Origin of the sequence: Exiguobacterium sp. s56 (assembly GCF_018618255.1) — a bacterium.
GTDB classification, from domain to species: domain Bacteria; phylum Bacillota; class Bacilli; order Exiguobacteriales; family Exiguobacteriaceae; genus Exiguobacterium; species Exiguobacterium chiriqhucha.
The window spans coordinates 56,109-103,771 of the sequence record NZ_JACSLR010000013.1 but is presented as its reverse complement, the minus strand read 5'-3'; the positions used below and the strand labels follow the sequence as shown (position 1 = coordinate 103,771).

Sequence of the window (47,663 nt, the reverse complement as noted above, 5' to 3'; positions counted from 1 at the left end):
CGGTCGAGGCTTTGATCTAGTCTAATGGTTTGTGTGAATTGATGAGTCTTCAGTTTTGAGAGAACGATCTCTCTATGTCTGGTGGCGATGGCGAAGTGGTCACACCCGTTCCCATGCCGAACACGGAAGTTAAGCGCTTCAGCGCCGAAAGTAGTTGGGGGTCTCCCCCTGTGAGGATAGGACGTCGCCAGGCAAACGGTGGTTCTGGAGCATTCGCTCAAGGGCCGCCGCTTTTTTTATTTATATCGTGATTCAAATGAAAGAGAGGAAGAACAGATGGCCAAAAAAATCAAAGTATACGTCGAGCCAAACGAGACAATCGATGACTGTTTAAATCGAATTGCTCAAATGGGGTATCGCCCGGTACGTAGGATTGAAAAGCCTGTCTTTGAACAAACGGGAACCAAAGACGAACCTGTACATTCCCATCAATCGATTTTGTTTGAGTGCGTTGCTCTCGAATCATAATGCCAAACCGTCACGAATGCGTGGCGGTTTTTTTGTATTTTAACACCACTAAAGACGAACGATAAATATTCAGACAATTAAATTGTTCGCAGTTTGTTGACATGTTTTGAAAGAACAAGGTACGATAGGCGTGTGAGTTAATAACAAATTAAATAGTGCTCCATATAATCGCGAGGAAATGGCTCGCAAGTTTCTACCTGATCGCCGATTCTGATCAGACTATGGGGTATAGTCGACATTTTTTTGTCGTGGCCTATACCCTAAACTGGTTATTCGGTTTAGGGATTTCTTTATTTAAGGGGGACATTTGAATGAAGGCAACAGTAGGTGTGATCATGGGTAGCTCGTCTGATTGGGAAACGATGCGCCATGCTTGTGACATCCTAGAAGAATTGAGTATTCCATATGAAAAACAAGTTGTCTCGGCACATCGGACGCCGGACTTAATGTTTGAATATGCTGAAGAGGCCCGTGCGAGAGGCATACAAGTCATCATTGCAGGCGCAGGAGGAGCAGCCCATTTACCGGGAATGGTCGCAGCGAAAACAACGCTTCCTGTCATCGGAGTGCCTGTTCAATCTAAAGCGTTAAATGGACTTGATTCCTTGCTCTCGATTGTTCAAATGCCTGCAGGAGTACCAGTGGCAACGGTCGCTATCGGACGTGCCGGGGCGACGAACGCGGCCCTACTCGCCGTTCAAATCCTCAGCCTGCAATTCCCCGCACTGGTTGAACGCCTAGATACATATCGCCAAGCGAAGCGCGATATGGCACTTCAAGCGACGGAGGAACTAATCTAATGAGAATCGGCATTTTAGGTGGAGGTCAGTTAGGTCGCATGATGTCTCTCAGTGCGAGTGCTATGGGGTACGAAACGCTAAGCCTCGATCCAAACGCAAACGCGCCCGCCGCTCAGGTTGCACCAAGCATCGTCGCCGCATTTGACGACGTAACGGCAGCACGTGAACTTGCACATCGTTCAGACGTCATCACCTATGAATTTGAGAACATTGATACAGCGATGATTGAGGCCATTGCTGACAAATGTCCTCAAGGGATGGATGTCTTGAAGGCGACACAGCATCGAATCTTTGAAAAACAAATGATTGAAGGGGCAGGTCTTCAAGTCGCACCGTACGTTCCAGTCCGTTCCGTCCGTGATGTCATTCGAGCAAGAGACGTGTTAGGTTTTCCGTTTGTGATTAAGACGTGCCGTTTTGGTTATGACGGTAAAGGTCAAACGGTAATACGTTCAGAACAAGACGTAAGCTCGTTCACAGATCAGTTCGAAGAGACGGAATATGTGGCCGAAGCTTGGCTTCCTTTTAAAAAAGAAATCTCTGTTATCGTGACGAGAGGGACGCACGAGACGACGACGTTCCCCATCAGCGAGAACATTCATCGAAACAATATTTTATATCTTTCGATTGTACCGGCACGAGTGGAGCCTGATATTTTAGAGGAGGCGCGTCATTTGGCCCTCCAACTCGCTGACCACATCGGACTGATTGGTACGCTTGCGGTTGAGTTGTTCATTATGGAAGACGGTTCATTGTACGTGAATGAACTTGCGCCACGCCCTCACAACTCAGGGCATTACACGATTGATGCCTGTGAGACATCACAGTTCGAGCAACACATTCGGGCAATCACCGGGATGAAGCTTGGGCGAACGACGCTTTACACACCAATCGTCATGGTCAACCTGTTAGGCGAACATATGGACGAGCTGAACCCGCAAACGTTACCGTCGAATGTTAAACTACATTTGTATGGGAAAGAAGAAGCGAAGCAGGGGCGGAAAATGGGACATTTGAACGTGATTGCTGCTTCCGTCAAAGAAGCGCTTCAGACCATCGAACAATTGGCAATTTGGAAGGAGACCGTTTTATGATTTCACGTTATACCCGTCCTGAGATGGCGGCGATTTGGACAGACCAGAATAAATTTGAGGCATGGCTCCAAGTAGAGCTGTACGCCTGCGAGGCGTGGAGCGAACTTGGTATCATCCCGAAGGAAGATGTCGCCGTCTTATGGGACAAGGCATCGTTTGATGTCGAACGCATCCTTGAAATCGAGCAAGAGACACGTCATGACGTCATCGCATTCACCCGTGCCGTCTCAGAGACACTCGGTGAAGAGAAGAAGTGGGTGCATTACGGACTGACTTCGACAGACGTCGTCGATACGGCCTTATCGTACTTGATTAAGCAAGCGAACGATATTTTAGAAGCTGACATCGACCGTTTCATCGACATCCTCGCTGAAAAAGCTAGAGCACATAAGTATGACATCATGATGGGCCGTACACACGGTGTCCACGCAGAACCGACGACGTTCGGATTGAAGCTCGCCCTTTGGTACGAAGAGATGAAGCGCAACAAGAAACGGTTCATGGCAGCCCGCGAGACGATTGAATTCGGTAAGATGAGTGGTGCGGTCGGTACGTTCGCAAACATTGATCCATTCATCGAATCGTATGTGTGTGACAAATTAGGGATTCAAGCAGCACCGATTTCGACGCAGACGTTACAACGTGACCGTCACGCCGAATACATGTCCACGCTCGCGTTAATCGCCACATCGATTGAGAAGATGGCGACAGAGATTCGCGGCCTCCAAAAGACAGAGACACGTGAGGTCGAAGAATTCTTCGCCAAAGGACAAAAAGGATCGTCAGCAATGCCGCATAAACGTAACCCGATCGGTTCAGAGAACATGACCGGCCTGGCCCGTGTCATTCGCGGTCATATGGTGACGGCGTATGAGAACGTCCCACTCTGGCATGAACGTGACATCTCACACTCCTCAGCAGAACGGATCATTCTTCCGGATGCGACGAGTCTCCTCAACTACATGTTGAACCGCTTTGGCAATATCGTGAAGAACTTGACGGTCTTCCCGGATAATATGCGCCGGAACATGGACCGGACGTTTGGCATTATCTTCTCCCAACGCATCTTGCTCGCGTTGATTGAAAAAGGATGGTCGCGCGAAGCCGCTTATGATGCCGTTCAACCGAAGGCGATGCAAGCGTGGGAAGAAGAGACGATGTTCCGCACCTTGATTGAACAAGACGCCGAGATGGGCGCACTCTTCACGAGTGACGAGCTCGACGACCTATTCGACCCGAGCCATCACGTGCGCCGTGTCGATGTTATTTTTGAACGCTGTGGTTTGTGATCGTTGAGGGGCTTCATGCCCCTCTCACTTTTAAGGGGGACGATACAGATGGAAGCAATTTACGAAGGTAAAGCGAAAGCGTTATTTGAGACTGAAGAACAGGGTGTGCTCCGCGTTTATTATAAAGACGACGCGACAGCATTTAACGGGGAGAAGAAAGAATCAATCGCCGGCAAAGGCGTGTTGAACAATGCCATCACGACGCGCTTGTTCGAACTCATGCACGATAACAAGATTCCGACGCATTTCATTAAGCGACTATCGGATCGCGAGCAGCTCGTGCGCCGTGTCGATATCATTCCGCTCGAGGTCGTCGTTCGCAACGTCGCCGCCGGAAGCCTTGCCAAACGACTCGGTTGGGAAGAAGGGACACCGCTCCTGTCACCGATTGTCGAGTTTTACTATAAAGATGACGCACTCGGAGATCCACTCTTAACGGAGGATCATATCCGTTTACTGCAAGTTGCCACACACAAAGAAGTCGAAACATTGCGACAACTTGGTCTGTGGGTCAACGATGTGTTGCTCGATTTCTTCAATGAACATGGCATCGATTTAATCGATTTCAAACTTGAGTTCGGTAAAGTCGATGGCACGATCATCCTTGCCGATGAAATCTCACCAGACACGTGCCGGCTTTGGGACAAAGAGACGAAACAAAAGCTCGATAAAGACGTTTTCCGCAGAGACCTTGGATCTCTGACAGACACATACAGCCAACTGTTAACACGCATAGGGGGAATGGACCGATGAAAAAAGTAAACGTGTACGTGACATTACGTGAAAGTGTACTGGATCCACAAGGCGTCGCCGTAAAAGGTGGGCTCGAACATCTCGGTTTTACAGGGGTAGAGTCGGTACGCATCGGGAAAGTCATCGAGCTTCAAGTGGCAGATGAGACGACCGAAGCGATGGTGCGTGACATGTGTGAGAAGTTGCTCGTCAACACGGTTATCGAGAACTATCGAATCGAGATGGGGGTACTCGCATGAAATTCGCTGTCATCGTCTTCCCCGGATCGAACTGTGACCTCGACATGTATCATGCCGTAAAAGATGTCCTCGGCGAAGAAGCGGACTATGTGTTCCATACGGAAACGTCGCTTGATGGGTACGATGGTGTGCTCCTACCAGGCGGTTTCTCATACGGGGACTACTTGCGCTGTGGTGCCATCGCCCAGTTCTCACCGATTATGAACGAAGTGAAACGATTCGCCGAAGAAGGGCGTCCAGTGCTCGGCGTCTGTAACGGATTCCAAGTGCTCGTCGAAGCGGGACTCCTACCGGGCGTATTGATGCGCAACCGTGATTTGAAGTTCATGTGCAAGACAGTCGAATTGAAAGTCGAAACGAACGAGACGATGTTCACGAACGATTATGAGCTCGGGGAGACGATTCAAGTCCCAATCGCGCACGGGGAAGGCAACTACTACTGTGACGAGGCGACACTCGAGACGCTCCGTGCGAACGGGCAAATCGCCTTCACGTATACCGACAATCCGAATGGATCGGTCGCGAATATCGCAGGAATCACGAACGTACAAGGTAACGTACTCGGAATGATGCCACACCCGGAACGAGCGGTCGAAGCACTCTTAGGCGGGGAAGATGGCAAACGATTATTCACTTCGATGGTGAAATGGGGGACTCGACATGCTACTTACAACTGAACCGACAGCAACACACATCCGTGAAGAGCGACTTTACGCCACGATGGGCTTGACCGATGAGGAATACGCGCTCGTCGTCTCACTGCTCGGTCGTGAGCCGAATTACACAGAGATCGGGTTATTCTCGGTCATGTGGTCTGAACACTGTTCGTACAAAAACTCGAAGCCTGTCCTCCGGAAATTCCCGACTACTGGGAAACACGTCCTTCAAGGACCTGGGGAAGGTGCCGGCATCGTCGACATTGGCGATGGCCAGGCCGTCGCATTCAAAATCGAGAGCCATAACCATCCATCGGCGATTGAGCCGTACCAAGGTGCGGCGACAGGTGTCGGCGGGATTATCCGCGACATCTTCTCGATGGGCGCGCGACCGGTCGCACTCCTCAACTCGCTCCGCTTCGGAGATTTGAACGAATCACGTGTGAAACATCTTTTCGGCCACGTCGTCTCCGGCATCGCCGGTTACGGCAACTGTGTCGGCATCCCGACGGTCGGTGGGGAAGTCGCGTTCGACCCGGCCTATGCCGGCAACCCGCTCGTCAACGCGATGTGCGTCGGACTCATTCGCCATGAAGACATTCAAAAAGGGATTGCCGAAGGTGTCGGCAACTCGGTCATGTACGTCGGCGCAACGACAGGACGCGACGGCATTCACGGGGCGACGTTCGCCTCGGAAGAACTCGGTGAGGATGCGGACGAGAAACGCCCGGCCGTCCAAGTCGGGGACCCATTCATGGAGAAACTGTTGATTGAGGCGTGTTTGGAAGTCATTAAGCACCCAGCCCTCGTCGGGATCCAAGACATGGGAGCGGCTGGTCTCACGTCGTCTTCGGCCGAGATGGCATCGAAGGCAGGCATGGGCATCGAGATGAACCTCGACCTCGTCCCACAACGCGAGGCTGACATGACGCCTTACGAGATGATGTTGTCCGAGTCACAAGAGCGGATGCTTCTCGTCGTCAAGGCAGGGCATGAAGATGAAATCGAAGCAATCGTCACGAAGTGGGGACTTCATGCGATCAAAGTCGGTGTCGTCATCGAAGAAAAAGTGCTCCGTCTTCTCCATCAAGGGGAAGTCGCAGCCGAAGTACCGGTCGACGCGCTCGCAGAAGACGCACCGGTCTACCATAAGCCGTCGAAAGTACCGGCATATTATGAGACGTTCCAAGCGATGGCACCGGTCCAACCGGTCGTCACGGACGTACTCACGACATGGAAAGACGTGCTTGCCATGCCGACGATTGCCTCGAAACGTTGGGTGTATGAGCAATACGACCATATGGTCCAAACATCAACCGTCGTTGCACCAGGAAGTGATGCGGCCGTTATCCGGATTCGCGACACAGACAAAGCGCTCGCGATGACGACGGACTGCAACGCCAAATACGTGTACCTCGACCCGCGTGTCGGTGGTGCCATCGCGGTCGCAGAGGCAGCGCGCAACATCGTCGCCAGCGGCGCCACACCGCTCGCCCTCACGGACTGCTTGAACTTCGGTAGCCCGGACAAGCCAGAAGGGTTCTGGCAGCTCGATCAAGCTGTCGAAGGGATGGCCGAAGCGTGCCGTGCCCTCGACACACCGGTCATCGGCGGGAACGTTTCGCTTTACAATGAGTCGAACGGGACGGCGATTTATCCGACGCCGGTCGTCGGCATGGTCGGCTTGATCGACAAGCCAGAACATATCACGACGTCGTTCGCGAAAGAATCAGGCGACATCATCTTCCTGCTCGGAGAGACGAAACCTGAGTTCGGCGGTAGTGCGCTCCAAATGCTTAAAGACGGTCAAGTGAGCGGACAGGCGCCGACGCTTGACCTGGAGACGGAGAGCCGTCAGCAACAAGCGCTCCTCGCAGCAATCCGGGAAGCACTTGTCACGGCGGCCCACGACGTATCGGAAGGTGGACTCGCCGCAGCACTCCCTGAACTCGTGTTCGGCACGGGCTTCGGCGCAGACGTCACAGTCGACACAGATCTCGTGACGACACTTTTCAGCGAATCACAGTCACGGTTCCTCGTCACAGTCGCGCCACATCAAGCCGATGCGTTCGCGAAGTTGACGAAGGCGACACGCATCGGACAGGTGACAGACACGCCACAATTGACGGTGCGTGCGAGCGACCGCCTAATCGAAATGGACGTCACGGAACTTGAACGGGTATGGGAAGGAGCTATTCCATGTTATATGACATCCGAGGCATGAACGAGGAGTGCGGGGTATTCGGGGTATTTAATCACCACGAAGCGTCACACCTCGCCTACTACGGCCTCCACAGCCTGCAACACCGGGGACAAGAAGGGACAGGCATCGTCACGGCTGACGGGGAGCGCTTGCACGCCAAACGCGGGCTCGGACTCGTCGCTGAAGTGTTCGACGAACCGTCGCTCGATGCATTGACCGGGCACCACGCCATCGGTCATGTCCGTTATTCGACGGCAGGCGGCAACACGCTCGAGAACGTCCAACCGCTCCACTTCAAGTCGCTCACGGGCGATTTGGCGATGGCGCACAACGGGAATCTCGTCAACGCCAACGAGTTGAAACATATGCTCGAAGCGGAAGGTGCGATTTTTCAGACGACATCGGACACGGAAGTCGTCGCCCACTTGATTAAGCGGAGCCGAGGCAACTCGATGAAAGAACGAATCGCGGATAGCTTGGCTCGTCTCGTCGGAGCGTTCGCCTTCCTCTTCTTGACGGAAGACGCGCTCTACGTCGGCGTCGATGTTCACGGATTACGTCCGCTCTCGCTCGGCCAGACCGAGGACGGAGCCTACGTATTCGCCTCAGAGACATGTGCGTTCGACGTCGTGGGGGCGACGTACGTACGTGATGTCGAGCCAGGGGAACTCCTTATGATCACGCAAGACGGGATTGTATCGGAGCGGTACAGCGAGGCCTCGGTCCGCGCGATGTGTTCAATGGAATACATCTACTTCTCGCGGCCGGACTCGATCATCGATGGCGTCAACGTGCACACGGCCCGTAAGGCGATGGGGAAAAAGATGTTCGACGAGGCACCGGTCGAAGCGGACGTCGTCACCGGCGTCCCTGATTCGAGTATTTCAGCAGCCATCGGCTACGCCGAGGCGAGCGGGATTCCGTACGAGATGGGACTCATCAAAAACCGATACGTCGGCCGGACGTTCATTCAACCGTCGCAAGAGTTACGGGAGCGCGGCGTCAAGATGAAACTGTCGGCGTTGCGAGGTGTCGTGAGCGGTAAGCGGGTCATCATGGTCGACGACTCAATCGTTCGCGGGACGACGAGCCGACGCATCGTCAAACTGCTCCGTGAAGCCGGGGCGACCGAAGTGCATGTGCGCATCACGTCACCACCGATCAAGCATCCGTGCTATTACGGCATCGATACATCATCAAAGGAAGAGTTGATTGCGGCCACCAAATCCATCGAAGAGATTAAAGAAGAGATTGGGGCCGATTCACTGGCGTTCCTCACATTGGATGGGACGGTCGAAGCAATCGACCGGCCGTTCGAAGGGAACTTGCGCGGGCAGTGCGCCGCTTGCTTCACCGGACTTTATCCAACTGAACTGGCGGAACTTGTAACAGAGACAAAAGCTTGAGGGGGACTGACGATGAGTTTAAGATATGAACAAGCGGGTGTGAATTTAGAGGCAGGTTATGAGGCAGTATCACGCATGAAGCGTCACGTTGCACGGACGATGCGTCCAGAAGTGATGACCGGGCTCGGTAGTTTTGGTGCGATGATTGACCTTGGCTCGATGCAGTTGAAACATCCGATTCTCGTCAGCGGAACGGATGGGGTCGGCACGAAACTCAAACTCGCGTTCGCGCTCGACCAACATGATACGATTGGAATTGACTGTGTGGCGATGTGTGTCAATGACTGTCTCGTCCACGGGGCCGAACCGCTTTATTTCTTAGACTATATCGCGACTGGAAAAGCGGAACCGGCCAAACTTGAGCGCATCGTCGCAGGAGTCGCCGAAGGCTGTGTCCAAGCGGGCTGTGCCCTCGTTGGAGGCGAGACGGCCGAGATGCCGGGGATGTATCCGGACGGCGAATATGACATCGCCGGATTCGCCGTCGGTGTCGTCGAGAAGGAAGCACTGATCGATGGACGGACGATTGAAGCGGGGGACATCGTCCTCGGACTCGCATCATCGGGTGTCCATTCAAACGGATTCTCGCTCGTCCGCCATATCGTCGAATCTCAAGGGCTCGCCTACACTGATGAGATCGCCATGCTCGACACGACGCTCGGGAACGCCCTTTTGTTGCCGACGCGCATCTATTCCGAGGCGGCGAAAGCGGCCATCGCGACGGGGCGTGTCCAAGGCATGGCCCATATCACGGGCGGCGGTTTTTACGAGAACGTGCCACGCATGCTGCCGGAAGGCCTCGGTGTCACATTCGACGCATCGAATTGGCCGAGCCTGCCCGTGTTCGACTGGCTCGAACAAGTCGGGCACGTCTCGAAACAAGAGATGTTCAACGTGTTCAATATGGGTATCGGCTTCATGATCGCAGTCCGTCCTGAAGATGTCGAAGCTGTCGAAGCTGCGCTCGAGCGCGCCGGAGAGACGTCGCATCGCATCGGGAAAGTCGATGCCAAACCGGGTGTCCGCATCATGGGGGTCGACCAGTGAAAAAGTTTGCCATCTTCGCCTCCGGGTCCGGTAGCAACGCCGAAGCGATTTGGCAAGCCATTGACCGAGGCGACTTGTCAGGGGAATGCGTCCTGCTCGTCACGGACAAACCAGAAGCGAAAGTACTCGAGCGGGCCGATCGGTTCAACATCCCGACCTTCTCGTTCGAACCGAAGACGTACGCCTCAAAAGCGGAATTCGAACAAGAAATACTCGTCCTACTACAGGCACTCGGCGCCGACTATATTGTCTTGGCCGGGTATATGCGGTTGATTGGGGACGTGCTGCTTACCGCGTATCCAAAGCAAATCATCAACATCCATCCGTCGCTCTTACCGGCGTTCCCTGGAAAAGACGCCATCGGTCAGGCGCTCGCGGCGAATGTGCCGACGAGCGGGGTCACGGTTCATTACGTAGATGCCGGGATGGACACGGGACCAATCATCGCCCAACAAGACGTCGCTATCGCAGGCTGTGATGCGGCCGAAGCGGCAAGACGCATCCAAGCGGTCGAGCATCAGCTCTATCCGCGCGTACTACAACAAGTGTTTATCCAACAGGAGGTTTTCAAGTGAGAGCATTACTGAGTGTGTCAGATAAAACAGGAATCGTCGAGCTCGCGCAGGCGTTGCATGAAGCGGGCATCGAACTCATTTCGACAGGCGGGACGGAAGCAGCGCTCATCGCGGCCGGCCTTCCGGTAAAAAACATCTCAGCAGTGACGTCGTTCCCAGAGATGCTCGACGGACGCGTGAAGACGCTCCATCCGCTCGTTCACGGTGGCCTGCTCGGACGCCGCGATTTGGACTCGCACGTCGAACAGATGAGAGACCATGACATCGAGCCAATCGACTATGTCGTCGTCAACTTATACCCGTTCAAACAGACGATTGCGAAAGAGAATGCGACGTATGAAGAAGCGATTGAAAATATCGATATCGGTGGACCGAGCATGCTCCGTTCAGCCGCGAAAAACCATGCCAGCGTGACGGTCGTCGTTGATCCGGCCGACTACGGTCATGTGGCCGAAGCGGTTCGTGCCGGCGGGACGACGTTCGAAACACGTCAACGTCTTGCGACAAAAGCGTTCCGTCACACGGCGGCGTATGACGCCTTGATTGCCGACTATTTAGGGCAGCAGATCGGCGAGACGTTCCCGGAACAGCTCACGGTCACGTATGAGAAAGTACAAGACCTCCGTTACGGGGAAAACCCGCACCAGCAGGCAGCGTTTTACAAGACGCCGCTCTATCACGGGATGACGCTCGCGAACGCGAAGCAACTGCACGGCAAAGAACTCTCATATAACAATATCCAAGATACGAATGCGGCGCTCGAGGCGCTCAGCGAATTGACGGAGCCGGCAGCGATCGTCGTCAAACATATGAACCCGTGCGGTGTCGCTGTCGGACAGACAATCAGCCAGGCGTTCTCAAGAGCCCATGCGGCCGATCCGGTCTCGATTTTTGGAGGCATCGTCGCCTTGAACCGTGAAGTCGATGTGGAAACGGCAGAGGCGCTCCGCAACATCTTCCTAGAAATCATCATCGCGCCATCCTTTAGTGAGGCAGCACTTGACCGATTGAAAGAGAAAAAGAATCTTCGGTTATTGACGCTCGACATGGGCCAGATGACAGGGATGCGCTTGACAGCCGTCGCGGGCGGTCTCCTCGTACAAGATGGGGACGACGTCACACTCGATGATGCGTCATGCCAAATCGTGACGGATCGTCGTCCGACGGCGTCTGAATGGGAAGATTTGAAACTTGCGTGGCGTGTCGTGAAACACGTGAAATCCAACGCCATCGTCGTCGCCAAAGACGAGACGACAATCGGCATCGGTGCGGGACAGATGAACCGCGTCGGCGCGGCGAAAATCGCTTTCGAACAAGCAGGGGAACGTGCTCAAGGGGCCGCTCTCGGTAGCGATGCGTTCTTCCCGATGGGCGATACGGTCGAGGCTGCGGCTGCGGCCGGGATCACGGCCATCATTCAACCGGGCGGATCGATTCGTGACGAAGAGTCGATCGAAGCGGCGAACCGTCACGGCATCACGATGGTGTTCACGTCAGTTCGACACTTCAAACATTGAGAGGAGCGATAAGATGAACGTACTCGTCATTGGACGTGGCGGCCGTGAACACGCGCTCGCCTGGAAACTGGGACAAGACGGACATGAGGTGTTCGTCGCCCCGGGCAATCTCAATATGGATGGTGTGACCTGCGTGCCGATTGAAGAGACGGATGTTTCGTCCCTTGTTGGGTTTGCGAAGCGCGAAGAAATCGATTGGACGATTGTCGGCCCCGAATCGGCCCTGATGGCCGGAGTCGTCGATACGTTCCAAGCAGAAGGTCAACACATCTTCGGACCGACGAAAGCGGCAGCGCTCCTCGAGGGTAGTAAAGCCTTCGCCAAAGAAGTGATGCGCGAAGCAAATATTCCGACAGCGGGATATGATACGTTTACCGACGCAGCGTCGGCGCTACGTCATATCGATCAGTCGGAAGCCCCGCTCGTCGTCAAAGCGGACGGACTCGCTGCCGGGAAAGGCGTGACCGTCGCGTTCACACTCGATGAGGCGCGGGCGGCGATTCACGACATCTTCGGCACCGATAAGTTCGGGGATCAGTCCCGTGTCGTCATCGAAGAGTTTTTAGACGGGGAAGAGTTCTCGCTCATGGCGTTCGTCTCAGGCGAGCACGTCATCCCGATGATCACGTCACAAGATCACAAACGTGCGTTTGACGGCGACAAAGGGCCGAATACGGGTGGCATGGGCGCTTATAGCCCGATGCCTCATCTCGACGATGCCGTGTACACGGAAGCGGTCGAGCGCGTGCTCTTCCCGCTCGCGCGGACGATGGTCGAACGAGGCACTCCGTTCGAAGGGTTCTTGTATGCAGGTCTTATCTTGACGGCGGATGGCCCGAAAGTGATCGAGTTCAACGCTCGGTTCGGCGATCCCGAGACCGAGGTCATTCTCCCGAACTTGGCATCTCCTCTCCTCGACGTCATCGAGGCGGTCGTGGACCAAAAAACGTATCCGATTGAATGGGTGGAAGGCTATACGATTGGAGTCGTCGTCGCGGCAGAAGGCTATCCTGATCGAGCGACGACCGGACAGGTACTATCAGGCTTCGGTGACTTACGAGACGATGTGCTCGTGTTCCATGCGGGCACGACCCGTGACGGGGCGGACATCGTCGGCAACGGGGGACGCTTGTTCGTGCTCACGTCGACAAAACCGACCTTGCTCGAAGCGAAACATGCCGTCTATACGGCACTCGAACAACTTGATTTGCCACAGACGTTCTACCGTCGAGACATCGGGGGACGGGCGTTGGCACGTTTTTTTTAAAGGATGGGTCAACCCGTCCTTTTTTTCATGCGAAAAGAAGGGAATTCACGCTTCCTGCTCTACAATAATGGAGTAGATTGAAGGAAGAAGGTGGTCGACGTGCGCATTCGGACGAAGCTCATGATTGCGGTGGCCGTGAATATAGTCGTGTTTGTCGGAGTCATCTTTTTTGGGGTCCGCCCTTATTTTATCGAGAGGAGCATGGAGCAAGATCGGCAGACGGTCGAGAGTCAAGTCGCGAGCGTGTCAGAGACGCTCGCCAATCGGAAGCATACGCTCGAGCGCACACTCGTCGATTGGGCCGTCTGGAATGACACGTACACGTTCGTTCAACGACGGAACGCCTCCTATGTCCAAAGTAACATTAGCGAGGAATCGCTTGAAAACTTGAGCGTCAACGCCATCGTCTATTTGGACCGGGACGGAGAAGCGTTCTACTCGTCGTTCCGTTCAGCGAGCACGACGTTGTCAAAAACCGATCAACAAACGCTCATCAAGGCGGTCACTTCTCGATTAAGCGATCAGGAAGGTACGCAAAACGGCATCTATGCGAGTGATTTCGGTCCGACGCTGTACGTCAGTCACCCGATTTTACGAAGTGATAGTAGTGGTCCAAGTCAAGGTACGCTCGTCATGCTCGAGTTCGTCGACCCGGCATTTCTGGCGGACATGAGCACCCAGACGAAAATTCCATTGACGATTCAACCCGCGCGTCAAAATCAGACGGTCATCACGGATGGCGATGCGGGGACCGACGTCGTGATTCCGCTTGGCACCGTGTTTCAACAGTCCGATTTCGAAGTCAAATTCACCGTCGAACAAACACATTATGAAAATACGGTGGCGATGTTGCGACTCGGGATGATCGCCCTCGTCGTCCTTGGGCTCGGTCTCTTCTTTTCGTTGCTGTGGACGATTCACCGGGTCGTGATTCGACGTCTCATGGAAATCGTCAGTGAGTTGAAAGTGATTACACTCGAACGGGATAGCCGGCTCCGGCTCAGTCGTGATGCGAACAGCCACGACGAGATTGAACAGATGGCGACGAGCATGAATGAAGTGCTCGCGGCACTCGAAGACACACGTGCCGAAGTGATTGACCGGGCGTTTCGTGACGCGTTGACGTTGCTCCCGAACCGGCTCGCGCTTGAGGACTACTTCTCGAACGTACGTGGCAAACAAGACCAAATCGGTGTGCTCGGTTTGGACCTGGACGATTTCCGGCGCATCAACGACCAGTACGGACACCGGACAGGCGACGCCGTCCTGATTTATATCGCTTCCCGACTCAACTTTTATAAAGAAGACGGATTTGTCGCCCGAATCGGTGCCGATGAATTCATGTTCGTCCACCCAAGCTGGACGCTCGAACAATTGCAGCCGGTCGCCCGGCGTTTGATCAAAGACTTGAAGGATTGGGCCGAAGTCAACGGGGTGAAGGGGATGGCGGCGACAATCGGTATCGATGTGTTCACTTGTGCCGAACCGCACCATACGTACGAGATGATGATGGGACGGCTCGATGTCGTCATTCATGAGGCAAAACTGTCAGGAAAGAATCGAGTGCTCACGTTCCAAGAAATCGAGGATGGAAGCCACTACTTACAGACGCTCGAGATGGAGCGTGACTTGCGCCATGCGCTCGAACATGATGAATTCGAACTGTATTATCAACCGATCGTGTCGCCGCGACCGTTTGCCGTACGTGGCGTCGAGGCGCTCATTCGTTGGAACCATCCGACGAAAGGTCAAATCTCACCTGGACTGTTCATCCCTGTTGCCGAACAGCTCGGTCTCATCTCTGATTTGGGTCGTTGGGTGCTCGAACAAGCGGTCACAGAGATGAAAGACCACGTGGAACGACATCACTTGTTCCTATCGATTAACGTGTCGAAGCGCCAAATCGCCGACGGTTCGTTTTTAGCTTCATTAGAACGAGTGTTGATGAGTTCGAGGTTTGACCCTCACCGTCTCCATGTCGAAATCACCGAGAGCGAGGTCGGCGGCAATTTATATGAACTTCAGCAGTTCATTCAATCGCTCAAGGCCATCGGCGTCAAAATCTCGCTCGATGACTTCGGGGTCGGCACGTCGTCGCTGTCGTTTTTACAGTCGCTCCAACTCGATTTGATTAAAATCGACCAGAATTTCGTCAAAGGGATTCCGGAGAACACGTTCGACCGGGCGTTGCTCGAAGGGTTATATCAGACGTTCCACACGCTCGGGCTCGATATCGTCACCGAAGGAGTCGAACGTCCGGAACAGCTCGCCTTCGTGCTCGAACATAGCAGCTCCCTCATTCAAGGCTATCATTACAGCAAGCCCGTTCCGCTCGCTCAACTCGAGCATTATTTGAAAAAGACGGTCACGATGTACGATTGGTGAAGGCGTCTCCCGTGGGAGACGTCTTTATTTGTGTGAATTTCATGTGAATTCCGTTACAATGGGCAACATAGCTTGCGAGCCTTTCAGAGAAAAGGTAAACTTGAATCAGATGAAAGAAAACGCTTACAAAATTATTTTCTAATAATAATGGCGAGGCGATTAAGGGAGGATTGGGTTCGATGCCACCAAAACGATCGGCGCGGGCACCGTGGTCTAAAGCGATGATTCGGTCACAATTAGAAGTCGTGAGCCAAGTCAGACCACCTTCGCTCGTATTGACGAATGCCACATACTTAAATATGTACGTGAAGCAGTGGAAACAAGCAAACATATGGATTGAGCATGACCGAATCGTCTATGTCGGGCCAGATGTACCGAAAGCTGCCGTCGAAACGGTGGATATGTCAGGGAAATACATCGTGCCGGGCTATATCGAGCCGCACGCGCATCCATTCCAACTATATAATCCGGCGACGCTGTCGAAGTATGCAGGTGAGCGGGGGACGACAACGCTCGTGAATGACAACATGCTTCTTTTTTTACAAAATAAGGAGCAAGCGTTTGCGCAACTGGAAGCGATGCAACAGCTTCCGACGAGCACGTACTGGTGGGCGCGTCTCGATACGCAGACCGAACTTGACCGTGACAGCGTTCTCGTCGACTCCGAGCGGATTCACGCTTGGTTCAATCACCCGGACGTCATCATGGCCGGAGAATTGACGGCCTGGCCACGGACGTTAAAAGGTGATGACGAGATGCTTCAGTGGATGCTCGATGCGGAGACGTGCGGTCTCCCGGTCGAAGGACACTTCCCAGGGGCTTCGGCGAAGACGTTGACGAAGATGGCGTTGATGGGTGTTCACAGCGACCATGAAGCGATGACGGCCGAAGAAGCGCTCTGCCGGCTCGAACACGGCTATACGACAACACTCCGTCACTCTTCCATTCGTCCTGACCTTCCGGGACTCATCCGTGGTCTGCTCGACGCCGGACTCGAGGCGTTCGATCATGTGATGGTCACGACAGACGGGTCGACGCCAGGATTTTATCAAGACGGGTTACAAGACGCGCTCGTGAAAATCATGATTGAGGCGGGTTTGCCTCCAATTGAAGCATACCGCATCGTCTCGTTGAACGTGGCGCGACACTTCGGGCTCGATCACGTCCTCGGTTCGATTGCGCCGGGACGCATCGCCCATCTCAATATTTTGGATGCGGTTGATGAGCCACGCCCGAGCGCTGTCATTGCCAAAGGGCAATGGATTTATCGGGACGGGACGTCCGAATTTCCGAACGAGCTCGTCGATGCGGCGCTTGCCTTGATGCCGTCGACGAACGTCGACATCGAACTGACGCCGAACGACTTATCGTTCAGCATGCCGGTCGGGCTCGACATGGTCAACTCGGTCATCATGAAGCTGTTCAAAATCACGCACGATACCGGACAAGATGAGCTGCCACGTGACGGGGACGAGTCGTTCCTCATGCTGCTCGATAAAGAAGGGAAATGGCGCCTCAATACGGTGCTGAAAGGATTCGCCAACGACTTCGGAGGCCTCGTCAGTTCGTATTCGATTAGCGGTGACTATTTGATTCTTGGGAAATGCAAACAAGACATGTTGACGGCTTTCGAGCGGATGAAGGAACTTGGCGGCGGCATCGTCCTTGTCGACCGCGGTGAGGTGATCGCGGAAATCTCGCTCCCGCTCTGTGGCATGACGTCGAAGGAGCCGGTCGAACGGTTGATTGTCCAAGAAGAAGGGTTGCGGGCCGAGCTACTGATTCGTGGATACAAATTCGAAGACCCGATTTATACGCTCTTGTTCTTGGCGTCAACGCACTTGCCATATGTGCGGGCCACACCGCTCGGGATTTACGAAGTGATGAAGAAACAAATACTATTTCCGGCGATTTTACGATGAACAGTTGAGTCCGAGCCGGTCGTGCTTTAGAATGATAAAGAAGTACGATGAGAGAGGATGCTTGCGGATGCAACTCGATAAATTACGAGGACGAGAGCTCGATCAGCTATTTGAGGCGATTTTGAAGCTCGATACACTCGAAGATTGTTATCAACTATTTGAAGATTTAGCGACCGTGAACGAAGTACAGGCGCTCGCCCAACGGCTTGAAGTAGCCCGTCAAATTCGTGAAGGTAGCACATATCATAAAATTGAAGAAGCGACAGGTGCTTCGACAGCCACCATTTCCCGCGTCAAGCGTTGCTTGAACTACGGGTCTGGCGGTTATGATCTTGCCCTTGAACGTCTAAAACAATCAGAAGGTGACTCGTAAGAGTCATCTTGTTTTTGATGGGAGAGGAGGGGCGAGATGCAAGACAAGTTTATGAAACGAAATTTACAGCTGTTCTTCCGGAAGCTGACACCGGTCCAGACACTCGTGTTGATTTACAGCGCGGCGGTCGTGTTGTCTGTCATTTTGCTCGCCTTACCGATTGCGCGACAGCCGGGTGTCACGATCACATTCACCGATCTCGTCTTTTTTGCGGTCAGCTGTGTCAGCGTCACCGGCTTGACGCCAATCGTCGTGACGGATACGTTTTCGACGTTCGGGCTGTTCATCATCCTGTTCATCGTTCAAGTGAGCGGGGTCGGTCTGATCAGTTTGCACGTCATCATGTGGATTTTGCTCGGAAAGCGGATTGGCTTTCGTGAGCGTCAGCTGATTTTACGGGACCAGAACCAGACGTCGATGTCTGGAATCGTGAAGTATATTGCGGAAATTGTCATCACCGTTATCACGATTGAAGCGATTGGGGCAATCATGCTCGGAATCCATTACTTAAATTACTTTGATACGGCCAGAGAGGCGTTCCTGCAAGGGCTGTTCGGTTCGATCAGTGCGACGACGAACGCGGGGTTCGATATCACCGGCAGTTCGCTCGCGCCGTTCCGGGAAGACCCGTTCGTCATCTTTACGCAAATCGCGCTCATGACCGGTGGCGCCATCGGGTTCCCGGTCCTCGTCGAGATTCGCACCTATTTGACGAACCGGATTATACGGAAACGTGAGAATTTCCCGCGCCGCTTCTCGTTGTTCACGAAATTGACGGTATCCACGTTCTTCGGATTGATCGCGGTCGGGACCGTCGGCTTGTTTCTATTTGAATACAATAACGCGTTCAAAGGTTTACCGCTCTGGCTCGCGCTCTCGGATTCCTTGTTCCAGTCCGTGACGACGCGAAACGGGGGCTTGACGACGGTAGACGTCAACCTGTTCTCGGAAGGCAGTATGTTATTGTTATCGATTCTGATGTTCATCGGGGCGTCCCCGTCCTCGGTCGGCGGGGGGATTCGGACGACGACGTTCGCCGTCGCCGTGCTCGGGGTCGTCGCGTTCATTCGCGGGGACTCGTCCATCAAAATTTTCGGGCGCGAGATTGTGCTCGAGGATATTTGGAAAGCGTTCGTCATCATCACGGTGTCACTCGCTGTCCTGCTCACGGGGGTCATGGTGCTCACCTTCTTTGAAGACGCATCGCTTACCCGCATCTTGTTCGAGGCGTGTTCGGCGTTCGGAACGACCGGCTTGTCGGTCGGTCTGTCGGCAGAGTTCAGTAACGTCGGAAAATGGGTACTCACGATTTTAATGTTCATCGGTCGAATCGGTGTCATCGCCTTCATCTTGATTTTGCAGCGGAGACAGCCGAAACGGATGTACAACTATCCGAAAGAATCAATCATCTTAGGCTAAGGAGCTCAGATCATGAAGGCTTTTTGGATCAACTTTGGTTACGTGTTCGCCGTCCCGGTCTTACCGTTCATCGCGGTCGTGAACGGAACGGCGCTCTGCTCGCCAGATTCACCGTTACTCGAGATTCCAGTGCTCGGCTTCTTTTTGGCCAATCCGCTCTGGTTCATCCCGGTTTACGGGCTGTTCGCACTCGTCGTCGCCAAATGGATGACGGCCCGCGAACAAAAGACGCACGCCAGACGTGCTTGAGACTTGCCTCGGCAAGTCTTTTTTTGTTCAACAGATGCAAGCGACGGGAAAAATCGCTACACTAGAGAAGGTATCGAATGGGGGGGAAGCCGAATGGATTTTCAATCGTGGCGCCACGTCTTTAAACTTGATCCGAATAAACCGCTCGATGATTCGGCGCTCGCAGCGCTCATCCGTTCGGGCACGGACGCTTTCCTCATCGGTGGGACGGACGGGGTCGACGCGGAAAACACGTTCGCGCTCTATACTCGTCTCGAAGGATGCGGCATCCCGCTCGCGCTCGAGATGAGCCATCCCGAGCAAGTGATTCGAGGCTTCGACCACTATTTCATTCCGACCGTCTTGAACGCGGGCACCGTGGACTGGGTCATCGGTCATCAAACGAGAGCGTTCGAACGATACGGACACTTGTTTCACGCTGACGTGACCGGACAAGGGTATATCGTCTTGAATCCAGATGCGAAAGTGGCCCACGTGACCGAGGCGAAGACCGATTTGTCCATCGAGACAGCCATCGCCTATGCGGAAGCGGGACATCGCTTGTTCCGCCTGCCTTCCTTGTATGTAGAGTATAGCGGCACGTTCGGATCGGTCGAGCTCGTCCAAGAAGTGCGACTGGCAGTGCCGGACGCCCATCTGTTTTATGGGGGCGGCATCACCGGATACGAGTCGGCCCGAGTAATGGCCGAGCACGTGGATACGATCGTCGTCGGCAATGTGATTTATGACAATTTCGAAGGAGCGCTTGCGACTGTCGCGGCACTCCGATAAAATAAGAACAAATGTTTGGATAGGGAAAGGAAACGATTATGTATAACTTGAGTGAAGAATTAGTCAAAGGCATGAACCCTCCGCAAGCGGAGGCGGTCAAATATACGGACGGCCCGTTGCTCATCATGGCCGGGGCAGGGTCTGGGAAAACACGTGTCTTGACGCATCGCGTCGCCTACTTGATGGCGTCGAAACAAATCGCGCCGTGGAACATTCTCGCCATTACGTTCACGAACAAAGCGGCTCGCGAGATGAAAGACCGGATCGCCCGCCTCGTCGGTGGCGTCGCGGACGATATTTGGATTTCGACGTTCCACTCGATGTGTGTCCGGATTTTGCGGCGTGACATCGATCGCATCCGTTATGACCGGAACTTCTCGATTCTCGACTCGTCCGATCAGTTGACGGCCATCAAACAAGTGCTTAAAGAGTTGAACCTTGACCCGAAAAAATATGAGCCGCGGACGCTCCTCGGTATGATTTCGAACCATAAGAACGAGCTCCGCACGCCGCAAGATGCGGCCGCACTCGTCGGCAACAACCCGTACGAGAAAGTCATCTCGGACGTCTACACGGCGTATGAGAAGAAATTGAAGCAGAACAACGTGCTCGACTTTGACGACTTGATCATGAAGGCGATTCAGTTGTTCCAAGAAGCGCCGGACGTGCTCGCGTTTTATCAGAAGAAGTTCCAATACATCCACGTCGACGAGTATCAAGATACGAACCGGGCCCAATACACGCTCGTCAAGCTGCTCGCGCAGGCGCATGAGAACCTGTGTGTCGTCGGTGACTCGGATCAGTCGATTTATCGCTGGCGCGGCGCCGACATCGCCAACATCTTGACGTTCGAGAAGGATTATCCGAGCGCGCACGTCATCTTGCTCGAACAAAACTATCGGTCGACGAAGCGGATTTTGGAAGCGGCGAACGGTGTCATTCAAAACAACTCGGGTCGAAAAGACAAGCAGCTCTGGACCGAGAACGTCGAAGGCGAGAAACTCCTCTTGCATGTCGCCTCGGATGACCGGGATGAAGCGTTCTTCATCATCAATCAGATGAAGGAGCTCCGCCAAGAAGGCATCGATTACGGCGAGATGGCCGTCCTGTACCGGACGAACGCCCAATCGCGCGGACTCGAGGAAATGCTCCTCAAGTCGAACATCCCGTATAAGATGGTCGGCGGGACGAAGTTCTATGAACGAAAAGAAATCAAGGATATCTTGGCGTATTTGCGCTTAATCGCCAACCCAGACGAGGACATCTCATTCGTCCGTGTCGTCAACGAACCGAAGCGCGGCATCGGCGCCGCGACGGTCGATAAGCTCGGCGACTTCGCCGGGATGCAAGGCGTGTCGCTCATGGAAGCGATTCGTGACATCGAACTGTCGGGCATTGCGCCGCGCACAGCGACGAAGCTCGCCGAGTTCCGTCAATTGATGGTCGATTTGCGTCAAATGGCCGACTACTTGTCCATCTCGGAATTGATTGAAGAAGTGTTGAAGAAGTCAGGCTACGAAGAGATGCTCAAAATCGAGAAGACGCTCGAAGCCGAGAGCCGCCTTGAGAACTTGCAAGAGTTCCTCTCGGTCGCCCAAAATTTTGAGAAAGAGAGTGACGAGCAGACACTAGTCGCCTTCCTGACCGATTTGACGCTCGTCTCGGACCTCGACACGCTCGAAGAAGTCGACGAGTTACACCAAGTCACACTCATGACGCTACACTCGGCCAAGGGACTTGAGTTCCCGGTCGTCTTCTTGATTGGGATGGAAGAAGGGTTGTTCCCACACAGCCGTGCCTTGAACGACCCGGAAGAGATGGAAGAAGAACGCCGTCTCGCGTACGTCGGCATCACGCGGGCCGAGAAGCGTCTCTATTTGACACGGGCCCAGTCCCGCATGTTGTACGGGCGTTTCCAAAACAACCCGGAGTCGCGCTTCTTGCACGAGTTGCCAGAGACGCTCTTGGAGCGATCGGGCAAAGCGAAGAAGCCGATGCCATGGAATCCAGTCGAGTCGCCGGGGAAACTTCCTGTGAACGGCTTCAGCTCGAAACCGAAACCAAAACTTGCCCAGTCGTCCGGCGCCGAATCAATCGGTTGGAACGTTGGGGACAAGGCCAATCATAAGAAATGGGGACAAGGCACGGTCGTTCAGACGCGTGGCGAAGGCGATCAGCTCGAGCTCGATATCGCTTTCCCGGCCGTCGGCATCAAGCGCCTGCTCGCCAAGTTTGCCCCAATCGAAAAAGCGTGAGGTGATCATATGGAGATGGCAGAACGCGTTGAAGCGATTCGTCAAAAGTTAAATCAATACGGGTATGAATATTATGTGCTCGACCGACCGAGTGTCCCGGATGCGGAATACGACCGTCTCATGAACGAATTGATTGAAATCGAGACGGACTATCCGGAACTCCGGAGTCCGGATTCACCGACGCAACGTGTCGGCGGCGTCCCGCTCGATGCGTTCGTCAAAGTGACACATGACACGCCGATGCTGTCGCTCGGGAACGTCTTCTCCAAAGAAGAACTCGTCGAATGGGTCGAACGGATTGAGAAAGATCTCGGCTATAGTCCGCTGTTCGTCGCCGAACTCAAGTTTGACGGGCTCGCCGTGTCGCTGAAATACGAAGACGGTCGGCTCGTCCGTGGCGCGACGCGCGGGGACGGGACGACTGGGGAAGACATCACACAAAACTTGAAGACGATCCGCTCGATTCCGCTCCGGTTGAACGAGGACGTCACGTTCGAGGTGCGCGGTGAGGCGTACATGCCGAAACGGTCGTTCGAACATTTGAACGACGAGCGGGAACGCCTCGGCGAACCACTATTCGCCAACCCACGCAATGCGGCGGCAGGTTCGCTCCGGCAGCTCGACTCGAAAATCGCGGCGTCGCGGAACTTGGCGTTCTTCGCCTACGGGCTCGTCTCGACGGACGATCTCGCCGCCTCGCATGACGAGTCGCTCGAATATTTGCGCCGTCTCGGGATTGCCGTCAGCCAAGAATACACGACGTGTCATACGGCCGATGAGTTATGGGACTATATTGAAACGTATGTGACGAAGCGGTCGGAGTTGCCGTACGAGATTGACGGCATCGTCATCAAAGTCGCAGCTTACGAAGAGCAAGAACAGCTCGGCTTCACGGCGAAGAGTCCGCGTTGGGCCGTCGCGTATAAGTTCCCGGCCGAGGAAGTCGTGACGACGATTGAAGACGTCGACTTTAGTGTCGGGCGGACCGGGAAAGTCACGCCGCGTGCGCGGTTTGCACCGGTCTCGGTCGCAGGGTCGACCGTGACGTATGCGACGCTCCATAACGAGGACTTCATTGTAGAGAAGGACCTTCACATCGGAGACCGTGTCGTCATCAAGAAAGCGGGGGACGTGATCCCGGCCGTCGTCTCGGCGCTCGTCAGTGAGCGGACCGGGGAGGAGACGGAAATCGTCTTCCCGACGCATTGTCCAGCTTGTGAATCTGAACTCGTCCGGTTAGAGGGCGAGGCGGACCACCGCTGCGTCAATCCGGAATGCCCGGCCCAACTGCTCGAAGGGCTGATTCATTTCGTATCGCGCCCGGCGATGAATATCGATGGGCTCGGTGAGAAAGTGATTACGCAACTCCATGCGTCTGACCTCGTCCATAACGTGGCCGACCTATATCGTCTCGACCGGGATGCGCTGCTCGCGCTAGACCGGATGGGCGAAACGTCGGTGACGAACTTGCTCGCGGCGATTGAGCAGTCGAAACAGAACTCGCTCGAGCGTGTCTTGTTCGCGCTCGGTATCCGCCTCGTCGGACAAAAAGCGGCCGCGTTGATTGCGGAACGGTTCGAGACGATGGAGGCGGTCATGGAGGCATCGATTGACGAGTTGACGTCAATCGATGGTATCGGTACGAAGATGGCTGAATCGATCGTCTTATACTTTGAGAAGCCGGAAGCTCGTGACCTCGTCCGTGACCTCGGCGCGGCAGGTGTCAACCTGACGTTCAAAGGTACGAAACGACCGGTCGCTGACGCTGATGCGCCGCTCGCCGGGAAGACAGTCGTTTTGACCGGGAAACTGCATGAGATGACGCGTGGCGAGGCCGGTAAGCAACTTGAACTACTCGGTGCGAGCGTCACAGGCAGCGTCAGCAAGAACACCGACCTCCTCGTCGCCGGCGAGAAGGCAGGGTCGAAATTGACGAAAGCCGAGTCACTTGGCATCGAAGTGTGGGATGAGGCAGCGTTGCTCGCCTTCTTAGCCGACCCATCTTGAACGAGGTCCTCCTGAAGGAGGGCCTTTTTTTTCATTGACCTGATTTTCAAACGTTTCCGTTTTCGAGCAGATTCGTGCCCTCATGGGACGGGTAATGATTAGTATCTACAAATACTTTTCGACATCAAGACCTTACACCACGACTCGCGCACACTCATCCTCCATCCCTCTCCCGTGCCGGAGCGTGTCATCGCAGACGTTCGTCACACCTTAGAGGAGGGGACCATCATGCAACGCACCAACCGACGTTTCATCGCACTCATCACATTCGTCCTCGTATTGATCAGCATGTGGGCACCGAATGGAAGTTACGCGAACGCGACAATGACACCTACGCCAATTTATGCACAAATTGATTTGAGCCCTGAAGAAATCGAAGCGTACGATGACGCGAGTTTGATTTACGCGGACGTCACGTATTACGGGGCACGTGAGACGTCAACGATTTGGCGGTTCATGATTGACGCGACCGAGGTCGACGTGACGACAATCGATCAAGTCACCTTGTATGACAGTGCCGGTGTTCCTTATTCATTTCCGGGCGCCGTCTATGCGTTTCAGATGGAGGAGCTTGCAGGCGAGTCGATCGAACCGGGTGGTGACGGGACGGAGACGATTCCGGACGTCGACATACCGGTCGAGCCCCCGCTCGTTGAACCGGAGCCATCGCCAGAGGAACCTGTCACAGAAGAAATGGCCGCACCTTCCGCTAGTCCAGCAGTTGCCATCGATCAATCGGTGCTCGGTGCCGATGGGCCGATTGAACGTATGTTAGGCGGAGATTTGGTGACGTATCGGCTCGTTATCGATGTGACGGGCGCTCCGATTGAGAACTTATCTGTGACCGACACAGTGCCCGAAGCGTTGACCGTCGTCGCGGATTCGGTCGAAGTGCTCGGTCCGGAAGGCTCGGTCGCTCCAACGACCGTGAGCGGACCGCCTGCCTTTGATTGGACGTTCCCGACGATACCGGTCGGAACGACGACGATTCAGTTCGACACGTTCGCACCAGACGTGACGAGTGAGACCGTCGTGACGAATACGTTCTGTATCGGTGTTGAAGACGAGACCGTTCCGGCAACTTGTACGGAGGCGAATGTCACGGTCGTACCGAACGAGACGATTGGCCTTGAGGTCGGGAAAGAGGCAAACATTGATCAAGCCGTTGTCGGTGGGATGATTCCATATACGTTCGTTATCGAGAACACAGGCGAGACGGCGCTCACGATTACATCCATCGAAGATGAGTTTTTTAGCGGCGACATCGACGCCAAGGCGGTCGACACGTTCAATGCAAACGTCCGCGAGCGCTTATTGGCACTCGTCGGCGATGATGGGCTTCTCGCTGGGGAACGAGTCGAGGCGACCGTCAACTTATTGATTCCAACCGATTACGATCGGACGAGCGCTCCTGAAATCGGGAACGTGTTCCGCGTCGCTGCGACCGATGCTTACGGTCGAGTCATCGATGCCGAGAGCCAACAAATCGTCTTATTGAATCAAGCTGACTTCACCGTCACGAAGACGGCGCGTCCCGAAACGGTGCATCCAGGTGAGGCGATTCGCTATACGTATACAATCACGAACACGTCGAACGTCACCTTGTACTTCGTCGACGTCATCGACGAATGGACGAGCGGGGCGTTGACGACCAAAGAACAGCGCGAGACGACCGAGACGCTCCGAGACGGCATGCGTGCTCTGGCCGAAGTCGAGAACGGATTAATCCCCGGCGAAGAGGTCGTACTCGAGATGGAGAAAGTACTCTTGCCATCTTATGATGTGCGGGCCGGCGCAGTGCTCACGAACCGGACGACGTTCACGTTCGAAGTCAATCGTGAGGCGCGCGTGTCGCGGACGGTCGAGGCGACCGTGCACGTGAAGCAAAACCTTCCAAAACCGGGTAACGATAACCGTGATGACCAAGATGAATCGGTTTATGTGCCGGAACCAACGACTCCGGTGACGCCAGACCAAGCGACCCTTCCGATGACCGGCACGACAAAAACGTGGGGAACGGTACTCGGACTCGTCTTGATCGTGCTCGGTCTCTCGTTCTTGACGCATCGACGTCGCCCATCTCCGAAAGCATGACGTGGACACCCTTCAACTCGAGTTGAAGGGTGTTTTGCTGTGAATTGGCACTGATTCCGCTTCGACACTTTTTTCAACGGATGATTTTGTTATAATGGACGAAGTGTAACGAAACGAATCATTAAAGGAGTTCAGACATAGATGAAATGGAAACAGATGCTCATCCCAGCTCTCGCCGCGACGGTTTTTCTCGGCGGATGCTCTATGAAAATCCCGATGGGGGAAGAAGAAGTCACACCGACAGGCGAAGAGACGGCAGCCGAAGGGGTCACTCAAGCGATTCAAGCGCGTGATTCATATTACCAGATGGTCATTCCGTTTAAACCAGCTGCGGCCCGAGGACTGGCGCAACGTCAAGTCAGCTCATCGCTCGAGCTCGAAGAAGTGGAGCTCGGCCTCATGCGCCATTCGACCGGCGCGTTCGATTCGGAGAAGTACGCCTATCAAGAAGGACAGCTATTGACGAGTGAAGATGTATCGCGTCTGCTTGGCCGTAAAGACAAAACGTCAGAAGGTCTCGTTCCGCTCAACCCGGCGTATGCGAACGGCACGGCCGAAGTGGCCGAGGAGCAGTTCGTCGAAGAGAACAAAAAGTCGCCACTCTATTTGGCGTCGCTCGTCGAACAAAACTATATGACGAAAACGGATAGTGGGTATCAACTCGGCGGTGTGTCGTTCGCCTTGATTTTGAATCAAGAGTACGTGTTCCAAGCGCCGAACTTCGGTCCGACCTATACGGAAAAGTTGGACGAGAAGAAAGTCATCGCTGAAGGAGAACGCATGGCGAATGAACTCGTCGCCCAGTTGCGGAAACGTGAGGACTTTAAAGACCTCGATATCAACGTCGCGTTGTATATGAAAGCGCCGCAAGGTTCACCGACACCAGGGAACTATATCAAATCGGCATTCGTCGGCTCAGCCAATGAAGTGGCGGCGAACGACTGGACCGCCATCGATGAGACCTATTATTACTTCCCGTCCGCCACGGCGACGACCGAAGTGCGCGACGATGCCCAAAAGTTCTCCCTCTTCAGTGACCGGATTGCCGATGTGTTCCCGGATTTCAGCGGAATGATTGGAAAAGGCTTCTATCAAAACGGCGAGTTGTCACGAATCGAAATCGACATCCCCATCCAGTTTTATAGCCGGGCCGAGCTCGTCGGGTTCACCCAGCACGTCGTCGGTCTGCTCGAGAACCGGTGGGAGTACAACCGGAACGTACCGGTCCGCATCAACGTCACCTCACTCGGTGGCCAACAAGAAGTGACCATCGTGTTCGAAGAAGGCATGGACAGTCCGAGAGTATATTTCTAATCGTAAGAAGGCATCGTGATGAAACGAATGCCTTCTTTTTTTCGTATGCTAAGTAACGAGGAAATTCTTTGACCTTCTTTGACCAAATCGGTAGAATAGACTTAACAGAATCGGGAAAGAAATAGGTGAGGTGAAACGAGATGGCAAAAAACTATTATGACGTCCTTGGCGTGCCGAAAGAGGCGTCCGACCAAGACATTAAGCGAGCGTATCGAAAACTGGCAAAACAATACCATCCGGATGTGAACAAAGACTCGGACGCGCAGGATAAGTTCAAAGCAATCCAAGAAGCGTTCGATGTGCTGAGTGATCCTGATAAGAAAGCGAACTATGACCGCTATGGCAGTCCAGAAGGACCGACGTTCGGCGGAGGGACTTACAGCGGCGACGGATATGGGGAAGGGTCGGCCCAGTTCGAAGACTTGTTCCGTCAGTTTGGCGGCGGGTCACGGACGACGTCGCGGACGTTCGGGTTCGAGGACATGTTTGGTAGCTTCTTTAATCAAGCGGTCGAAGAAGACCTCGATGAGACGGTCCGTGTCAACGTCCCACTCAGTCAATTGACGTCTGATTCTAAAGTGAGTCTGCGTCTCCAGACGGGAACGGTCAACGTGAAAATCCCGCAAGGCGCCCACGAAGGGCAGAAGTTACGGCTCAAAGGTAAGAGCAGCAAGGTCGGACAAGCGGGTGACCGCGGCGACGTGTACGTCGAGCTGCATTTCACGGATGATGATACGTACCGTCGAGAAGGAGCGAACGTCATTACCGTCAAACGGTTGCGCCCGCTCGCTTTCCTCGACGGCACAGAAGTCGTCGTGGCGACATTAGATGGTGGCCGGGTCAAACTGAAAGTGAAACCGGGGTCACGCCCGGGTCAACGGATGCGCATCCCAGGGCGCGGGTTCATGACCGCCTCGAAAGTCCGGTCGGATCTCTTCGTCCAACTCGAAGTCGACTTGCCGCTAGACGCCGGCCACCGATCTGTTTACGAACAACTCGAACGTTGAGCCTAAGGAGGAAGCAGAATGGATTTCAATCGATTTACCGATAAAGCACATGAAGGCATCGTCAGTTCGCAGGCACTTGCGAAACAGTACCACCATAGCGAGATGAACGAATGGCACGTCTTGGCATCGATGATTTCACAAACGGACGGCATCGCGCCGCTCCTACTGCAAAAAATGGAGCTGAGCGTCGCCGAGATTGAGGCCGAGGTCGCGATGGCACTCAAGAACGCACCGAAGCTTCAAACGCCGACGACGCCGATGATTTCGGCCTCGCTGTTGAACGTGTTGACGACGGCGGAGCGGGAAGCAACCGGTATGAGTGACGAGTATGTCTCGGTCGAGCACGTCCTGCTCGGCATCATTATGAATAAGAGCCAAGCGCAAAGCATGCTTGAGCGCAAAGGTGTGACCGAAGAGAAACTACGCGAGGCGCTCGTCGCCGTCCGCGGAAATCGGCGCATCACGTCGAAGTCGCCGGAAGCGACGTATGACGTCTTGACGAAGTATGGCCGCGACTTGATTCAAGAAGTAAAGACCGGAAAAATCGATCCCGTCATCGGGCGTGATAGCGAGATTCGGCGCGTCATCCGCATCTTGAGTCGGAAGACGAAAAACAATCCGGTCTTAATCGGAGAACCGGGTGTCGGGAAGACGGCGATCGTCGAAGGGCTCGCCCAACGCATCGTTCGCGGTGACGTTCCGGAAAGCTTGAAAGATAAGACAATTTTCAGCCTCGATATGAGTTCGCTCGTCGCCGGGGCCAAATATCGCGGTGAGTTCGAAGAGCGGCTCCAAGCTGTCTTGAACGAAGTGAAAGAAGCGGAAGGGAAAATCATCCTCTTCATTGACGAACTGCATACGATTGTCGGGGCCGGCAAGTCCGAAGGGGCGATGGATGCCGGGAACATGCTCAAACCGATGCTCGCCCGCGGCGAACTCCACTGCATCGGCGCGACGACACTCGATGAGTATCGCCAATATATCGAGAAGGACCCGGCACTTGAGCGCCGTTTCCAACAAGTGCTCGTCGACGAACCGGACGTCGAAGACACGGTGTCGATTTTGCGCGGTTTGAAAGAACGCTTCGAGATTCACCACGGTGTCCGCATTCATGACAACGCGCTCGTCGCAGCGGCCGTCTTATCGAACCGCTACATCACCGACCGGTTCATGCCGGACAAGGCGATTGATCTCGTCGATGAGTCGTGTGCGATGATTCGGACGGAGATGGAATCGATGCCGGCCGAACTCGATGAACTCGTACGCCGCGTCATGCAACTCGAGATTGAGGAGGCGGCCTTGAAGAAAGAAAGTGATGACGCCTCGAAGAAACGACTCGATGCGCTGCAACAAGAACTCGCCTCGATTCGCGAACAGTCGGACGCGCTCCGACTCCGTTGGGAGAACGAGAAAGAGTCGACGCATCGCGTGCAACACATCCGTGGCGACTTGGAGAAAGTGAAGCTCGAACTGCAAGAAGCTGAGAGCCGCTACGATTTGAACCGGGCCTCCGAGCTCAAATATGGCCGTATCCCGGAACTCGAGCGTGAACTCGCGGAAGCGGAACGGCTCGCCGGTTCGGTGACACGTGAACTCGTCCGCGAAGAAGTGACCGAGGAAGAGATCGCCGAGGTCGTCTCGAAATGGACGGGGATCCCCGTGACGAAATTGACCGAAGGAGAGCGAGACAAGTTGCTCAACCTCGAGACGGTGCTCCATCAACGTGTCTTCGGACAAGACGATGCGATTCGCCTCGTCAGTGATGCCGTCATTCGGGCTCGAGCCGGCATTAAAGATCCGAACCGTCCGATCGGCTCGTTTTTGTTCCTCGGACCGACGGGTGTCGGGAAGACCGAACTCGGGAAAGCGCTCGCCGAGGCGATGTTCGACTCGGAAGACCATATCGTACGTCTCGACATGAGCGAGTATATGGAGAAACACGCCGTGTCGCGTCTCGTCGGGGCGCCTCCAGGTTATATCGGCTATGAAGAGGGCGGTCAGTTGACGGAAGCAGTCCGCCGCAACCCGTACTCGGTGCTCCTGCTCGATGAGGTCGAGAAAGCGCACGCCGATGTGTTCAACATCTTGCTGCAACTGCTCGATGATGGTCGCTTGACCGATTCGCACGGACGTGTCGTCGACTTCAAAAACACAATCGTCATCATGACATCGAACATCGGGGCCGACATCTTGCTCGAAGCGGCGAAAGATGGTGTCATCGATGAGGCGGAAGAACGCCAAGTCATCGAGCGGCTCCGCCGCCACTTCCGTCCCGAGTTTTTGAACCGGGTCGATGAGACGATTTTGTTCCATCCGCTCACGCGGGCTCAAATCGGCCAAATCGTCGAGAAAGCGGTCGCGCGCATGGGTAGTCGCTTGACGGCGCGCTCGATTCAAATCGAGATCACGGATGCTGCGAAAGTGTTTATCGCCGACGAGGCGTATGAGCCACAGTTCGGGGCCCGTCCAATCAACCGGTACGTACAACGGACGATTGAGACGAAACTTGCCCGTAGCATTCTCGCCGGAGATATCGAGGACGGCCAGACGGTCGTCATCGATGTCGAGAACGACGAGTTGACGCTTCGTCCTGCGACGGTGACGCATTAAACATTGAAAGAGCGCTGGCTGATGCCGGCGCTCTTTGTTTATGAGATAGGTGTAGGTTGATAGATGCAGTACGGTTCTTCGGCCTTATAGTCGCCGGTGACGGCATAAGCGCGAGCCCGCGAGCCGCCGCATACGTAACGATACTCGCAGTAGCCGCATTTTCCGTGGTGGGTATCGGGATCGCGTAGTGATTTAAAAACCGGGTGGTGCCGGTAAATCTCGGCGAGCGGTGTTTGTTTCACGTTGCCGCACGTAATCGGTAAGAAACCGGACGGCTGCACGTCGCCCGTATGCGAGATGAACACGAAACCGTTCCCGTCATTCGTGCCGCGGGGTGCCTTGGCGAGATCGTCATGCGGATGGCCGATGGGCGACAATCCAACTTGTTTTCGTTTCAAGTTCTCTTGCCGGGCGATACGCCGATAAAACTGGGCTTCAGTCGTCGAGATGATGAATGGGACGTGTTCTTGCAAAGCGAACGCCCAGCGGAGGACTTCTTCATGCCGTTCTGGGGAGACGGGCTGCAGGAGCGACCCGCGGCCGGTCGGCACGAGGAAGAACAGCGTCCAAACCGACACACCGAGCTCACCGACGAGTTTGGCGATGTCCGGGAGTTGATCGACGTTATATTCCGTGACCGTCGTATTGATTTGGAATGACATGCCTTCTTCCCGAAAGTAAGAGATACCGCGCAACGTCCGTTCGAAACTGCCGCGGGTACCCCGGAAATAGTCGTGTGACTTGGCGTCCGGACCGTCGAGCGAGAACGCCCAACGCGTCAATCCTGCATCTTTCGCCCGTTTGACGGCGTCATGGGTCACGCGTGGCGTTGCCGATGGGGTCATCGATACGCGCATTCCGAGCGAGGCGGCGTATTCCGTCAACTCGAACAAGTCTTCGCGCATGAGCGGGTCGCCACCTGTGAAGACAAGAATCGGGTTGTCCATCGCATGAATGTCGCGGATGAGCGCCTTACCTTGGGCGGTGTCGAGTTCACCCGGATAACGATGGAACTGAGCCTCGGCCCGGCAATGGACGCATGACAGTGCACAGGCGCGTGTCACTTCCCAAATGACGATGAACGGATTCTCGTTGTAGTCGATTCGTTTCATACGGACACCACCTGTCTTGCCATGATGCGGGTGACGGCTTGTTTGGCCGAGTCGACGCAGTCGGGGAGACCGACGCCGTGCAAAATCGCCCCACAAGCTTCGACGCCGTCGAGGGAGGACAATGTTTCCTCGAACGCGCGCACGTATTGTTTATGGCCGACCTCATACTGCGGCATCGTGTCGACGTGACGCTCGACTCTCGTGAAGATCGGGTTACCGACGTGTTGAATTTTTCGAAGCTCACGGAGCGCGAAATCGGCAATCGTCTCGTCGGATTCCGTCAACAGGTCGGGAACGAACGCGGAGCCGATGTAGACGCGTAACAGCGCCTTGTTTTCGGGTGCCATATGCGGCCATTTCTTATGCATCCAGCTACAAGCGGTCAAGGCGTTGCCTTCGCTTTTGGCGATGACGTAACCCGTCCCGTCGAGTGCCTCGACGTCTGCTTTCTCGAACGCCGCGAGCACGGTGATGGAAGACGTGCGTTTCAATGACGACAACCGTTCCGCTTCTGGGAGACCGAGGAGCGGGCCGAGCGCGTTCGGCGAGGTGGCTAACACGATGCCGTCAAACGACTCGACCGTTCCGTCCTCGAGCACCACTTCATGGGGCCGGACTGCCGCGACCCGTGTCCCGAGACAGAGGCGATCAATCGATGGACGGAGCGCCTCGATCAAGACACCAAGCCCTTGGCCGAGCGATAAAAATTTACCGGCCTCGCGCGGTTTGACACCGGCTTGGACAGGAGGTGTCAATGCTTTCATACCGAGAATCAGGCTGCGTGTTTTTTGTTCAATCGTGATAAACTGAGGGAAAGTAGACTCGATGCTCATATCGTCGAGCGTACCATTGTAAATCCCAGACAGGAGCGGTTCGATCATCGCCTCGACGACTTCCGACCCGAGCCGGGCCCGAAAGAACGTATCGAGCGAGATATCTGATCCCGCATAGACGCGGGGCAACACGAGGTCCATACCGGCCCGAAACTTGCCGCGCCATGTGAACAGATCCGTCTTGACCATCGGCCAGAACTTGGTCGGGATGCCCATGACCGAACCTGCGGGCATCTGTCGCAGTCGGTTCCGGACGTAAATGTACGAGGTCCCGGTCATCGACCGGACGAGATCGTCGTCAAGCCCAAGTTCGGTGATCAGCTCGGTCAATGTCGGCTTACGGGCCATATATCCGTCCGGCCCGCATTCTAAGACGAAGCCGTCTCGATAAACGGTCTTGATTTTTCCGCCAATCCGGTCACTTGCTTCATACAATGTGACATGCGCTCCCGCCTGTTTCGCATAATACGCGGCGGCCATGCCGGTAATCCCTCCACCGATGATTGCAATCTTGTTCAATCCATTCACCCATTTCTATGTAGTATTCCTACTAACGGTACCGAGAATGTTGACGTAGACATAGGATAAGTCTCACACGGTTCTAGACAAATTCGTCACGATTGGAAGGAGGACCACCTATGATTTGGTTCGGGATAACGGCGGCGGTCGTCGTGGTCGGTATTATCGCGTTCATCGTCTCGATGAATCGGCATGGTGAGAAGCTCGAAGGTGACGAGGACAGCCCATCGGTCATATGGGCCGACGAGGAATGGTATAAGCCGGATAAGGAAGACGGTCCACTTGATGGTTAACCGTCTTCAAATATGTTAAGATGACCCGGGTAAAAACTATCGGACATGGGGTGATTGGATGAACGTATTGGAACAGCAGTTGGCGCATTTGGTCGACGAGTGTCGTCCGTACACAGCACAAGGAAAAGTCGCCGACTATATTCCGGAGCTCGCGCATGTACAAGATGATTTGCTCGGCGTGGCAATTTGCCTACCTGATGGTTCTTATATTCATGCGGGGGACGTCCATCATAAGTTCACGATTCAAAGCGTCTCGAAGGCGTTGACGCTCTGTTACGTCTTGATGGAGTTCGGAGAAGATTACGTGTTCTCGAAAGTCGGTATGGAACCGACGGGGGATGCGTTCAATTCGATTGCCAAACTCGAAGAGACGGTGCCATCGAAACCGCTCAATCCGATGATTAACGCTGGGGCGCTCGCGGTCACGAGCATGATTTTAGGGGACACGGCGGAGCTGAAAATCTATCAGTTCCGTCAATTTTTGGCGACGTTGCTCGATGTCCCGGTCGAGGAAGTCACGTATAACGAAAAAGTCGCTCGCTCGGAATACGAGACGACCGACTTGAACCGGGCCTTGCTCTATTTCATGCGCCATCACGGAATCGTCGAGGGCGATGTCGATGAGATTATCGATGTGTATACGAAACAGTGTGCCATCGAAATCGATTGTTTTGACTTGGCTCGCATCGGCCGGATTCTATCCGGTAACGGCGAAGACCCGGTCACAGGCGAGGAATTGATTCCGCGTCGCGTCGTCCGTATCGTCAAAGCCATCATGACGACGTGCGGCATGTACGACGCATCGGGTGAATTTGCCGTCCGTGTCGGCCTGCCTGGAAAGAGCGGGGTGTCGGGTGCGATTCTCGCGACCGGCAAACACGAGCTCGGATTGAGTGATGTCGGCTTTGGGATTTTCGGTCCCGCCCTCGACTCGAAAGGGAACTCGATTGCCGGGATGAAGTTGCTTGAACTGCTCGTCGAACGCTACACGTCGCGCTAAAGCTTGATGGCGTCGACCGATTCGTCGAGTCGGGTGTGCAGCTTCTGGACGACTTCTTTATAGTCGTCGGTCAAGGCGGCTGGCGGCGTGAAATCGGTCCAGCGCAACAACAGCTGATGCCGGTCATTCATATCACCAAGTTCGGTCTGGAGCCGCTTCAGTTTTTGAACTTGGTCTTTTGAGGCGCTCGGCTCATAGTTCAATAAGTACTCATTCAAATAGCGCTCCCGCTTCACGGCGAGCCGGACTTTGTGGAGGGTATCGAGCCGGTCGTTCCGTTTCGTCGCTGCGTGATGGGTCGCGATGCGCCGCTTGCGGTCGGCTTTGGCTTTATCGAGAAACACCGCCGCGTCTTGTTTGCGAAAGGCGCGGAACAGCTGCCCGCCAATGAAGCGACGGACTTGCTGGTCAAGCGAAGGCGTCATTTTTTCGGTCACACGCGCTTTCAACAGCGTGCGGTCCTTGGCCCGTTGTGTTTCGACATGCTCAACAAAAGCTTGATCGAGCTCGGTCTCGACGGCAAATCCTTCAAGGAGGACATCTCCGTCACGCACCGCACCGAGCGCCTCCATCAACTGTTTCAATTGACGATACGTCGAAGGCTTCGTGTCGTACAGTTGCATGAACGTCAATAGCTTGCGTAGATGGACCCGGGCTTGGTGGATATCTTCACTGTTTTGAAACGTGAGCGCCTCGGTCATATAATGATTGAACGTGTTCCACGTCTCTAACAGCTCATATTTTAATTTTTCCGCATTCCGTTGATTCATTCTAATTTTTCCTTTCTGAAATGAGATGAGGTTGCCCATGTATCAAACACATTCACTAAATGAAAAAATCAAACTGTTCTTCACCATCTTCTTCCCGATTTTGGTGACACAAGTGTCCTTTTACTTAATCAGCTTTTTTGACACAGTCATGTCGGGCCGAGCCGGCGCCGTCGATTTGGCGGGGGTCGGTGTCGGGTCGAGTTTATGGATGCCGGTCTATACGGGGTTGAGCGGGATTCTGCTCGCTGTCGCCCCAATCGTCGCCCAGGCGCTCGGGGCCCGCAATATCCAGCAGATTCAACGGACGCTGTACCAAGGCGTATACTTAGCGATCGGTCTGAGCATCGCGACGCTCGTCCTCGGCTTTTGGCTCGTCCCGACGGCTGTCGACGGCATGGGACTGAGTGAGGAAGGGAAACGGATTGCCAAAGGGTATTTGCTCGCACTCGGATTCGGGGTGTTGCCGATGTTCTTGTTCAACGTGCTACGCACGCTCATGGACTCGCTCGGCAAAACGCGAATCTCGATGCTACTTATACTATTAGGGTTACCCATTAACGTCGGATTAAATTACATCTTCATCTTTGGAAAACTCGGCGTCCCGGCCTATGGCGGTGTCGGGGCGGGAATCGCCTCGGCCATCACATATTGGTTGCTCTTCTTTATGGCGTTCGCGTTTGTCCGGAACGGCAAGCCTTTCCTTGAATATCGTTTCTTGCGCTCAGTGGAGCGTATCTTCTGGCCGAGACAGAAAGAACTGCTCAAGCTCGGGACACCGATCGGTCTCGCCATTTTTGCGGAAGTGAGCATCTTTGCGGCGGTGACGTTGCTCTTGAGTGAATATGGAGACAATATCGTCGCGGCCCACCAAGCGGCCATCAACTTCGCTTCATTTGTCTATATGTTGCCGTTGTCCGCGTCGAGCGCGCTGACGATTGTCGTCGGCTATGAGCTCGGGGCCCGGAGGCTGAAGGATGCCGTACGCTATGCCAAAATCGGTATCGTCCTTTGTCTCGGTGTGTCATCATTCTCGGGAGCGCTTCTGTTTTGGCAAAATGAACGGGTTGCGGCCATCTATACGAACGATGCGGCCGTCGTGGAACTCGCGGCCCACTTCATGATTTTTGCGGTCTTCTTCCAATTATCGGATGCGGTCGCCGCCCCGATTCAAGGGATTTTACGCGGGTTCAAGGACGTCAACGTGACGCTCATCTTGTCGCTCATCGCCTATTGGGTCATCGGCCTCCCGCTCGGCTATGCGCTTGCCGAACAGTTCGGTTTCGGACCGGACGGCTATTGGATTGGTTTGATTGCGGGTCTAGCGGCCGGAGCCGTGTTGCTGGTCATGCGTCTCATTCATATCGTCAAACGGTATGAGGCCCAACCGATTACGAACGAAACATCCTAACCGAGACAGGTTGACGCTACGGCGTCAGCCTTTTTGTTGTTTGAGGGGGAAACAGGATGGGCAAAGAACTGGGGAAATCAAGTTTGTCAGTTGGTAATATTGGTCTATACAACTATACTGGTTTTTGATATGATAACGATGAAGCTACTTGAAGAAAGGTGGATGACCGATTATGGTGATCATCAATGCACACATCGTTTCGGGGGACGAAACGTGGGAACGAGGCTATATCCAATCCGATGGCACGACGATTGTGAGCGTCGGTGCGATGGAGGACTATCAGGCAGGAACAGATAAAGAGATTGACGTTCGTGGGGCACTCGTGACGCCAGGCATGATTGACGTCCACATCCACGGCGGTTACGACGTCGATACGATGGATGCGGACGTGGATCGACTACGTCATCTCAGCCGTTCGATGCTCGCTGAAGGTGTGACGTCTTATTTTGCGACGACGATTACACAGTCACCGACTGCCATTACGAAGGCGTTGCAAGCAGCCCGGACTGTCATCGAGGCGGGAGACACGTCACTCGTCGGCATCCATCTAGAGGGACCGTTCGTCAACGTCGACAATGCGGGGGCACAGCCGGCCGAATATATTATCGATCCCGATGCAAATCAATTCCGCACATGGCAACAGGAGGCGGGCGGTCACATTCGCCTCGTCACGTATGCGCCGGAACGTCCGGGAGCACGTGAGCTTGAACAGGTGATGGGTGAAACCGGTGCAATCGGATCGACCGGACACACGAACGCCACGTTTGCCGAGAACAAGGAAGCGAACGTCAAGCATGGCACGCACTTATACAATCAGATGCGAGGGATTCATCATCGGGAGCCGGGAACGGTCGGCTATTGTCTGTTGGAGCGGGACGTCATGGTTGAAATCATTCCAGACGGGATTCACAGCCGTCACGAGATGGTCGACTTCGCCTATCGCATGAAAGGGGCAGACGGTCTCGTCGTCATTACGGATGCGATGCGCGCCAAAGGTCTTCCGGACGGCCGTTATGAACTCGGGGGTCAACCGGTCATCGTCGAAGGCGGGGCGGCTCGACTCGAAGCCGGGAACTTGGCCGGCAGCGTCTTGACGATGGACGCGGCGTTCCGCAACATGCTGTTATACACGGGATGCACGGTGCAAGAAGCGGTGAAGATGACGTCGGCGAACCAAGCGCGTGAGTTCGGTTTGACGAACAAAGGGGCCATCGCGCCTGGCTTCGACGCGGATCTCGTCATTTGGGATGACGCAATGACGGTCGTGACGACGATTCATCAAGGAGAGGTCAGTTATTCGAAGGAGGACATGCAATGAACATATTAGTGGCGAACACACCGACGGACGCAGAAGAAATCGCATATACACTCATCAAGGAGCGGGTCGCCGGGAAGCGCGAATTCGTGCTCGGACTCGCGACAGGCAGTACACCGGTCGGGATGTATCAGATGTTCAAACGAGATCGGCTCGACTGCAGTCATGTGACGAGCGTCAATATTGATGAGTATATCGGGCTCGCGCCGAGTCATCCGCAAAGCTATCATCACTTCATGGAAGAGAAGCTGTTCAATGACATCCCATTCAAACAGAGCCATCTGCCTCACGGTGACGCGGCCGACCCGGAAGCGGAAGCGGCACGCTATGAACAGCTCGTCCGCTCGATTGGTGTCGATCTGCAATTGCTAGGCATCGGAGAGAACGGACATATCGCCTTCAATGAGCCGGGTACCGCGCTCGATGCGAAGACGCATGTGACCGAACTGACCGAGTCGACGCGTGAAGCGAACCGCCGTTTCTTCGATTCAATCGAAGACGTGCCGACGCAGGCCATCACGATGGGACTCGATACGATTATGAACGCACGCGAGATCGTCCTCGTCGCGACCGGTACCCGTAAAGCCGAAGCCGTGCATCACATGATTGAGAGCGTGCCGACGATTGACTGGCCGGCTTCCATCTTACAGGCGCATCCAAGTGTGACCATCGTGCTCGATGCCGAAGCGGCCTCGGCTTGTAGCAATGTGTTACAGGCGCGTGGCAGTGAAGCGGCCGACCGATTCTTTTCGATCCGAGCTTGATGACCTGGAGACAAGTGTCTCCAGGTTTTTTCTCGTTAACTGTGGGAAATTGTATGGAAATGGATTTGTAATCAAAACGTTTTCGACAAAAGTCGAGGTTTCCTCTATAATAGGTGAAGCTCATATCATTCGATCGCGAAGGAGAAACTCATGAATTCAAGAACCCAAGCTCGTAGACGGCGCAAAGGCCCGTCTGCGTTTTATAAGCTGTTCAGCGCCCTTGTATTGATTGCCGTCATCGTTGGCTCAAGCATGTATGGAACGGCTTTTTATAAAGCGCATAACATGCTGTCAGGTACTCAAGTGACGCTTGAGGATGATCCGACTATCGAACCGACTCGATTTGATAAAGAGGATACCGAGAGCTTCCTCGTGCTCGGGACGGACTTGTCCCCGCAGAAGAAAGCGCGCGGCGAGTATGGTCGGTCTGACGTCATGATTGTCGTCATTCTGAACAAGAAAAACAAACAGACGACGATGCTCAGCATCCCGCGTGACTCGTACGTCAACATCGACTATACGGGCTTCAATATCCCGTACGGTAAGACGGGTCTCGATCAAGACAAAATCACGCACGCCTATTACTTCGGGTCGATGGATGAATCGAACCCGAACAACGGTATGCGGATGGCGACGAACACGATTGAAGACTTGGTCGGCATCGACATCGACCACGTCGTCTCCCTCAACTTCCAAGGGTTCGTCGACTTCATCGATGCCGTCGGCGGGGTCGAAATCGACGTCCCGTTCTCGTCTGAACAGAAGAGTTACGACGCCTCACGAGAAGTCGTCCAAGTCGAAGCAGGGCTTCAGCAGTTATCGGGCGAAGAGGCACTCGCTTACGTCCGTAACCGCTATGACGACCCACGCGGAGACATCGGTCGCGGACAGCGTCAGATGGAAGTCATCAATGCCGTCCTTGACCAAGCGCTCGGCACGTCGCTCATCAACAACTACGACAAAGTGTTGAAAGCAGTCGGGGACAACATGCAGACGACGCTCGGTCCGAACGATTATATGCGTTTAATCGAGGACGTCGGCGCCCTCAACAACACGGTTCAATATCAGTTGACCGGTGAAGGGGCCCGCGGTGTCGACGGTCATTTCTATTACTTCTTGAACGAGCCGTTGCTCGAAGAAGTTCGTTACCGCGTCCAACAGGCCGATGCCGGGAATGAAGTCGAGCCGATGACCGATACCGAGCTTGAGACGTATATGTACGACCCAGCCGGAATCACGTATGAAGCACAATAAAAAAATGGTTTGCCGTCCGCGGCAAACCATTTTTTATGTGCGTTCCATCGCAACGGTGAACGAGTAGGCGTCGCCGCGGAACAAGGAACGGCTATATTCGAACATGTCCCCGTTCTCGAGATACGTCCGTTGGTCGATTAAGAGCACAGGGGCGTTCGGAGAAATCGTCAACAGCTTTGCTTCCTCCGGTCCCGCGCTCCTCGCCTCGAGGGTTTGGGTCGCATTCTTCAACCGGAGCCCTGACTGCTCGGCGAACTCGTAAATCGAACCGACGGCATCTGTCTCGGTCAAGTTCGGTAGTAAGGCGACCGGGATGTATGCCGTCTCGAGGGCGAGCACGTTCTCATCGGCGAGACGGAGACGTCGCATCTCATAGACGGGCGTGTCGAGCGCGACGCTCAATTTTTGGGCGATTTTGGCCGGGGCTGAAATCGTCTGGAACGACAACAGGCGGCTAAACGGACGCATGCCCCGATGTTTGATTTCTTCCGAGAAACTTGTCAATCCGGACAAGGCCATCGTGATTTTCTTGTTGGCAACGAACGTGCCTCGGCCTTTTTGACGGCTCAAATAACCGGCGTTGACCAAGTTTGTGATCGCTTGGCGGACCGTCATCCGGCTCACGTTATAGCGCTCGGAAAACTCCCGTTCGGATGGGATGGATTCCCCGGGTTGGAGCTCGCCGGCATCTATTTGTTGCTTTAAATAGGCTTCGATTTGATAATAAATAGGTAGCGGTGATTGTTTATCAATCTGTAACATGCATATCGCTCCTGACTGCTAAAGTAAGTGTTTCTTATTATAGACCAAATTAGACTAGTTGTCTGAACATATCCTACAGAAAAGGCGGCGATCAAGATGAAGCCATGGCAATTTGAAACGACGGTGACCGACGTGCGCACCGATGCGCGCGGGACGTGGGTCGCGCTTGAATCCACATTATTTTATGCGGAAGGCGGGGGCCAACCTCCGGACGTCGGAACACTCGACGGACAACCCGTTCTCGATGTGCAACGGGTCGAGGAGGTCGTCTGGCATTTAGTCGAACCGGGGCTCGAACGTGGGACGTTCGTGACCGGCATAGTCGATGAAGCGATCCGTCACGACCACTCGATTCAACACACGGCTCAGCACGTGTTGACAGCTTTATTGGAAGACGAATACGGCATTCAGACGCTCAGCTTCGGCATCGGACAAGAGGAGTCGTCGCTTGAAATCGAGACAGAGACGCTCGATTGGACTCAAATCGAGTCGTTGGAACGAGACGTGCAACGCATCATCTTTGAGAACCGTCCCGTCTCCACGTACGAACTCGCGTCCGCAGAGGTCGAGGTCGATCGGTTACGCAAACCGACCGATCGCACCGGGATGATCCGGATCGTCGACATTGAGGGACTCGATTACAACGCGTGCGGTGGGACACATGTCGAGACGACCGGCCAACTTGGGATCGTCCATGTGACCTCGATGAAGAAAGTTCGTGGGAACGTTCGTTTGACGTATGTTGCCGGTCACCGGGCCTTGTCCGCCATCCATTCGTCACGGACGGCGTTGCGGACGATTCACCAAACGTTATCGACGACGAACGAGACGGTCGCTGCCCGTGTCCTCGAGGAACGAAATCTTCGTCTCGAGCGGGACAAGGAAGTGAAGGCGCTCGAGGCGCGTGTCGCGAAAGCGAAAGTCGCTGCCTTTTTGCAGGAAGACAATTACGTCATCACCCATATCGGTAAGACGGAAGCGGAGACGTTGACGACGACCATCGTCGAACGCATCGCCGCGACGGGCCGAATCGCTGTCGGAGCCAATCATGCGGGTCAAAAGCTATGGCTCATGCATGACGGGACACATGACATCGCCATCGGTAAATTCTTAAAACGGACGCTCGACGACCTCGGCATCGGTCGCGGTGGCGGCAGTCATAAACAAGCCCAGGCCCGATTCGAATCGGTCATCGAGTTGGAACGCGCGACGGCAGAAATCGTGAAACGGCTTCAGGAAGGGATGGTATCATGTTGAAGATTGAGCACGGCAAGGAAGCAGAACTGATTGAACAGGCACGGGTTGTGCGGGCGACAGTGTTTATTCACGAGCAAGGCATCGCCCCTGAAATCGAATATGATGAGCTTGACCCAGACTGTATCCATTTCGTCGGGACAGTGGACGGTGAGCCGGTGACGACGGCGCGTCTGCGTCCAATCGGTGACGCGGTCGGGAAAGTCGAGCGCGTCGCCACACTCGCTTCGGCGCGCGGCAACGGATATGCCAAGGAGGTTATGCTCGCTATCGAGTCCTTCGCCCGGACGAGCGAGTTACATGAGCTCAAACTTGGCGCTCAACTGACGGCACTCCCTTTCTATGAGCGTCTCGGATATGAGGCGTACGGGGACGATTTTTTAGACGCGGACATCCCGCATCGGATGATGAAGAAGACGTGGTGATTGTTTTTAGAAATTTTCCTTTTTTCTAAAAAAAGGTTGGCAAGCCGGGATGCATTTGTTATAACTAAAACTAACAACTGACAGATAGAGGTTGCGAATGACATGAGTACGCTTGATCGACACGGACGCATTCCGGATCGAGCCGAAAGGGGAATTTCGCCGAAGTCGACGTTCGCATGCGTACGAACGAAGGCTGGGGTAGTCGTGAATAACGCCTACACTGCCATGGATGAAATGCCATGGAGCGCTATCTACGGAACGATTCTTTAATCGTTTTTCAACTGCGCGTACAAGCGGCAGACCGTAGGGAGAGTGCTTCCTACCGGTCTGCCGCTTTTTCTGTTGGTGGACATCATGAAAGTGGGGAACCTGATGACAACCGTATTGAAATTTGGAGGCAGCTCCGTTGCCACGATTGAACAAATCCAGGCCATTTCCGAATATTTACAGACACGGGCCGCGGCCGGAGAAAAACTTGTCGTCGTCGTCTCCGCGATGGGGAAAACGACTGACTCACTGTTGTCACTCGCCAAACAAATCACGGAACGCCCGATGATTCGTGAACTGGACCGCTTGCTCGCGGTCGGTGAGGAGCAGACGATCAGCCTGCTCAGCATCGCTTTAAACTCTCGAGGCGTGGCTGCCATCTCGCTTACCGGACAACAAGCCGGGATCGACACGATGGGCATTCACACGAAAAGTAAAATCAAGGCGATTCGCAAAGAAGTGCTCGAAGAGAAGCTCCGGACATATGACGTCGTCATCGTCGCCGGTTTCCAAGGTGTCAACGAGTTCGGTGATGTGACGACGCTCGGACGAGGCGGATCGGATACGACCGCTGTCGCCTTGGCCGCCGTCCTCAGCAAACGCTGTGAGATTTACACAGACGTCGCCGGTGTCTATACGGCTGACCCGCGCATCCATCCGACGGCCCGCCGATTAGATACCGTCTCGTATGACGAGATGATGGAGATGAGCGCGCTCGGGTCGAAAGTGATGGAGATGCGTAGCGTAGAGCTCGCGAAAAAATTTGATGTGAACATCTTTGTAGGAAAGACGCTTGCGAGCGAAGGAGGAACATGGATCATGGATATGACACAGGCGATGGAACAAAAAGCGGTGACGAGCGTGAGCGTCGTGAAGAACGTGCTCAGCGTCTCAATCAAACATATTCCACATTCGGTGGCAGGAGTTGCCGACATTTTCGAGAAATTGTCACAGCGTCATGTCAATATCGATATGATCAGTCAGACCGCGTTCGATGGTGAAGTATTCCTGTCGTTCACCTGTCCGCTCGATGAAGAAGCGTTTCTCGAAGAGGCGCTCGCGGAACTGACTGAGACGTTCCCACAAATCAAAATCGACCGTCATACCGAGCATGCGAAAATCTCGGTCGTCGGCATCGGCATGCGTGACGCGACCGGTGTCGCAGCCGAACTGTTCGCCACGTTCCGCGAGAGCGGAATCCCATTCTATCAAGTCACGACATCCGAGATTAGCATCTCGTACACGATTAACGAACAAGACGTCGAAGCAGCCGTCGCGGCCATCGCGACCCGCTTCAAGTTATAAGGAGGACGCCACATGTATAACGTAGCCGTCGTCGGTGCGACCGGTGCCGTCGGCCAAAAGATGATTGAAGTATTGACCGAGTATGAATTCCCGATTAACGAATTGATGTTGTACGCATCATCTCGTTCGGCCGGGAAGACCGTGAACGTGAACGGCAAGGACGTCGTCATCCGGGAACTGTCGGACGCGATTTATGCGGACCCAATCGATATCGCGCTCTTCTCAGCCGGTGGGAGCATCAGTGAACAATATGCGCCTCGCCTGAGTGAACAAGGTGTCATCGTCATCGACAACTCGAGTGCATTCCGGATGCAGGCGGACATTCCGCTCATCGTACCGGAAGTGAACCGAGTCGAACTGAGCCCGGACAAGACGCTCATCGCCAACCCGAACTGCTCGACGATCCAATCGGTCGTCGCGCTCGCACCACTCGCGGAAGTATACGGATTGACGCGTGTCGCCTATACGTCGTATCAAGCCGTCTCTGGCTCGGGCCAAAAAGGGATTGAAGACTTGGAACGCGGAGCACGTGGGGAAGAGCCGAAGAACTATCCGTATCCGATTTACGATAACGTCTTGCCACACATTGATGTGTTCTTAGAGAACGGTTATACGAAAGAAGAACAGAAGATGATTGAAGAGACACGCAAGATTTTAAACGCGCCGAACCTCGGTGTCACCGCAACATGTGTCCGTGTCCCGGTCCGCAACAGCCACGCCGTCTCCATCACAGTCACGCTCGACCGCGACGCGACGCTCGCCGAAGTGAAAGCCGTGCTCGCGGACGCGCCAGGTGTCGTCTTGATGGATAACCCAGGGGAACTCGTCTATCCGACACCGCTCGATGCGAACGGGACAGACGACGTGTACGTCGGTCGTATCCGTGTCGACGAGTCACAGCCGAACACGTTCCATCTCTGGTGCGTCGCTGATAACGTTCGAAAAGGCGCGGCAGCGAACGCCGTCCAAATCGCCCAATGCATGATTGGGCAGACTGCTACGAAATAAGGGGGAGATTATATGTTCACAGGAGTCGCAACCGCACTCGCTACACCGTTTCAAGCAGACGGTCAGCTAAATCTCACAGCATGGGAAGCGTTGATTGAAGATCAAATTAAAGAAGGTGTCAGCGGTCTCGTGATCGGGGGAACGACTGGTGAGGGCATGACCATCACGGACGAAGAGTTCGAGACGCTTCTCGTCAAAGCGATTGAAGTCGCTGCCGGGCGCGCCGTTATCATCGCCGGAACCGGGTCGAACAACACGGCGCTCAGCATTCAAAAGACGAAACGGGCCGCCGAACTCGGAGCCGAGATGGCGATGGTCGTCACGCCTTATTACAACAAGTCGACGCAAGCGGGTCTGATTGCCCACTTCACAGCGATTGCCGACGCGTCACCGATTCCGCTCATGCTCTACAACGTACCATCGCGGACGGGCGTCGCCCTTGATCCGGCAACGGTTGGGGAACTCGCTGATCACCCACGCATCGCTGCGCTCAAAGAAGCGAGCGGGGATATCTCAGTGATGGCTCAAATGATGGCGCACGTACCGGAAGGGTTCCCAGTCTATTGCGGGAACGATGATCAAATCCTTCCTTATATGGCTTGGGGGGCGCAAGGTGTTGTCTCGGTCCTTTCGAACGTCTATCCGGGTGCGACGGTCGCATTAGCTGAAGCGCTCCTCGCCGGAGATTTGGAAACGGCACGCACATGGCAGCTCCGACTGCTCCCGGTCATCGACGAATTGTTCGCGGAAGTGAATCCGATTCCGGTCAAAGCAGCACTCAATGCGCGCGGCTTCGAGTTCGGTGCACCACGTCTCCCGCTCGTCCCGATGAGCGCGACGGCCGAGGCTCGCTTGTTATCGGCAATGGAGCAGTTCAATGAGGTGAGACAGTGAACTTACTCATTCATGGATACGGCGCGATGGGACAGATCGTCGAAGAAGTCGCCCGGACACAAAACTTGACCGTTGCAGCCATCGTCTCACCGGCCGGAGGGGAACATCCCGTCTCGATACAAGATGTCGAGGCCGACGTCGATGTCGTCATCGACTTCTCGAACCCGGCGTTGTTGGATGACGTACTCGCGTTCGGGAAAGCCAAGCAAATCCCGCTCGTCATCGCGACGACGGGCTTCTCGGAAGCAGAGCTCGTCAAAATTGAAGCGGCGTCTCAGGAGATCCCGATTTTCCAGTCGTATAATACGTCTTATGGGATCGCGCTCCTGAAACAGTTGCTCGACCAACTCGTCCCGCTCACGCTCGGTTATGACATCGAAGTGATTGAGGCGCACCACCGCAAAAAAGTCGATGCACCGAGCGGGACGGCGGAATTGCTCGCCCGTGCCATCGAGGCGAAACGCGACGTGACACCGGTATATGACCGGACACCGCGCCGCGAAGCGCGTGCAGCCGATGAACTCGGCATGCATTCGGTACGCGGGGGGACGATTTTTGGAGAACATACCGTCCTCTTTGCCGGAGACGACGAAATGCTTGAATTGAAACACACGGCCCTGTCCAAACGCGTCTTCGCGAACGGGGCACTCGCTGCGGCGGCAACGATTCTTGACCGCCCAGCCGGACTATACAATTTAACGAACCTATACGAGGAGGCCACTCATGTTACTCACAAACGCTTATGAAATCGCGCAATACA

The 47,663-nt window shown here is 54.6% G+C and carries 42 protein-coding genes, 1 rRNA gene and 2 riboswitches (1 of these 45 only partly in view); of the genes, 39 read left to right on the top strand and 4 right to left on the bottom strand.

Annotated features, from left to right (window positions below; translation table 11 throughout):
- The first annotated feature begins 77 nt into the window (after window positions 1–77).
- From rrf to clpB, 26 genes are all read left to right on the top strand, one after another.
- Window positions 78–193, top strand: a 5S ribosomal RNA gene (gene rrf, locus KNP71_RS12465).
- An 83-nt stretch (window positions 194–276) separates the two neighbouring features.
- A complete protein-coding gene (locus KNP71_RS12460) occupies window positions 277–468 on the top strand; it encodes an NETI motif-containing protein (RefSeq protein ID WP_021065189.1) in 192 nt (63 codons plus the stop codon).
- A gap of 140 nt (window positions 469–608) precedes the next feature.
- A riboswitch (purine riboswitch) is annotated at window positions 609–710 on the top strand.
- 69 nt (window positions 711–779) lie between these two features.
- A complete protein-coding gene (purE, locus tag KNP71_RS12455; RefSeq protein WP_021065190.1) occupies window positions 780–1,268 on the top strand; it encodes a 5-(carboxyamino)imidazole ribonucleotide mutase in 489 nt (162 codons plus the stop codon).
- Entirely contained in the window at window positions 1,268–2,362 is a 1,095-nt protein-coding gene (purK, locus tag KNP71_RS12450) for a 5-(carboxyamino)imidazole ribonucleotide synthase (RefSeq protein ID WP_029596118.1), read from the top strand. Before purE ends, purK begins: the two co-directional genes overlap by 1 nt.
- Entirely contained in the window at window positions 2,359–3,651 is a 1,293-nt protein-coding gene (purB, locus tag KNP71_RS12445) for an adenylosuccinate lyase (protein ID WP_021065192.1), read from the top strand. Before purK ends, purB begins: the two co-directional genes overlap by 4 nt.
- Before the next feature lie 48 nt (window positions 3,652–3,699).
- Window positions 3,700–4,404 carry a phosphoribosylaminoimidazolesuccinocarboxamide synthase gene (purC, locus tag KNP71_RS12440; RefSeq protein ID WP_021065193.1) on the top strand — a complete coding sequence of 235 codons (705 nt, stop codon included), beginning with the start codon at window positions 3,700–3,702 and terminating at the stop codon, window positions 4,402–4,404.
- The gene (purS, locus tag KNP71_RS12435; protein WP_021065194.1) at window positions 4,401–4,643 is read left to right on the top strand and encodes a phosphoribosylformylglycinamidine synthase subunit PurS; all 243 of its coding nucleotides are present in this window, start codon (window positions 4,401–4,403) and stop codon (window positions 4,641–4,643) included. Before purC ends, purS begins: the two co-directional genes overlap by 4 nt.
- Window positions 4,640–5,320 carry a phosphoribosylformylglycinamidine synthase subunit PurQ gene (purQ, locus tag KNP71_RS12430; RefSeq protein ID WP_029596116.1) on the top strand — a complete coding sequence of 227 codons (681 nt, stop codon included), beginning with the start codon at window positions 4,640–4,642 and terminating at the stop codon, window positions 5,318–5,320. The genes purS and purQ overlap by 4 nt, the downstream gene beginning before the upstream one ends.
- Complete coding sequence (purL, locus tag KNP71_RS12425) at window positions 5,304–7,523, top strand: phosphoribosylformylglycinamidine synthase subunit PurL (RefSeq protein ID WP_214830791.1); 2,220 nt, start codon at window positions 5,304–5,306, stop codon at window positions 7,521–7,523. The genes purQ and purL overlap by 17 nt, the downstream gene beginning before the upstream one ends.
- The gene (purF, locus tag KNP71_RS12420; RefSeq protein ID WP_021065197.1) at window positions 7,499–8,908 is read left to right on the top strand and encodes an amidophosphoribosyltransferase; all 1,410 of its coding nucleotides are present in this window, start codon (window positions 7,499–7,501) and stop codon (window positions 8,906–8,908) included. The genes purL and purF overlap by 25 nt, the downstream gene beginning before the upstream one ends.
- Before the next feature lie 12 nt (window positions 8,909–8,920).
- The gene (gene purM, locus KNP71_RS12415; RefSeq protein ID WP_021065198.1) at window positions 8,921–9,955 is read left to right on the top strand and encodes a phosphoribosylformylglycinamidine cyclo-ligase; all 1,035 of its coding nucleotides are present in this window, start codon (window positions 8,921–8,923) and stop codon (window positions 9,953–9,955) included.
- Window positions 9,952–10,530 carry a phosphoribosylglycinamide formyltransferase gene (purN, locus tag KNP71_RS12410; protein WP_021065199.1) on the top strand — a complete coding sequence of 193 codons (579 nt, stop codon included), beginning with the start codon at window positions 9,952–9,954 and terminating at the stop codon, window positions 10,528–10,530. The genes purM and purN overlap by 4 nt, the downstream gene beginning before the upstream one ends.
- Complete coding sequence (purH, locus tag KNP71_RS12405) at window positions 10,527–12,047, top strand: bifunctional phosphoribosylaminoimidazolecarboxamide formyltransferase/IMP cyclohydrolase (protein WP_214830790.1); 1,521 nt, start codon at window positions 10,527–10,529, stop codon at window positions 12,045–12,047. Before purN ends, purH begins: the two co-directional genes overlap by 4 nt.
- A gap of 13 nt (window positions 12,048–12,060) precedes the next feature.
- Entirely contained in the window at window positions 12,061–13,314 is a 1,254-nt protein-coding gene (gene purD, locus KNP71_RS12400; protein ID WP_214830789.1) for a phosphoribosylamine--glycine ligase, read from the top strand.
- 99 nt (window positions 13,315–13,413) lie between these two features.
- Entirely contained in the window at window positions 13,414–15,699 is a 2,286-nt protein-coding gene (locus tag KNP71_RS12395; RefSeq protein WP_021065202.1) for a bifunctional diguanylate cyclase/phosphodiesterase, read from the top strand.
- A gap of 179 nt (window positions 15,700–15,878) precedes the next feature.
- Window positions 15,879–17,621 carry an adenine deaminase C-terminal domain-containing protein gene (locus KNP71_RS12390; RefSeq protein WP_214799639.1) on the top strand — a complete coding sequence of 581 codons (1,743 nt, stop codon included), beginning with the start codon at window positions 15,879–15,881 and terminating at the stop codon, window positions 17,619–17,621.
- Between the two features lie 67 nt (window positions 17,622–17,688).
- Window positions 17,689–17,994 (top strand): YerC/YecD family TrpR-related protein, encoded by a 306-nt coding sequence (locus KNP71_RS12385; RefSeq protein ID WP_021065204.1) that lies wholly within the window; start codon window positions 17,689–17,691, stop codon window positions 17,992–17,994.
- 36 nt (window positions 17,995–18,030) lie between these two features.
- Window positions 18,031–19,413, top strand: a complete 1,383-nt coding sequence (locus KNP71_RS12380; RefSeq protein ID WP_131472919.1) for a TrkH family potassium uptake protein — start codon at window positions 18,031–18,033, stop codon at window positions 19,411–19,413.
- 12 nt (window positions 19,414–19,425) lie between these two features.
- Window positions 19,426–19,662, top strand: a complete 237-nt coding sequence (locus KNP71_RS12375) for a hypothetical protein (RefSeq protein ID WP_021065206.1) — start codon at window positions 19,426–19,428, stop codon at window positions 19,660–19,662.
- 93 nt (window positions 19,663–19,755) lie between these two features.
- On the top strand, window positions 19,756–20,433 hold the full coding sequence (pcrB, locus tag KNP71_RS12370; protein WP_214799636.1) for a heptaprenylglyceryl phosphate synthase: 678 nt from the start codon (window positions 19,756–19,758) through the stop codon (window positions 20,431–20,433).
- Window positions 20,434–20,471: 38 nt separating this feature from the next.
- Complete coding sequence (pcrA, locus tag KNP71_RS12365) at window positions 20,472–22,688, top strand: DNA helicase PcrA (RefSeq protein ID WP_021065208.1); 2,217 nt, start codon at window positions 20,472–20,474, stop codon at window positions 22,686–22,688.
- A 9-nt stretch (window positions 22,689–22,697) separates the two neighbouring features.
- The gene (ligA, locus tag KNP71_RS12360) at window positions 22,698–24,695 is read left to right on the top strand and encodes an NAD-dependent DNA ligase LigA (protein WP_214756936.1); all 1,998 of its coding nucleotides are present in this window, start codon (window positions 22,698–22,700) and stop codon (window positions 24,693–24,695) included.
- A gap of 228 nt (window positions 24,696–24,923) precedes the next feature.
- Entirely contained in the window at window positions 24,924–26,789 is a 1,866-nt protein-coding gene (locus tag KNP71_RS12355) for a DUF7507 domain-containing protein (protein WP_214830788.1), read from the top strand.
- Between the two features lie 141 nt (window positions 26,790–26,930).
- Window positions 26,931–28,103, top strand: a complete 1,173-nt coding sequence (locus KNP71_RS12350) for a CamS family sex pheromone protein (RefSeq protein WP_214830786.1) — start codon at window positions 26,931–26,933, stop codon at window positions 28,101–28,103.
- 140 nt (window positions 28,104–28,243) lie between these two features.
- The gene (locus KNP71_RS12345) at window positions 28,244–29,110 is read left to right on the top strand and encodes a DnaJ C-terminal domain-containing protein (RefSeq protein WP_214719796.1); all 867 of its coding nucleotides are present in this window, start codon (window positions 28,244–28,246) and stop codon (window positions 29,108–29,110) included.
- 18 nt (window positions 29,111–29,128) lie between these two features.
- Window positions 29,129–31,720: an ATP-dependent chaperone ClpB gene (clpB, locus tag KNP71_RS12340; RefSeq protein ID WP_058765687.1), complete on the top strand. Its 2,592-nt coding sequence runs from the start codon at window positions 29,129–29,131 to the stop codon at window positions 31,718–31,720.
- Between the two features lie 38 nt (window positions 31,721–31,758).
- Here the strand turns inward: clpB and KNP71_RS12335 are convergent, their stop codons facing one another.
- A complete protein-coding gene (locus tag KNP71_RS12335) occupies window positions 31,759–32,832 on the bottom strand; it encodes a TIGR04053 family radical SAM/SPASM domain-containing protein (protein WP_214830784.1) in 1,074 nt (357 codons plus the stop codon).
- A complete protein-coding gene (gene hemG / locus KNP71_RS12330) occupies window positions 32,829–34,193 on the bottom strand; it encodes a protoporphyrinogen oxidase (RefSeq protein ID WP_214830782.1) in 1,365 nt (454 codons plus the stop codon). The genes KNP71_RS12335 and hemG overlap by 4 nt, the downstream gene beginning before the upstream one ends.
- 110 nt (window positions 34,194–34,303) lie before the next feature.
- Between hemG and KNP71_RS12325 the strand changes: the two genes are divergently transcribed.
- Window positions 34,304–34,477: a hypothetical protein gene (locus KNP71_RS12325; protein WP_165569465.1), complete on the top strand. Its 174-nt coding sequence runs from the start codon at window positions 34,304–34,306 to the stop codon at window positions 34,475–34,477.
- A 58-nt stretch (window positions 34,478–34,535) separates the two neighbouring features.
- Window positions 34,536–35,477, top strand: coding sequence for a glutaminase A (gene glsA, locus KNP71_RS12320; RefSeq protein WP_021065217.1), 942 nt, complete (start codon window positions 34,536–34,538; stop codon window positions 35,475–35,477).
- Here glsA and KNP71_RS12315 read toward each other — a convergent pair.
- Entirely contained in the window at window positions 35,474–36,247 is a 774-nt protein-coding gene (locus tag KNP71_RS12315) for a CHAD domain-containing protein (RefSeq protein WP_131472924.1), read from the bottom strand. The two genes, glsA and KNP71_RS12315, sit on opposite strands and share 4 nt — an antisense overlap.
- Before the next feature lie 37 nt (window positions 36,248–36,284).
- Between KNP71_RS12315 and KNP71_RS12310 the strand changes: the two genes are divergently transcribed.
- From KNP71_RS12310 to KNP71_RS12295, 4 genes are all read left to right on the top strand, one after another.
- Window positions 36,285–37,655, top strand: coding sequence for an MATE family efflux transporter (locus KNP71_RS12310; RefSeq protein WP_029596101.1), 1,371 nt, complete (start codon window positions 36,285–36,287; stop codon window positions 37,653–37,655).
- Between the two features lie 172 nt (window positions 37,656–37,827).
- Window positions 37,828–38,973: an N-acetylglucosamine-6-phosphate deacetylase gene (gene nagA, locus KNP71_RS12305; RefSeq protein WP_029596100.1), complete on the top strand. Its 1,146-nt coding sequence runs from the start codon at window positions 37,828–37,830 to the stop codon at window positions 38,971–38,973.
- Window positions 38,970–39,734 carry a glucosamine-6-phosphate deaminase gene (gene nagB / locus KNP71_RS12300; RefSeq protein WP_214830780.1) on the top strand — a complete coding sequence of 255 codons (765 nt, stop codon included), beginning with the start codon at window positions 38,970–38,972 and terminating at the stop codon, window positions 39,732–39,734. Before nagA ends, nagB begins: the two co-directional genes overlap by 4 nt.
- Window positions 39,735–39,884: 150 nt before the next feature.
- Window positions 39,885–40,988 (top strand): LCP family protein, encoded by a 1,104-nt coding sequence (locus tag KNP71_RS12295; protein ID WP_021065222.1) that lies wholly within the window; start codon window positions 39,885–39,887, stop codon window positions 40,986–40,988.
- Between the two features lie 33 nt (window positions 40,989–41,021).
- Here KNP71_RS12295 and KNP71_RS12290 read toward each other — a convergent pair whose 3' ends face one another.
- On the bottom strand, window positions 41,022–41,750 hold the full coding sequence (locus tag KNP71_RS12290) for a GntR family transcriptional regulator (RefSeq protein WP_029596096.1): 729 nt from the start codon (window positions 41,748–41,750) through the stop codon (window positions 41,022–41,024).
- A gap of 96 nt (window positions 41,751–41,846) precedes the next feature.
- Here KNP71_RS12290 and KNP71_RS12285 point away from each other — a divergent pair, with 96 nt between their 5' ends.
- The 7 genes from KNP71_RS12285 to dapD form a co-directional block, all read left to right on the top strand.
- Entirely contained in the window at window positions 41,847–43,007 is a 1,161-nt protein-coding gene (locus KNP71_RS12285) for an alanyl-tRNA editing protein (RefSeq protein ID WP_214830778.1), read from the top strand.
- Window positions 43,001–43,429 (top strand): GNAT family N-acetyltransferase, encoded by a 429-nt coding sequence (locus KNP71_RS12280; RefSeq protein ID WP_214756704.1) that lies wholly within the window; start codon window positions 43,001–43,003, stop codon window positions 43,427–43,429. The genes KNP71_RS12285 and KNP71_RS12280 overlap by 7 nt, the downstream gene beginning before the upstream one ends.
- Before the next feature lie 77 nt (window positions 43,430–43,506).
- Window positions 43,507–43,687, top strand: a riboswitch (Lysine riboswitch).
- A gap of 114 nt (window positions 43,688–43,801) precedes the next feature.
- On the top strand, window positions 43,802–45,001 hold the full coding sequence (locus KNP71_RS12275) for an aspartate kinase (RefSeq protein WP_021065226.1): 1,200 nt from the start codon (window positions 43,802–43,804) through the stop codon (window positions 44,999–45,001).
- 12 nt (window positions 45,002–45,013) lie between these two features.
- Complete coding sequence (locus KNP71_RS12270) at window positions 45,014–46,009, top strand: aspartate-semialdehyde dehydrogenase (protein ID WP_214828207.1); 996 nt, start codon at window positions 45,014–45,016, stop codon at window positions 46,007–46,009.
- A gap of 12 nt (window positions 46,010–46,021) precedes the next feature.
- Window positions 46,022–46,903 (top strand): 4-hydroxy-tetrahydrodipicolinate synthase, encoded by an 882-nt coding sequence (gene dapA / locus KNP71_RS12265; protein WP_021065228.1) that lies wholly within the window; start codon window positions 46,022–46,024, stop codon window positions 46,901–46,903.
- Complete coding sequence (dapB, locus tag KNP71_RS12260; RefSeq protein WP_131472929.1) at window positions 46,900–47,649, top strand: 4-hydroxy-tetrahydrodipicolinate reductase; 750 nt, start codon at window positions 46,900–46,902, stop codon at window positions 47,647–47,649. Before dapA ends, dapB begins: the two co-directional genes overlap by 4 nt.
- Window positions 47,627–47,663: the beginning of a 2,3,4,5-tetrahydropyridine-2,6-dicarboxylate N-acetyltransferase gene (gene dapD / locus KNP71_RS12255; RefSeq protein WP_021065230.1), read on the top strand. Its footprint extends 671 nt past the window's final position; only the first 37 of its 708 coding nucleotides appear in the window; it begins with the start codon at window positions 47,627–47,629; the stop codon falls past the right edge of the window. Before dapB ends, dapD begins: the two co-directional genes overlap by 23 nt.

Coding starts and splice junctions, on each gene's coding strand:
- KNP71_RS12460 (WP_021065189.1), top strand. CDS start 277: ATGGCCAAAAAAATCAAAGTATACGTCGAGCCAAACGAGACAATCGAT.
- purE (WP_021065190.1), top strand. CDS start 780: ATGAAGGCAACAGTAGGTGTGATCATGGGTAGCTCGTCTGATTGGGAA.
- purK (WP_029596118.1), top strand. CDS start 1,268: ATGAGAATCGGCATTTTAGGTGGAGGTCAGTTAGGTCGCATGATGTCT.
- purB (WP_021065192.1), top strand. CDS start 2,359: ATGATTTCACGTTATACCCGTCCTGAGATGGCGGCGATTTGGACAGAC.
- purC (WP_021065193.1), top strand. CDS start 3,700: ATGGAAGCAATTTACGAAGGTAAAGCGAAAGCGTTATTTGAGACTGAA.
- purS (WP_021065194.1), top strand. CDS start 4,401: ATGAAAAAAGTAAACGTGTACGTGACATTACGTGAAAGTGTACTGGAT.
- purQ (WP_029596116.1), top strand. CDS start 4,640: ATGAAATTCGCTGTCATCGTCTTCCCCGGATCGAACTGTGACCTCGAC.
- purL (WP_214830791.1), top strand. CDS start 5,304: ATGCTACTTACAACTGAACCGACAGCAACACACATCCGTGAAGAGCGA.
- purF (WP_021065197.1), top strand. CDS start 7,499: ATGTTATATGACATCCGAGGCATGAACGAGGAGTGCGGGGTATTCGGG.
- purM (WP_021065198.1), top strand. CDS start 8,921: ATGAGTTTAAGATATGAACAAGCGGGTGTGAATTTAGAGGCAGGTTAT.
- purD (WP_214830789.1), top strand. CDS start 12,061: ATGAACGTACTCGTCATTGGACGTGGCGGCCGTGAACACGCGCTCGCC.
- KNP71_RS12390 (WP_214799639.1), top strand. CDS start 15,879: ATGCCACCAAAACGATCGGCGCGGGCACCGTGGTCTAAAGCGATGATT.
- KNP71_RS12385 (WP_021065204.1), top strand. CDS start 17,689: ATGCAACTCGATAAATTACGAGGACGAGAGCTCGATCAGCTATTTGAG.
- KNP71_RS12380 (WP_131472919.1), top strand. CDS start 18,031: ATGCAAGACAAGTTTATGAAACGAAATTTACAGCTGTTCTTCCGGAAG.
- KNP71_RS12375 (WP_021065206.1), top strand. CDS start 19,426: ATGAAGGCTTTTTGGATCAACTTTGGTTACGTGTTCGCCGTCCCGGTC.
- pcrB (WP_214799636.1), top strand. CDS start 19,756: ATGGATTTTCAATCGTGGCGCCACGTCTTTAAACTTGATCCGAATAAA.
- pcrA (WP_021065208.1), top strand. CDS start 20,472: ATGTATAACTTGAGTGAAGAATTAGTCAAAGGCATGAACCCTCCGCAA.
- ligA (WP_214756936.1), top strand. CDS start 22,698: ATGGAGATGGCAGAACGCGTTGAAGCGATTCGTCAAAAGTTAAATCAA.
- KNP71_RS12355 (WP_214830788.1), top strand. CDS start 24,924: ATGCAACGCACCAACCGACGTTTCATCGCACTCATCACATTCGTCCTC.
- KNP71_RS12350 (WP_214830786.1), top strand. CDS start 26,931: ATGAAATGGAAACAGATGCTCATCCCAGCTCTCGCCGCGACGGTTTTT.
- KNP71_RS12345 (WP_214719796.1), top strand. CDS start 28,244: ATGGCAAAAAACTATTATGACGTCCTTGGCGTGCCGAAAGAGGCGTCC.
- clpB (WP_058765687.1), top strand. CDS start 29,129: ATGGATTTCAATCGATTTACCGATAAAGCACATGAAGGCATCGTCAGT.
- KNP71_RS12335 (WP_214830784.1), bottom strand. CDS start 32,832: ATGAAACGAATCGACTACAACGAGAATCCGTTCATCGTCATTTGGGAA.
- KNP71_RS12325 (WP_165569465.1), top strand. CDS start 34,304: ATGATTTGGTTCGGGATAACGGCGGCGGTCGTCGTGGTCGGTATTATC.
- glsA (WP_021065217.1), top strand. CDS start 34,536: ATGAACGTATTGGAACAGCAGTTGGCGCATTTGGTCGACGAGTGTCGT.
- KNP71_RS12315 (WP_131472924.1), bottom strand. CDS start 36,247: ATGAATCAACGGAATGCGGAAAAATTAAAATATGAGCTGTTAGAGACG.
- KNP71_RS12310 (WP_029596101.1), top strand. CDS start 36,285: ATGTATCAAACACATTCACTAAATGAAAAAATCAAACTGTTCTTCACC.
- nagA (WP_029596100.1), top strand. CDS start 37,828: ATGGTGATCATCAATGCACACATCGTTTCGGGGGACGAAACGTGGGAA.
- nagB (WP_214830780.1), top strand. CDS start 38,970: ATGAACATATTAGTGGCGAACACACCGACGGACGCAGAAGAAATCGCA.
- KNP71_RS12295 (WP_021065222.1), top strand. CDS start 39,885: ATGAATTCAAGAACCCAAGCTCGTAGACGGCGCAAAGGCCCGTCTGCG.
- KNP71_RS12290 (WP_029596096.1), bottom strand. CDS start 41,750: ATGTTACAGATTGATAAACAATCACCGCTACCTATTTATTATCAAATC.
- KNP71_RS12285 (WP_214830778.1), top strand. CDS start 41,847: ATGAAGCCATGGCAATTTGAAACGACGGTGACCGACGTGCGCACCGAT.
- KNP71_RS12280 (WP_214756704.1), top strand. CDS start 43,001: ATGTTGAAGATTGAGCACGGCAAGGAAGCAGAACTGATTGAACAGGCA.
- KNP71_RS12275 (WP_021065226.1), top strand. CDS start 43,802: ATGACAACCGTATTGAAATTTGGAGGCAGCTCCGTTGCCACGATTGAA.
- KNP71_RS12270 (WP_214828207.1), top strand. CDS start 45,014: ATGTATAACGTAGCCGTCGTCGGTGCGACCGGTGCCGTCGGCCAAAAG.
- dapA (WP_021065228.1), top strand. CDS start 46,022: ATGTTCACAGGAGTCGCAACCGCACTCGCTACACCGTTTCAAGCAGAC.